This is a genomic window from Cohnella lubricantis (assembly GCF_014212015.1).
GTDB lineage: Bacteria > Bacillota > Bacilli > Paenibacillales > Paenibacillaceae > Cohnella > Cohnella lubricantis.
Window position 1 is genome coordinate 1 of sequence record NZ_JACJVN010000006.1, and the last position, 57671, is coordinate 57671.

At 51.9% G+C, this 57671-nt stretch carries 38 protein-coding genes and 5 pseudogenes (1 of these 43 running past the window's edge); 33 read left to right on the forward strand and 10 right to left on the reverse strand.

All coding sequences use genetic code 11. From position 1 onward, the window contains the following. The 4 genes and pseudogenes from H4Q31_RS00805 to H4Q31_RS00815 form a co-directional block, all read right to left on the reverse strand. Positions 1-464 (reverse strand): transposase (locus H4Q31_RS00805; RefSeq protein WP_185177173.1); only part of this gene is annotated, 464 nt, incomplete at its 3' end. A 597-nt stretch (positions 465-1061) separates the two neighbouring features. Beyond that, positions 1062-1256, reverse strand: a pseudogene (locus tag H4Q31_RS22055) (hypothetical protein); the annotation flags it as partial. A gap of 109 nt (positions 1257-1365) precedes the next feature. Further along, positions 1366-5649 carry a leucine-rich repeat protein gene (locus H4Q31_RS00810; protein WP_185177174.1) on the reverse strand — a complete coding sequence of 1428 codons (4284 nt, stop codon included), beginning with the start codon at positions 5647-5649 and terminating at the stop codon, positions 1366-1368. A gap of 62 nt (positions 5650-5711) precedes the next feature. Beyond that, a complete protein-coding gene (locus H4Q31_RS00815) occupies positions 5712-5900 on the reverse strand; it encodes a hypothetical protein (protein WP_185177175.1) in 189 nt (62 codons plus the stop codon). Positions 5901-6121: 221 nt separating this feature from the next. Between H4Q31_RS00815 and H4Q31_RS00820 the strand changes: the two genes are divergently transcribed. Both H4Q31_RS00820 and H4Q31_RS00825 read left to right on the forward strand, forming a co-directional pair. Continuing rightward, entirely contained in the window at positions 6122-6754 is a 633-nt protein-coding gene (locus tag H4Q31_RS00820; RefSeq protein ID WP_185177176.1) for a TetR/AcrR family transcriptional regulator, read from the forward strand. Between the two features lie 41 nt (positions 6755-6795). Next, a complete protein-coding gene (locus tag H4Q31_RS00825) occupies positions 6796-7092 on the forward strand; it encodes a hypothetical protein (protein ID WP_185177234.1) in 297 nt (98 codons plus the stop codon). Between the two features lie 84 nt (positions 7093-7176). On the opposite strand, the gene H4Q31_RS00830 is transcribed toward H4Q31_RS00825, so the two are convergent. Next, the gene (locus tag H4Q31_RS00830) at positions 7177-8616 is read right to left on the reverse strand and encodes an S-layer homology domain-containing protein (RefSeq protein ID WP_185177177.1); all 1440 of its coding nucleotides are present in this window, start codon (positions 8614-8616) and stop codon (positions 7177-7179) included. Between the two features lie 167 nt (positions 8617-8783). On the opposite strand from H4Q31_RS00830, the gene H4Q31_RS00835 reads away from it, so the two are divergent. The 3 genes and pseudogenes from H4Q31_RS00835 to H4Q31_RS00845 all read left to right on the forward strand — a co-directional run. Further along, positions 8784-9407 (forward strand): class I SAM-dependent methyltransferase, encoded by a 624-nt coding sequence (locus H4Q31_RS00835; protein ID WP_185177178.1) that lies wholly within the window; start codon positions 8784-8786, stop codon positions 9405-9407. 110 nt (positions 9408-9517) lie between these two features. After that, on the forward strand, positions 9518-12415 hold the full coding sequence (locus H4Q31_RS00840) for a glycosyl hydrolase 115 family protein (RefSeq protein ID WP_185177179.1): 2898 nt from the start codon (positions 9518-9520) through the stop codon (positions 12413-12415). Between the two features lie 37 nt (positions 12416-12452). Next, positions 12453-13796, forward strand: a pseudogene (locus H4Q31_RS00845) (glycoside hydrolase family 43 protein); the annotation flags it as partial. Positions 13797-13868: 72 nt separating this feature from the next. Here H4Q31_RS00845 and istB read toward each other — a convergent pair. The 3 genes from istB to H4Q31_RS21440 form a co-directional block, all read right to left on the reverse strand. Next, the gene (gene istB, locus H4Q31_RS00850; protein WP_185177180.1) at positions 13869-14621 is read right to left on the reverse strand and encodes an IS21-like element helper ATPase IstB; all 753 of its coding nucleotides are present in this window, start codon (positions 14619-14621) and stop codon (positions 13869-13871) included. Next, positions 14618-15571: a hypothetical protein gene (locus tag H4Q31_RS00855; RefSeq protein WP_311771655.1), complete on the reverse strand. Its 954-nt coding sequence runs from the start codon at positions 15569-15571 to the stop codon at positions 14618-14620. The genes istB and H4Q31_RS00855 overlap by 4 nt, the downstream gene beginning before the upstream one ends. A 7-nt stretch (positions 15572-15578) precedes the next feature. Then, positions 15579-15833: a hypothetical protein gene (locus H4Q31_RS21440; protein ID WP_245347209.1), complete on the reverse strand. Its 255-nt coding sequence runs from the start codon at positions 15831-15833 to the stop codon at positions 15579-15581. A 137-nt stretch (positions 15834-15970) separates the two neighbouring features. On the opposite strand from H4Q31_RS21440, the gene H4Q31_RS00860 reads away from it, so the two are divergent. The 8 genes and pseudogenes from H4Q31_RS00860 to H4Q31_RS00895 all read left to right on the forward strand — a co-directional run. Next, positions 15971-16162 (forward strand): beta-xylosidase family glycoside hydrolase, encoded by a 192-nt coding sequence (locus H4Q31_RS00860; RefSeq protein WP_311771656.1) that lies wholly within the window; start codon positions 15971-15973, stop codon positions 16160-16162. A gap of 416 nt (positions 16163-16578) precedes the next feature. Then, positions 16579-17985, forward strand: coding sequence for an Eco57I restriction-modification methylase domain-containing protein (locus H4Q31_RS00865; RefSeq protein ID WP_185177181.1), 1407 nt, complete (start codon positions 16579-16581; stop codon positions 17983-17985). Positions 17986-18036: 51 nt separating this feature from the next. Continuing rightward, complete coding sequence (locus tag H4Q31_RS00870) at positions 18037-20184, forward strand: sensor histidine kinase (protein ID WP_185177182.1); 2148 nt, start codon at positions 18037-18039, stop codon at positions 20182-20184. Further along, the gene (locus H4Q31_RS00875; protein WP_185177183.1) at positions 20177-20782 is read left to right on the forward strand and encodes a hypothetical protein; all 606 of its coding nucleotides are present in this window, start codon (positions 20177-20179) and stop codon (positions 20780-20782) included. The genes H4Q31_RS00870 and H4Q31_RS00875 overlap by 8 nt, the downstream gene beginning before the upstream one ends. Continuing rightward, positions 20772-21431, forward strand: a complete 660-nt coding sequence (locus tag H4Q31_RS00880; protein WP_185177184.1) for an HNH endonuclease — start codon at positions 20772-20774, stop codon at positions 21429-21431. The genes H4Q31_RS00875 and H4Q31_RS00880 overlap by 11 nt, the downstream gene beginning before the upstream one ends. 313 nt (positions 21432-21744) lie before the next feature. Next, positions 21745-23943 carry an MrcB family domain-containing protein gene (locus H4Q31_RS00885; RefSeq protein ID WP_185177185.1) on the forward strand — a complete coding sequence of 733 codons (2199 nt, stop codon included), beginning with the start codon at positions 21745-21747 and terminating at the stop codon, positions 23941-23943. Next, complete coding sequence (locus H4Q31_RS00890) at positions 23915-26344, forward strand: restriction endonuclease-like protein (protein WP_185177186.1); 2430 nt, start codon at positions 23915-23917, stop codon at positions 26342-26344. The genes H4Q31_RS00885 and H4Q31_RS00890 overlap by 29 nt, the downstream gene beginning before the upstream one ends. Beyond that, positions 26341-26793: pseudogene (locus H4Q31_RS00895) on the forward strand (glycoside hydrolase family 130 protein); the annotation flags it as partial. The gene H4Q31_RS00890 and the pseudogene H4Q31_RS00895, both read left to right, overlap by 4 nt. Before the next feature lie 17 nt (positions 26794-26810). Here H4Q31_RS00895 and H4Q31_RS00900 read toward each other — a convergent pair. Then, positions 26811-27599: a helix-turn-helix domain-containing protein gene (locus H4Q31_RS00900; protein ID WP_185177187.1), complete on the reverse strand. Its 789-nt coding sequence runs from the start codon at positions 27597-27599 to the stop codon at positions 26811-26813. A 158-nt stretch (positions 27600-27757) separates the two neighbouring features. On the opposite strand from H4Q31_RS00900, the gene H4Q31_RS00905 reads away from it, so the two are divergent. The 5 genes from H4Q31_RS00905 (at position 27758) to H4Q31_RS00925 (ending at position 38285) form a co-directional block, all read left to right on the forward strand. Next, on the forward strand, positions 27758-31831 hold the full coding sequence (locus tag H4Q31_RS00905; RefSeq protein ID WP_185177188.1) for an S-layer homology domain-containing protein: 4074 nt from the start codon (positions 27758-27760) through the stop codon (positions 31829-31831). A gap of 547 nt (positions 31832-32378) precedes the next feature. Then, complete coding sequence (locus H4Q31_RS00910) at positions 32379-34010, forward strand: extracellular solute-binding protein (RefSeq protein WP_185177189.1); 1632 nt, start codon at positions 32379-32381, stop codon at positions 34008-34010. 106 nt (positions 34011-34116) lie between these two features. Then, positions 34117-35049, forward strand: coding sequence for an ABC transporter permease (locus H4Q31_RS00915; protein WP_185177235.1), 933 nt, complete (start codon positions 34117-34119; stop codon positions 35047-35049). Continuing rightward, entirely contained in the window at positions 35043-35906 is an 864-nt protein-coding gene (locus tag H4Q31_RS00920) for a carbohydrate ABC transporter permease (protein WP_185177190.1), read from the forward strand. Before H4Q31_RS00915 ends, H4Q31_RS00920 begins: the two co-directional genes overlap by 7 nt. A gap of 99 nt (positions 35907-36005) precedes the next feature. Then, on the forward strand, positions 36006-38285 hold the full coding sequence (locus H4Q31_RS00925; RefSeq protein ID WP_185177191.1) for a helix-turn-helix domain-containing protein: 2280 nt from the start codon (positions 36006-36008) through the stop codon (positions 38283-38285). A gap of 4 nt (positions 38286-38289) precedes the next feature. Here the strand turns inward: H4Q31_RS00925 and H4Q31_RS00930 are convergent, their stop codons facing one another. Next, positions 38290-39510, reverse strand: a complete 1221-nt coding sequence (locus tag H4Q31_RS00930) for a GNAT family N-acetyltransferase (RefSeq protein WP_185177192.1) — start codon at positions 39508-39510, stop codon at positions 38290-38292. Positions 39511-39645: 135 nt separating this feature from the next. On the opposite strand from H4Q31_RS00930, the gene H4Q31_RS00935 reads away from it, so the two are divergent. The 15 genes and pseudogenes from H4Q31_RS00935 to H4Q31_RS01005 form a co-directional block, all read left to right on the forward strand. Continuing rightward, positions 39646-41025 (forward strand): FAD-dependent oxidoreductase, encoded by a 1380-nt coding sequence (locus H4Q31_RS00935; RefSeq protein ID WP_185177193.1) that lies wholly within the window; start codon positions 39646-39648, stop codon positions 41023-41025. Continuing rightward, positions 41015-42748: a hypothetical protein gene (locus H4Q31_RS00940; RefSeq protein ID WP_185177194.1), complete on the forward strand. Its 1734-nt coding sequence runs from the start codon at positions 41015-41017 to the stop codon at positions 42746-42748. The genes H4Q31_RS00935 and H4Q31_RS00940 overlap by 11 nt, the downstream gene beginning before the upstream one ends. Positions 42749-42775: 27 nt before the next feature. After that, on the forward strand, positions 42776-43792 hold the full coding sequence (locus tag H4Q31_RS00945; RefSeq protein WP_185177195.1) for an NAD-dependent epimerase/dehydratase family protein: 1017 nt from the start codon (positions 42776-42778) through the stop codon (positions 43790-43792). After that, positions 43792-44850 carry a dihydrodipicolinate synthase family protein gene (locus H4Q31_RS00950; RefSeq protein WP_185177196.1) on the forward strand — a complete coding sequence of 353 codons (1059 nt, stop codon included), beginning with the start codon at positions 43792-43794 and terminating at the stop codon, positions 44848-44850. Before H4Q31_RS00945 ends, H4Q31_RS00950 begins: the two co-directional genes overlap by 1 nt. Positions 44851-44876: 26 nt before the next feature. Beyond that, positions 44877-45764, forward strand: coding sequence for a Gfo/Idh/MocA family protein (locus H4Q31_RS00955; protein WP_185177197.1), 888 nt, complete (start codon positions 44877-44879; stop codon positions 45762-45764). A gap of 26 nt (positions 45765-45790) precedes the next feature. After that, entirely contained in the window at positions 45791-50242 is a 4452-nt protein-coding gene (locus tag H4Q31_RS00960; protein ID WP_185177198.1) for an S-layer homology domain-containing protein, read from the forward strand. Between the two features lie 74 nt (positions 50243-50316). Beyond that, the gene (locus H4Q31_RS00965; RefSeq protein WP_185177199.1) at positions 50317-51321 is read left to right on the forward strand and encodes a hydroxyacid dehydrogenase; all 1005 of its coding nucleotides are present in this window, start codon (positions 50317-50319) and stop codon (positions 51319-51321) included. Positions 51322-51407: 86 nt separating this feature from the next. After that, positions 51408-53108 carry a WG repeat-containing protein gene (locus H4Q31_RS00970; RefSeq protein WP_185177200.1) on the forward strand — a complete coding sequence of 567 codons (1701 nt, stop codon included), beginning with the start codon at positions 51408-51410 and terminating at the stop codon, positions 53106-53108. Between the two features lie 155 nt (positions 53109-53263). After that, positions 53264-53788 carry a hypothetical protein gene (locus tag H4Q31_RS00975; RefSeq protein ID WP_185177201.1) on the forward strand — a complete coding sequence of 175 codons (525 nt, stop codon included), beginning with the start codon at positions 53264-53266 and terminating at the stop codon, positions 53786-53788. Continuing rightward, a complete protein-coding gene (locus H4Q31_RS00980) occupies positions 53715-54290 on the forward strand; it encodes a hypothetical protein (RefSeq protein ID WP_185177202.1) in 576 nt (191 codons plus the stop codon). Before H4Q31_RS00975 ends, H4Q31_RS00980 begins: the two co-directional genes overlap by 74 nt. A gap of 54 nt (positions 54291-54344) precedes the next feature. Then, entirely contained in the window at positions 54345-55052 is a 708-nt protein-coding gene (locus tag H4Q31_RS00985) for a DNA alkylation repair protein (RefSeq protein ID WP_185177203.1), read from the forward strand. An 82-nt stretch (positions 55053-55134) separates the two neighbouring features. After that, positions 55135-55419, forward strand: a pseudogene (locus H4Q31_RS00990) (glycoside hydrolase family 11 protein); the annotation flags it as partial. 5 nt (positions 55420-55424) lie between these two features. After that, positions 55425-55856 (forward strand): annotated as a pseudogene (locus H4Q31_RS00995) (SUMF1/EgtB/PvdO family nonheme iron enzyme); the annotation flags it as partial. A 120-nt stretch (positions 55857-55976) separates the two neighbouring features. Then, positions 55977-57194, forward strand: a complete 1218-nt coding sequence (locus tag H4Q31_RS01000) for a sensor histidine kinase (protein WP_185177204.1) — start codon at positions 55977-55979, stop codon at positions 57192-57194. Continuing rightward, positions 57191-57671 carry the 5' portion of a response regulator transcription factor gene (locus H4Q31_RS01005; protein ID WP_185177205.1) on the forward strand. 113 nt of this gene lie beyond the right edge of the window, so the window shows 481 of its 594 coding nt (coding positions 1-481); its start codon is at positions 57191-57193; its stop codon lies beyond the right edge, outside the window. Before H4Q31_RS01000 ends, H4Q31_RS01005 begins: the two co-directional genes overlap by 4 nt.

Consider the following 57671-nt stretch of genomic DNA (forward strand, 5'->3'; position numbering starts at 1 on the left):
TGCCACTCCTTGATCAGCGGCACGATCTTGTTCGTCACGTTCGAGATCATCGTCGGCGAGACGTCGATGCCGTACAGCTGATGCAGGTGATCATGGATCTCACGGGTGCTGACACCCTTGGCGTAGAGCGCGATGATCTGATCCTCGATGCCGGTTACATTTGACTGATGCTTCCGGACAACGAGCGGCTCGAACTCGCCTTGCCGATCCCGCGGGACCGAAATCTCTTGCTCGCCGTACTCGCTCGTGATCGTCTTTTTGCTTTTCCCGTTGCGGCTGTTGCTCGTCTGCTTGTTCTGCACATCGTGCTTCCCGTAGCCCAGATGCGTGTCCATCTCGGCCTCGAGCATCTCCTGCAACGTTTCAGCAAACAAGTCTTTCAAAGCGTTCTGTGCGTCCTGAGCGGTGACCAGGCCGTTCTCCTTGATAAACGCTCGAAGCTGCTCCTTCGACAACAATCCCATGTGTGCTCCCAACCTTTCTGCTACTTCCATTTTAGTAGGTTTGAGAGTTTACACAATCTATTTTACAGACTCCATTTATCATTAGACGATATACGTAAAATATACTTTATCAAGAATTTATTGATTTAATAATTTGAGCAAATGCCATTCCAATGTTAAACTGTGCTCCCTGTCATCTCCACACATGTGGAGTGTGCGGCTCTGATGGTGAGGGACTGAACAGGATGAGATCCTTGTCCTGATTGAGTTTTCTGGATTAGTACAGCGTTCCATGAGTTGTGATAATGGTCAATGTTGTTGATGTACAAGTGATCTAAAAACCCGTTACTCGATTGATGATCTTTTGGAAGCGGCTGGTACTTTAACGTCTGAACGAGGGAAAGAGCTTCTTGAAGCAGTCAACAAATCGCGTGAGGAATGGGATGCATGAGTAAAGGGTATCTCTTGGACACGAATATTGCGCATTCGCTCAGCCGCGATGATTATTGGTGGAATAATTGGTGCGGTAATTTCAGGTTTGATTGGTTAGACTCCCAGTAGAAATGTCGCAGACCCGCCTGACTCGGTGAAATTCTCGGAGTAATAATCGAATTTGATCTAAGATCTTCGACAATACAGCCGTTTCAAAAAGGCCGGGGACGTGAGCTGTTCACGTCTCCGTTTACTTGTCAAAATAGATTCAAATTTATCAGCTGCGGATTGATCGGCAGATCTTAAAGCATGCCCATAGATGTTCATCGTTGTGGTAATATTTCCGTGCCCAAGTCGTTCCGAGATTATCTTGGCGTGAACTATTAACAGACAAAACCCCCGAATTGCTTATTGGCGCAATTATCGGGGGTAAAGGTCTTCTTACAATAATGATGAATCTGCCGTATGTGGCGAAGGGATATAGCTCTTCCTATTGATTGGACTGATGCAAAGCGTCATACACGCGTACAAGGATCGTGACCACTTCCGCGCGAGTCGCAGTCTCTGTCGGCGCCAATTGTCTTGCAACGCGGCCCTGAATGTAACCTGCTTCAACAACGGAGGCCATGGCTTCCTGCGCCCATGCAGGTATATCCGGATAGTCGCTGAATTCCTTCAATTCGGATGTGTCCGCACTCGGAAGATCTAACGCTCTTGTGAGCAGGACCATCATCTCCGCCCGCGTAATCGATTGTTCCGGACGGAATGTACCATCGCTGTAGCCGTTAACGACATCCGATCGTAGTGCGGCTCGAACATACGGCCAGCCCCATACAGGAATGGACTGGCGGTCGGAAGGTTCGATCGAAGCGTCCTCCGTTATGTCGGATATGCTCCAGTCCAGCATTCGAAGCAGCATCGCGATGAATTCTACGCGTGTAATCGAGTGGTCAGGGCCGAAGGAGCCATCCGGATACCCTGAAGTAATGCCCAATTCTATTCCCCGTTGAATAGCCGCTTCTGCCCAATGTGCTTCGATATCGCTGAATGCAGGTACGGGATCATGTTCCGACTCATCGATGTCTGGTACTTCTATTTCTGGCGCTTCTGTTTCTGGAGCTTCTGTATTTGGTTCATCAGTATCTGGTTCAACAGTCTCTGGCTCATCGGTGTCTGGTACACCGCCGCCTCCCGGATTTGGGGAGGAAGAGGATGAATCTGTGGCGGCATTCAACATTGCCGCGGTTGTGTTGCCCAGGTAGTCTATGGCAACAAGGGTGTACGCATATCGCGTGCCTGCGTTCAGTCCTTCATCCGTGTACGTCGATTGGCCTGCTGCCAAGGTGGCGACAACGTTCCCGTCGCGTTGGAGCCTGTATTCCTCCACACCAGAGGGGTCCAGTGCGGCAAAGCTCAAGGTAATCCCGGTTTCCGTCTTCTTCGTTGCCATCAATTCGACATCCGACGGACCCTCCGTGTCGGTGAAGACGCCGTAGGTCGAGAAATGAGGCACCGATACCGATATACGGCCGTTGTCCGATGTTCCCCAGCCACCTGCATATTCCCAGTGCCCCGACTTTTCATTCAACGTATAGATGCCGGTTTTCGTTGCATCTACCCCATCCCGAACGCCCAAGATCAAACGGAAATCTTCAGAAGGCTGCGCTGCGCCCGGGTAAGTCATCAAGACTTGGACCGACTCTCCACCAGACGTCAGTCCAGGTACAGCGATCGCAAGCTTGCGAGCTTCAACTGTTGTGCCACTCGGCAGATCATCCGCCATGGAGAGGAGGGTGCTGCTGTCTTCCAACCAGAACAGATCGCCCCCAGCCACTGGTGTCGATTCACCAGCAGCTCCGGTCTGATCTACGACGTAAAACGAGAACGGTTGGGGCTTGCCGCCGTAACTGACGGTCAGCACCACGGGTTCCGATCGACTTTGATCTCCAGTGAGTGTGCCGCTTACGAGGTGTGCGGATCCGGAATCACTTAACACATATACGGCCTGATCCGTGATGTCTTTCGTCGTGCCGTCTACATCCTTCACGGTAACCGTAAGTGGGATACTCTCTCCCGCTTTGATGGCAAATGGAAGTCCTTCAACGGTGATCGTATCGATGTCGGCGACCGTTACTGTGCGGGTTGCCGTGGCCATATTGCCTGAGCTGTCCTTGGCCGTATAGGTCACGGTGTATGTGCCGGGTTCATCGGTGTTGACGGTGCTGACGGTTGTCACGGTAACGTCCTGATCGTAGTTGTCCGTGGCCGCAGCGCCAGGATCATGAAGAACATCCCCGACTACCAACTTCATGTTTGTGCTCTCGCCATACGGGTTCATCGTGATGATCGGCGCCGTCGTATCGACGACATGCACGTACCGAACAATATCAAAGCTGTACACACTATCGGTAACGCTATAGTGGATCTCATAATCACCAAGTATCGCAGGATCCACATCGCTGCTGGTGATTACGACCTGATCGGTTAGATCCCCGGCTGCATTGTCCGTGGCGATATAGCCGGGCTCCTCGTATGGCGTGCTGACTTCGATCGTCAACGGGTTGTCGCCCTTCAGTGTGATGACGGGTGCTTCCGGATCATAGATGACGACCGTCCGGATGACGCTCGTTCGATTGCCAGCACTATCTTCCACCGTATACGTCAGTTGATACGACCCGGTTGTGGATACATCTACTGTACCTGTTACTATGACTTGATCGTGCAGGTCCGCTCCTGCGTAATCCGTAGCCGTATACCCCGGATCTTCGAACGTTTCACCGTAGGGAACGATGAACGGTTGCGGTCCTATCAGCGTGATCACAGGTTTGAACGTTTGGATGTTATTGACCGTGAAGAAGGCCGTGCTGGTATTCCCAGCTTGGTCCTCAACCACAAACGCATACGTTCCGTTTTGCTTGGCATGATATTCGATGTGGTCTCCGGTTACCCAACTACCATCCGGATTCTGAATCCGTTTCACCCCGCTATGTTCATCGGATGCTTGTACGGTTAACACGACAGCCTGATTCGTGTTCGATGTTGTACTTGGCGTGATGGTAAGAGCAGGTTGATCGAGATCCACTTTGAACACACTAGAAACTTGCATAACTTCTTCTTCAAGGAGACTCGTTCCCTTTACCCATACATACGCTTCCCCGGATGCACCGAAATCGCAGGTAATTTCTTTACTCTCGCCCGATTCTAGTACTAATGGAACCCAGCTATCAGGGGAGACGGCTGATGTTTCGGACCATCCATATTCTAATGGCAGAGTGTCATCAAAGCCATACACAGCGACAGTAACGGATTGTTCCTTTTTCCACTCGGAATTTCCAGTGGGACTAAACGCTACCCTTCCATCGCCATTCACAAAGGTGAGACCATTCTCACTGGCATATTGCTGCGCTGTTGATCCGTCGTGTCCTATTACTGTGGTATCGCCACTGAATGCATCGTCCCCAATTATCATGGAATCGTTTAATATCTTAATCTCAGTTAAACTACCGAATGCCGTACTTTCAATTTCCGATACACTCTTAGGTATTGTAATGCTTGTAAATTCATTTATAAAGAACGTATATGCTTCAATACTCGTTAAACTGTCTGGCAACGTTACATGCGTTAATTGATTGCTGTAAAATGAAGCTCTTCCTAGGCTTGTAACGCTGTCATGCAGGATAAGTGTCTCTAAGTTGTTATCACCAAACGCCCCAGGCCCGATATTCGTAACACTGTCAGGCAGGGTAAGATGAGTTAATTCTTTATTATAAAATGCTAAGTCCCCAATTTCAGTTACTCTTAAGCCTTCTAGCTCACCTGGAATATCAAGATGCGTATAGTTTTCCGTAAAAGTATCTTTATACCCTATTATTGTTGCTGTTCCATCACCATTGTCTTCCCATTCAAGCGTCATCTCCGGTGTCATCTCGAATGTGTAGCCCATCGCATCCGCTAAAGTCTTAGCTTTTGACGGATCGTATCCTATAATTGTTAAATCAGAGGGATCTGTTTGGTTGTGCTCAAACGCGTCAAATTCTATATCTGTGGAGCTGCTTGATATTTTCACTCTAGTAAGACTATTATTCGTAAATGCTAATGTCTCAATACTCGTTACACTTTCAGGTATGACCATTTCCTTTAAAAGATTGTTTGAAAATGCAAGGGCTCCAATACTCGTTACACTATTCGGTATCGTGACATGGGTCAATTGATTACTACTAAATGCATTCGTACCGATACTTACTGCACTATCAGGAATCGTAACATCGGTTAATTGATTGCCGTTAAATGTGCTTTCCTCAATTGTTGTGATACCATCAGGTATCGTAACGTCGGTTAATTGATTGCTAATGAATGCGCCTGCACCAATACTCGTTACACTGTTCGGTATTGTGACATGGGTTAATTGATTACTGTCAAATGCATGTTTTCCAATAATTGCAACACTATCCGGTATGATAATACTCGATAATTGATTATTTAAAAATGCGTTATCTCCAATACTTATTACACTTTCGGGTAATGAAACTCTCTCCAATGGATTAATGATCTTTTTTCCCCATATACTGAAAGAGAATGCATCATCCCCTATTGCAGTCACCGTTAATCCGCCTATTTCATCAGGTAGATCCAGTTCTGTAGACGTCCCCGTATACCCTGTAATCGTTGCTGTTCCATCACCATTGTCTATGTACTGATAATCCCCAAAAGTTGCCGCACTGGCGACATTTAGCATGGTCCCGCTGCCCATAAATAAAGACAGAACTAATGTCAATGACAACAATCCCGCAACTATCCTTTGCAATCCTCTCACAACCTTTCAACTTAATGTTCATATTAGGTTCGCCGCGCTGCCCGTACCGTCCACTTCTCGCTAGGACCGGGAACCGGATCGGCCGTCCACATCATGTCCGGGTGACGGGGAGACTTGGTGAATTCGACTTGCTTCAGCAACATCGGAATGACCGCGCGCGTATGCAGGCGGGCGATACGCAGCCATACGCGACTCGCGCTGACGGCAAACATCACATATTCAGGCGCCGTCCGTCTCCTGCCGGATCGCTTCCATAATCTCCGGGTGCTCCAGCCAGTGATACAGCATCTTCCGACAATTAAATACTAACTGTACAGTATTTAATTTTCAACAAAAAAATATCCAACGATGCGCTGTCCCATGCTTGATTGATTGCAGCCGTCGATTCCAATTGATACACTTGGACTATACACATTCCTAAAGAAGACAGGGCGTGACCGCGCTGCAAAAGAATAAATTCGAACTCAAAAGAGAAGCTACCCATGCCAAACTGATTCAAGCAGGCTTCGAGGTCTTCTGCCAGAAAGGGTATTCGGGAGCATCGGTCGACAACATCGTATCGGCTGCTGGGCTTACGAAGGGCGCCTTCTATGTTCATTTTCAGACGAAGGAACAATTTATTTACGATCTGCTTAAATACCGTAAACCTAGCCGTACCGATTTGACTTCAGGCATTTATGAATTGGCCAAACAAGACATGCCATTAGAGAAGATGATCCATATTCTGATGAGCAAGGTCGTCGAGCATGTGGGCAACAGCCCGGAATGGATCACTGTTTATGTTGATTTCTGCAACCAAGCCAAGCATAATGAGAAGGCAATGGAGGTATTCAGGAACTACTACGACGATTGGGTTGGCGTCATGCAATATTTCATCCAGCTATTGCAGGAGAGAGAGAGACTTCCGGCTGAATTGAATGCATTAGGGATTGCCAAGATGTTCTATGCCTATTTGGATGGAAGTCTGCTGCATGCGAATTTGTACCGTGAACCGTTGGACGCTTCCGTTATGACAAACGTATTTGTCGCGTTGCTGCGTCAACCGGAAGCGAGACCAGCGATATAAACAAGTTGTTTAGGAGTGGTCGATTGAGAAAGCATAAACCGATGTCGTTCGACGAATTGCTGAAGGATTTGCAAGGCCAGAACAAGGTCGAGGAAGACCCGAATTTTGTTGCGCTTGATCTGCTGTTTACGGATGCGTTCATGTCGAAGCACACCCGCTCTGCGAGCTTTGCGGCCTTCTTAGAGAAGGGGAACTTCCAGGTCAAGACCTACGAAGATGTCCGCAACATACCTGACGAGCTGTTCGATCGCTATATCGCTAGGGAGACGGATTATCCGAATTGGGAATCGATGCTTGCCGCCGCGAACAAGGAGTACGCCGGACAAGAGAAGAAATAGTTATTTGGATGGGAAACCTCCAAAGAATTAGAGAAAATAACCCGTTTCCCTGGCCATAACCTGGGCGGGTTATTTTCGTCTACTTCAACCCCTATACTCCAGCATCACCACATACACTGAACCATTACGGGTGTAGCTGCATTTGCTAACGCTCCAGTCGCTCATGACGACATCCCTCATATCGGCTTCCACGTCGCCTTCATAATCCGCGCGGAAGGTCATCGTCTCTGATCGAGAGGCAATCGCGTCGTTCAGGCGCGACTTCATCTCTTCCGCGCTTCGTACGACGAGCCCCTTAGCTTCATAGTAATTAGCCGCGGTTGCCGTAGCAGAAGGGAACTGCTCCATCTCCCACGTATGGTCCTCGGCCAGTTGCTCATCGGTTATGTTGAAATAGGAGTATCTCGTCCGTCCTTCCTCATCCGGAGCCGGATCGTCCCACGTGACGTCCAGATTGTAATAGTCGCCGCCGATGTTGACTTTGTTCCACATATGGTCGTCGCCGCCCGCAACCCCCGTGGCAAGCAGCGAATCGATGCCTGCTAGCTCGAGCAGGAGATGCGCCGCATAGGCATAACCTTGGCATACCGCGGTCCCTTCGACAAAGACGCCGTAGGCGCTATAGGAATCGTCGGGAATCGTATCCGCGAGATAGTTGTCGTAGTCGTAGGCGGTATGCAGCACAATATAGTCGTGAATCGCAAGCTCACGGTCGAACTCGGTCATGTCCGGCTTGATGATCTCATTGTAGATTCTCACAGCTTCATCATAAATTCTCTTCGTGCGGTCATCTTCAATGATGATCGATCTGCCGCGCTGTTCGACGGCTAAGAGCAGTTCGTACTCGCTATCGACATATAATGGCCCCAGATCAGCGGCGATTCGGTTGGCCAGCACGAAGCTCTGCTCCCGCGTCACGTTCGCTTGCGGCTGGAACCGCAGTCCGTTCTTCGCGTCTACTCCCTGCATAATGCCGGCTCCTGCGAGCTTCTCCACGGCCGCGGAGGCCCAGCTAGCCACTTGCCCGGCGTCCCCGAACGCGACGGTCTTGCCTGCGCCGATCTCATCTTGAAGCCCTGCCTTGACGAGCGTATTGTACAGCATGACCGCTGCCTGCTCTCGCGTCACCGCTGCGTCCGGCGAGAACTGGCCCGCACCAACCCCTCCGATAAGGCCAAGCGAATAAGCTCGCAGCACATCGGGGTCTTGGGTGTCCTTGAACGGATTCGCGGTTGCTACGGCCGCCTCGGCACTCGTTAATCTCTCATACAGGCGAACGATAACGCCGCTGAGCTCGGCACGAGTAATCTTGCTCTGGTAATCGCCACGCAGCGTGTCCGGGATGAGTCCGACCTTCTGCGCTTCATTGACATCGTCAAGAGCCCATGCGCTTGGGGCATAGGATGCCGCTGCCGCTGCCGTATTCGGAACCGTCGTTAGGAGCGCAGCGGCACATAGCGCGACTGCTGCGGCTCCAGCAAGCTTGCGTCGGATCGATCTAGAAGGATTGTGTAAGATCCGCACGGCCGATCCTCCCTTATTTGTGGATTTCGCTACTTTCCTTTATTTTACCGAAAAAGTGTTCGCGCGGAAGAGGTTATTCCGATTCACCCTCCAAGATCCAATATTTGATAGAATCCCTTTGCCGACATATGATAAAGACATAAAGCAGCGGAAAAGAGGAGGCAGTCATGGGAGAAGAGAAAAGTGAGAAGAGCATTCACAAATTCAATAAGCAAGCGGGCCGTTATGATAAGAAAAGAGAAATGCGCGAGCTTGCCAGTCACCGCAGCCGGCTGCTAAGCTCCGCCAGAGGCAGAGTGCTGGAGCTGGGCGCAGGAGCGGGCAATAATTTGCCTTTCTACGGACCGGATGTAGAACTGCTCGCGGTGGACTTCAGCCCTTCTATGCTTGAGAGGGCAAAGGCCGCCAATGAGCGGCGTTATCGTTTGAAGGCGGAATTTAGGCAAGGGGATGTCGACTCTCTGACGCTAGAAGAATCGACTTTCGATACCATCGTCTCTACCTTATCGCTGTGCGCCTATCGGGATCCGATGAAGGCGCTCGCCAACATGAACCGTTGGTGCAAGCCCGAGGGTCAGGTCCTCTTAATGGAGCATGGGGTCAGTTCGAACAAAGCGATCGCGATCGCTCAGAAGGCGCTGGATCCGCTCGTATATAAGTGGGCCGGCTGCCATCAGAATCGGGATATCATGAAGCTCATCGAGGCTTCGCCGTTAGAAGTAACGCGGGCCGAGCACTACATGTCCGGCATGCTTCACGTCGTCTGGTGCCGGTCCACGCGGCAGCCGTGACTGCCCAGGACCGATAGGATCTGAGCTGTTGTTGCGAACCAATGCCATAAGCTATTATGATCATGTGAATTGGAATCGCGCGAATCGATCAGGCTGAGGAGGAACATGACATGGGCTTCGTCATCAATCCAACCATCTTAAATGAAGGCGCTCTCATGCTGGAAGAGAAGAGCGGCTATAGCGGAGTTCGCAAGATCGCCGAGAAGGTGATGCGCGATATCGAGTTCGTCTTTGGCGTGAGGCCGACGTCTACGGAGGAGATCGATCAATTATCCTCCTGTGCGGTTATCTATGGGACGATCGGGCATAGCCCTGTCTTGGACGGCCTGTCGGCGCTTGGATTGATTGATCTAGCCGAGATTAGGGGCAAGAATGAAGTCTACCTTTTCCAGATCATAGATGCTCCTTGGGATGGCGTCGACAAGGCGCTCGTGATCGCCGGAAGCGACAAGAGAGGAACGATCTACGGCCTGTTCCATCTGTCGGAGACGCTGGGGGTCTCGCCGTTCGTCGACTGGAACGACGTGCTGCCCCGGCGCCGGGACGAGTTCGCGTTGGAAGACGAGCATAAGTACGTGTCGAAGGAGCCGTCGGTCCGGTACAGAGGGTTCTTCATTAACGATGAATGGCCGGCGTTCGGCGCTTGGTGCCACCATCGCTTCGGCGGCTTCAACGCGGAGGCTTATGAGCATGTGTTCGAACTGCTGCTGCGGTTGAAGGGCAATTATCTATGGCCGGCAATGTGGTCTGCCCGGTTCTACGACGACGGTCCGGGACTTGCCAACGCCAAGCTGGCGGACGAATACGGCGTCATCATGGGAGCGTCCCATCATGAACCGTGCCTGCGACAGGGCGAGGAGTACAAGTACTTAAGGGGCCGGGACTCCGTCTACGGCGACGCGTGGAACTTCCGTACCAATGAGGAGGGGATCACCCGGTTCTGGGCGGATGGACTGAAGCGAAGCGGCCGGTTCGAGAATGTGATTACCGTCGGGATGCGCGGCGAGGCGGACACGGCGATCATGGGGGAGAAGGCGACGCTGGCGGACAACATCAGCCTACTTCGCGATGTGCTGCGGGCGCAGAGCCGTCTGATTCAAGAGCATGTGGATCCTGAACGGAAGGAAGTCCCTCGAATGTTGGCGCTGTACAAAGAGGTAGAACCTTTTTACTACGGGGATGAGAAGACGCCGGGCTTGATCGGCTCGGAAGAGTTGGAGAACGTCATTCTGATGCTCTGCGACGACAACCATGGCAATCTGCGGACGCTGCCGACGGAGGAGATGCGCGCGCACAAGGGCGGCTACGGGATGTACTATCACTTCGACTATCACGGCGGACCGATCTCCTATGAGTGGGTGAACAGCTCCTACTTGCCGAAGATCTGGGAACAGATGAGCATGGCCTATGACTTCGGCGTCCGCGAATTGTGGATGGTCAATGTGGGGGACATCTGCACGCAGGAGTTCCCTCTGGCGTACTTCCTGGATCTGGCCTATGACTTCGAGCAGTGGGGAACGAGCGCCATCAATCGGACGCAGGAATATACCCATCAGTGGGTCGAGCGGCAATTCAAGGGCGTCTGTGAAGAGGCGGATCTGTCGAAAATCCATCGTATTCTGGACGGCTACACGAAGATCGCCCATAATCGCAGACCGGAGGCGATGAATGCGGATGTGTATCATCCGGTTCATTATGGGGAGAGCGATCGGCTCCTTGCGGAGATCGAGACGCTGATGGCGGATGCGGACGAGCTGTACGGGAAGATAGATGAGGCGGCGATGCCCGGCTTCTTCTCCTTGGTATATTATCCGGCAATGGCGAACCTGAATCTGCAGAAGATGCAGCTGCTGGCGGGCAAGAATCAGGTTGCCGCGAGGCTCAACCTGATGGAAGCGAACCGGCTGTCGGAGCAGATTCGAGCTTGCCTGGAGCGGGATCGGGAGCTGGTGGACGAGTACCATACCTTGGGCGGCGGCAAGTGGTACGGCATGGGGCTGTCGGAGCATATCGGCTTCACCAATTGGAATGAGGATGAATGCCGGAATCCGATCTTGATGCAGGTCATGCCAGCCCGCAAGCCAAGGTTAATGGTGTCTGTGGATGGCACGGACCAACGTTCGGAGGGCAGCCGCTGGCATGTACATCGGCTGCAGATGAGGGATTTCAGGCGGCCGGACGTGACGGAGGCTTCCTTCACCATTTGGAGTATCAGCGATCTAGAGGCTCCATATGAGATTAACTGCGAGGCGCCGTGGTTGTCGTGCTCCAGCTATAAGGGAGTGTTGGATGGCGTGAGCCAAGCGGCGGAGAAGATTCGGGTGCGTATTGACCGCAGCCAGATGGGGGAGGAGACTGAAGCGACTATCACGGTGAAGGTGCCGGGCGGCGTCGTTACGATCGCGGTGGACGCGGAGCTGCCGGATCTGAGCGGCCTGCCGGAGAGGACGTTCGTGGATGTGGATGGCTATGTGGCCATTGAAGCAGAGCACTTTTGCGCCAAGTATGATGTTGAGCGGCCTGATGCTGCCGCCGGGTTCCAGGTGATCGACGGCTATGGCAAGACGTTGTCCGCCGTGAAGGTGTTCCCGACGACGCGGTACTTCACCGCTGGTGAGGATGCGCCTTATTTGGAATACCAGTTCGTCGTTCCGAAAGCGGGAGCCTATGAGGTTGAATTGTACATGCAGCCTTCCAATCCGGTGACGACGGACAATACGATCTACTATGGCCTTCAGGCCAATGATAGACCGATCGAGGTGAGGAATGCCGTCCCGATGGGCCAAAGCGTGGGGGATTCCAATCTCGCATGGGCTGCCGGCGTGCTGAACAACGTTCGGCGTCAGAGCAGCGAGATTGTCTGTCATGTTGGGCTGAATAAGGTGAGGGTCTACGCGGTTAGTCCGGGGTTTGTGCTCGAGAAGCTGGTGATCTATCCAGCAGGCAAGAAGCCGCCGGAGAGTTATTTGGGGCCGGCGGAGAGTTATTATGTTGGAAAGATTGGTTGAGTTGGAAGGAAAATGATACGCTGAGAGAGTGATGGAGATGTCGACGTACAGCAATCCGATCTTGCCCGGATTCTATCCGGATCCTTCGATATGCAGGGTCGGCGACGATTATTACTTGGTAACTTCCACGTTCGCTTATTATCCGGGCATCCCGATCTTCCACAGCAAGGATCTGGTGAACTGGAGGCAGATCGGCCATGTGCTGGATCGCCCGTCGCAGCTGGATCTGGACGGCCTTCGAGCTTCCCAGGGCGTATTCGCTCCAACGATTCGTTACCATGAAGGCACGTTCTACGTGATTAATACGATCGTCGGCAAGAAGGGCAACTTCATCGTGACCGCGACGGATCCTGCCGGCCCGTGGTCCGATCCTTACTGGCTGGAGTCGGAGGGCATCGATCCCTCTCTGTTCTTCGATGACGATGGCAGAGCGTATTACACCGGCACCAGACCTGCTCCCGAAGGGGAGCAGTACTACGGCAACTGGGAGATCTGGCTGCAAGAGCTGGATCTGAAGACGATGAAGCTGGTCGGCGAGACGCATTCGTTATGGCGAGGCGCTCTGCGCGACGCGGTGTGGCCGGAAGGTCCGCATACGTACAAGATTGGCGGCTATTATTACCTGCTGATCTCGGAAGGCGGAACGGGACCGGATCATGCGATCTCGGTCGCTCGCAGCGAGCATCTTCTCGGACCCTATGTCGGCTACAAGAAGAATCCGGTACTGACGCATCGGCATCTGGGCAACGATTACCCGATCGTCAACGTCGGTCACTCCGATATTGTAGAGACGCAGAACGGCGAGTGGTGGATGGTGCTGCTGGCTTCCCGCCCGTACGGGGGCTATTACCGGAATCTGGGCCGCGAGACGTTCTTGGTCCCGTTCACTTGGGAGGAAGGCTGGCCGGTCGTCAAGCCGGGGAAGTCCATCGTCGAGATGACGGAGGTGAAGCCCAACCTGCCGGAGCAGCGGTGGGTGGCGGCGCCAGCATGCGATAACTTCGAGACATCTGAGCTCGGCATGCAATGGATGTTCATCCGCACGCCGCGAGAAGCGTTCATGAGTCTCGAAGAGAGGCCAGGCCATCTTCGGCTGAAGCTGCGTCCGCAGACACTGAAGGACAATGCGCATCCGAGCTTCGTCGGCAGACGACAGCAGCACATCCGCTTCAGCGCGCGCGCGGCGATGGAGTTCGCTCCGCAAGCGGAGCATGAATCGGCAGGACTCGTCGTACTGCAGAACAATCAGTTCCACTTCCGCTTCGAATATATGCTGTCGAAGGGAACGAAGGTTCTTCGCTTGACGCGATGCTCACAAGGCGAAGATGAAGTGCTGGCCGAACAAGCCGTCGACGCCGGCAAGCTGTACTTGACCATCGAAGTTGTATTTCGTCAAGCAAAAATCCCCAAAAAAATCGTGCATTTTTCCCCATCATCTTCGTGGGGAATTTTTTCACCGTTCTTTCATGAGCGCGTGCTTCATTCGGTAGCTCTCGCCCTCAAAAACGAGCAGGTGCCCATGGTGTGCCAAACGGTCAATCATGGCCGCTGCCATCTGGTCATCGGTGAAGACAGTCCCCCACTTGGAGAACTCCAGATTCGTCGTAATGACCAGGCTGCGACTCTCGTAGCTGTCCGCAATCACCCGAAAGAGCAACTGCGAGCCGTCCTTGTCGACGGGAATATAGCCCCACTCGTCAAGGATGAGTAGTTGGCAGCGCTGGATCTCGCTCATGAGCCGTTCCAGTGTGCCGCCGCGCTTCGCCTCGGCCAGACGCATCACCAGTTCGGCCACGGTGTAGAACTTCACCGTCTTACCCAGTTCGCAGGCACGCAGACCGGCAGCAATGGCCAGATGCGTCTTGCCGGTGCCAACCGGCCCGTACAGTACGAGATTTCGTCGACCCTCAATAAATGTACCTTCGGTTAGATCGCTCCACTGCAGGGAACTTGGCAGCTTGACGCCATGGCGCTCGTAACCGTCCAGCGTCTTGTAGACCGGAAATCCGGCACGGCTGAGCAGCCTGGCACGGCGGCTGCGCTCCCGGCTCTCCATCTCTTCGGCCAGCACGCGGTGCAGAAACTCTTCCTGCCGTGGCGTCGCCTCGGTTTCGCATAACTGGACGGCGCGCTGGCTGAGCACAAGTTTCTTGCAGAATGCTGAGATATCGGCGCGTAACGCCTCACGCTCCCGAACCACGCTCATGACCTCACCCCGCCGACAGGCTCCAGCATCCGGTCATACACGCTCAGATCGACACTTGGGTTTTCCTCCGGCTCAAACGAGACCAGCCTAGCAGCAAGCACGACGCTGTTCGCGCTGGTGAGCCGTCCGAGCTTCGTCGCTTCCTCCATCGCTTGCAAGGCGGTATCGAATCCATAGCGACCAGAGAGCTGCTCCATCGTGGACAGCGTTTCCTTGAGTTCTACGCGTTCCAGCTTGTCCAGTTCCTCACGAAGCGCATCCGGAATCGCTTGTCGAAGCTGGCTGTTTCGCCAAGCGCCGGGGTTCTGCAACAGGCGGCTGAGCGTGGTCCGGACATCGACGCTGTCGGTCCGCTGCTTGCCGAATAGACGCAGGTGCACCGTAATCGGCTCGCCGCTTGGCAGTAGCGGTTCCACCGAATGGGCGCCGATCCGCACGGNNTCCGTTACGACCGGTAGTGGTACGAAGAAGTTACGCCGAAAGTAGCCGACCTTGTTCTCGACATTGCCTTTCTCATGTCCGGCGTACGGATTGCAAAACGTCACCTCGAAGCCGTAGTGTGCCTTGAAGCGAAGGAACAGATCCGCCATTTGGACGTGCTCGTTCACCCGGCGGCCGACACCGCTGGCATTGTCAAAGACGAGACGTCCTGGCACGCCGCCAATCCGTTGGGAAATGTCCCGAAGACCGTGAACCACACACTCCGCTGTCTCGCCGCCGAAGAGCTGCGTGTAGCCGGCGTTGCTGTAGGGGAAGGTGACGCACAGGAACTTGCAAGCTTTCTTCTCGCCGCTAGCATCGTAGATGTCCGCCTCCCCGAAGTCCACTTGCGCTTCGCCCGGCGTCCATTCCAGTTCAAGCGTTCCTTCTTGGTGCCGCGCTTCCCGCAGGCTGCGCACGTACCGCTGAACCAGCGGATAGGAGGCGTCATACTCCGGACATTCTTCCACAAGCCGGTTATGGATGCGCTGGGCGGTATGCCGCTGGCTTGTACCGGTTCTTGCGGTCTTCCTCGAGCCAGCTTTGGATGAGCGGCTTATAAGGATCCAGCTTGGATGGCTGCACCACCGTCGTTTTCGGTTTCCGATTCTCAAACGTTTCGGACGCCATAACCTTCCTCACCGTCTTTCGGTCGATCTGCAGCCGCTCAGCGATCGCGCTCGGCCCCAGCCCCTTGCTCTGCATATTCTTGATCGTCTCGATCTGACTCATCTTCAGCATCTCCCCGTCCCCGCACCCCTCGTCATCGTCTACGAACAGGGTAGCGGAGTTGTTAGATTCGGTCTATTTCCACACGATTAAAGTGGGGAATTTTGCACGATTTTTTTGGGGAAATCAGTTTGATCATTTTGGGTACTTTTATCTTACCGTACACAATCGAAGCGCATGAGCAGGAGTATTCCTTCTACTATGGCACGAGGGCGGATGAGTATCGTTCGTTAGCGGAGAAGGTGGACGGACGGATCCTTAGCACGGATGTAGCCGGAGGCTTCGTTGGCGCCTGCCTCGGGATGTATGCGAGCAGCAACGGGGGGGGCTAGCGATAATGTTGCGGATTTTGATTGGTTTGAGTATGTCGGGAGTTGAGCGAGCTGCTCCGATTACGAAAAGAGGGCAAAAAGGGATCAATCATTAAAAGGGATTTATAAGCTAAGAAGTAAATAAAGCGTGTTGTTTAAATAATGTTCATCCGTACCTAGAAAATATTAATTCAAATTCAATAGTATTGCACTTTTTGGTGATTCACATATAATATTTTATATCAATGCTTCAATTGTTCTGACCATATTTGGGAAAGAAGGCAAGCGGAAGGACACAGTCCTTCCGCTTTATGCATGGAAATGAAATACTGACCAAACCAACATGAAACCAAATTTATGGGTCTATTCATCTAAACGGTATGTTAGTGTGATTTTGTATTATAAGTAAAATTTTCTAAAGGTAGGAGTAATTTGTGATGATAGAAAAATGCCAGGTCTTTACTCCTGCTCAGAATGTAATTGAGCTTTTGGATAATGTTGGGTACATAACTGAGTTGTATGGTAAAAAAGTGGTCGAAAACGCTTGCGGTGATGGCAATATACTTAAAGAAATAGTTAGAAGATATATTGAAGACTCATTAAATAAAATGAAAAGTATTGATGAAATTAAACATGGACTTGAATCTGATGTATATGGTGTAGAAATTGATGCAATACACCATCAAACGTGCATAAAAAACTTAAATGAAATATCATCCTTATATGGAATTAACAATGTTAGATGGAATGTTATGAATCTGGATTTCTTAAAGCAAAATATGAAAGATAAGTTTGATTACGTTATTGGAAATCCTCCATATATTACTTATCGAGATTTAGATGATCAAACAAGAAATTATGTTAAGGAAAATTACACCTCCTGCAAATATGGGAAATTTGATTACTGTTATGCATTTATTGAGGCTAGTTTATCGTGTTTAAACTCTACTGGTAAGTTGGCATACCTAATACCAAACAGCATTTTTAAAAATGTTTTTGCAAAAGAATTAAGAAAATTGATTCTGCCACATGTTACAAAGATTATTGATTACACAAGATTAAAGTTATTTCAACAAGCACTTACTTCATCAGCCATTCTGATTTGTAACAAAGGTGAAATCTCGAAGGATATTGAGTATAGAGATGTTGTAAAAGGTGTGAATTATACTTTACCAAAAAATAAATTAGAGGATAAATGGAAATTCACCGATGAATTTCAAAAATTGAATACGCCAAAAAGGTTCGGTGACTTTTTTTCTGCCTCTATCAGTATTGCAACTTTGCTTAATAGAGCATATATATTGAAAAACTATATTGAAAAAGAAGATTATATTATTGTTGGCAACCATAGAATTGAACGTGGATTAGTTAGAAAAGGTGTGAGTCCAAGAACATTAAACTCAGAAGTATCAGAACTTATTTTGTTTCCATATAAGTTTGAAGGTAATGATCTAGTAAGATATGGAAAGGAGGAGTTTGAAAATACATTCCCAGAAGCAACAAGGTATTTAAAATCTTTTGAAAAACAGTTAAGTAATCGAAAATCAGATAAAAGTACTAAGTGGTTTGAATATGGTCGCACTCAGGCGTTGGCACATCTAAATCAACCAAAACTACTTCTTTCGATCGTAGTTACAAATAAAGTTAAAGTGTACGAGGTTTCTAAAGAGTCTATTCCATATTCAGGGATATATATAGTGCCAAAAAAAGATTTGCCTTTAGAGAAGGCCAAAGAAATACTAGAGAGTGACTTGTTTTATAAGTATGTTCAAGAAATTGGCATTAATGCAAGTGGAAACTCTATACGAATCACAGTGAATGATGTTAATAATTATCAATTTTGAGGTACTTTGTAAGTACAGAATAATTTAATTTATAGAAGTGGAGGATTCTGCATGGAACAACTTAAGTACATTATTGAGGATAGTACAATTGCTGAGTTACTTGGTGTTCAAAATTTTACAAATAAAGAATCTGCTATTCTTGAATTAGTTAAAAATGCTTTTGATGCTCAAGCTACGAAATTAGAAATAATCTTTAATAATAATCAACTTGTTGTTAAAGATAATGGAATTGGTATGAATTCAAATGATATAAGGCTCTATTGGATGCATATTGGGAAAAGCCCAAAAGACTATGAAATAATTGATAAAAATAGAATGAAACGAGTTCTTGCTGGTTCAAAAGGAATTGGAAGGTTTGCTTTGTCACGATTAGGATCAGAAATAAATCTATATTCTCAAAAGGCTGATTACGACGCTGTTTTGTGGGCTACTAATTGGAATCAAAGCTCATTAGAAGTGATTGCCCCTTTAGAGGCATGCGGTACAACGATTGTTATTAACGGACTAAGAGATAAATGGAATGAGTCAAACATAGAAAAATTGTCAAAGTATTTATCAAGAACATATAACAATAATTTGATGGAAATTTTCATTACATTTGAAAAGAATACGACAATAGTTAAGAAATATTTTTCGGAACCAAAGTTGGGATATAACTGCACAAGTATAATTCAATTACGATTTGATTCTGAAAAATTCAATTTAGAGTGCAATGTTATTTCAGATGAATTTCAAATCGAAGCTAAGGAATTTTGCAGTGATACCAATTTATATAATTACAAAAGTAATGTAAATTGTTTAAGGGAGTTAGAAAACTTAAAGGAGCTATTCCTATCTAATGATGAATTGGAGAAAGCTCTATGCGAGCTTGGCGATTTTTCGGCAGATTTTTACTTTAGTCTTAATGAACCAGCTTTAAAAGATGTAGAAAAATTCTTGTATAAACATAGTATTCTTGCTGAAAGATATGAAAGCGGAGTAATTCTTTATCGAAATTCTTTTAGTATTTCTTCGTATGACGGCATTAAGGATTGGTTGGGACTGGGGAAAAGGTCCAGATTATCACCTGCTGCAGCCACTCACTCTACTGGATCATGGAGAGTTCGAGAAAACCAGTTGGCAGGTAAAGTGGAAATAGATAAAAAAACAAACTATATGTTAAAGGACTTATCAAACAGACAAGGGCTTGATGAAAATATACATTATCAAATCTTTGTTATGATTTTAAACAAAGGACTTGCGGAGTTTGAACGTTATCGACAAGCAATAATTAGAAAAATAAATAAAAAAAATAATATTGTTGAAGAAGATAAAAAGATTATAGATAAGGTACTTAAAAATCCAAATATAGTAAAGAGACTATCGAGAGATGAAGTTCATAAATTCATTACAGAAATAAAAGATTATAAGAAGGAAAACTCGGAATTTAAAAAAGAAATTCAAAATACTGAGGAGCGTTATAAATATGATATAAGAATTTTAAATGTTCTCGCAACATCAGGTTTGAAAGCTACTGCAATTGCTCATGAGATGCATAATGATAGGAACAGTATCGCCCAAAACTGTGATAACATCATTGATGCTATGAAAAAATATGAAATTTGGGATTATGTTAGCGACAGCGAACGAACTAAATATGCTTATTCCAATATTCCAGAATTACTTTATAAAAATAAACAAATCAACTCAAAGCTTGTGAGTTTTATGGATACTATGTTGGCAGAAGTGGAGAAAAGTAATTTTATTCCTAAAAATCATGTTATTTTTGAATTGCTTAGGGAAATTAAAAAGGTTTGGGAACGAGACTATGCTTGGATACAAATAGAGTTGGACTTATCCGCTTCTATTGAATATTATTTACCAGAGGATAGTTTGAAAGTTATTTTTGACAATTTAATATTAAATAGTATCCAAAATAATGAGGATAAAAATCATTTAGCAATATGTATTCGTGTTAACTTAAGCAATGGAGTCCTTGAGTTCCAATATTTGGATGACGGAAAAGGCTTAGCTCAAAGATATATTGATAATCCAATGAAAATACTCGAGGTCCATGAAACTTCAAGACAACAAGGTCACGGGTTAGGGATGTGGATTGTTCATAATACAGTTGTAATGTCCGGCGGAGAAGTGAAAGCAATTAATGGTATTGGTGGATTTAGTATTGATTTCACTCTAGGAGATAAATTCGATGGATAATAAAATACGGATAGTTTACGTTGATGATAAACCGGATTCGGATATATCTAGATATCTTGCCGAAAAATATCAGCATGCGATTTATTCAAAGGAATACAATGAAATTAGATTTAAGAGTGAAGATGGATATGAGAGCCTTTTAAATAACTCAGTAGTCAAAGAAGGAAATATAATATTAATTGACTCTAAATTGTTTGAAAATGAGAGTGCTGTTAAAGGTAAATTTTCTGGGGAAGAATTCAAAATAATTTTAAGGAAGATGCTTCCATTTATAGAAGTGATAGTTATAACTCAAAATGAAGTTGACCACAGTATTTACGGAACCATTCAAAAATATAGAAGCGGATCGGGAGTAACTCCTCACGAATATTATGAATCGAAATTGAAAATTGTTTTGGATGAGGCAATTCAAAACATTAGTAATTATCGGCAGATAGCTAATAAACTTAACCGGAATGAGGGTATTGATAAGGTTCTTGTGGAAAAAATAATGAGCTCGCTAGATGGAATCTCTCAATACGATGAACTTACGACTTTGGATATAAATGAGATTATATCAGCATTTAAAGAATTGCAGAGGGATGTTTATGGTGAATGATTATAGAAATACTGAATATTGTCCTGAATTGGAACAAGTGGAATCAAAAAAGAAAGCATTGAACAATGAAATACTCAAAAATCATCCAGGTGTCAGGATAATCTACAACCGAGTAAAAAATAATAATGATCTTTACAAAAGAAAGTTTATGGAAATCTACAACTTTAAGTGCAGCTATTGTGGTAACTCTATCATCAATATTAGTTCTACGCTTTTTGAAATCGATCACTTTATATGTGAGTCGTCATTTAAATCGAATGAAATAGCGGGCAAGATGGAGAATTTAGTTTTAGCTTGTTACGACTGTAATCGATCAAAAGGTAAATTTTTGATTAAACAAGAGTACGTGAATATTTTAAATCCAGATCTTGATAATATTAAAAATGTGTTTATTAGAGATGATTCTTACAATATTCAAATTGCAAATGAATATAAAGCTGATGAGTATATAAGTAAATTTTATACGAAGCTTAAATTAGGATACCAATCGAGAAGATTGGATTATCTGCTTATGAAAATGGATGGCTTATGCAAAAAGTATAATGCGATGCCACAAACCGCTAAACTATTCGAAATATTGAGAAGATTACAACAAAAAAGAAATTTAACTAGATTGAAAGATTTTGATGAAGAGTTTGTACACGTTTAAGAAGAATCGTTGAAATTATCAAAATGCATATCACACTTTAATAATTATAGTATTGGATTATAAGCACATGAAGATAAAATATTCCAATCTTGCAGGAGCGGAACGCTATTTTAAGAGCCTCATTTACCTATTCAGAATCAGGCGATCAAATGCCTGTTTTTTTTGCGAAATGTATGCCGTTTTTTGTGTTATACAGGAAAACTGAAGAGATATGTCGAATCGACAACAAGTAACGAAACTTCTGGGAATCTGTTGAAGATTGTTTTAAGCCCCATTCTATTGTTGCAATAATTACTATTTTTGGAGGCGTAGTATGACCCTTCCCCAAACACTCCAAGGTATCTTCAAAAATAAACAACGTTCATACAAGATGGTCTTAATCCTAAGTTTAACCGAGGGAGAAAAAATTGAGACCATCGATCTTGATCGGATATGTGAACGATTTAGACAAAATTTCCTTGACCGAGAGAGTAAGGGACTACCCATTGATAATCCGCCAACATACTTAGGTGATAGTTGGAGTTCTCTGGGTAGCGGTCAATTAAAGACCATCATTCAAAACCCCATACAGGCATTGTCCGACATCGTCGAATATAATCCAGCCGAGAACTCCCTATCCTTTAAGCCCGACATTCAGAGATTACTTACAAGCGAAGTTATTCGAGAATTGCGAATCTATGCTGCGCAGGAATTGAGAGCTTATTATCTTTCTACCAGCCAATCTAGCGATGATTTAAAGAACTTTTCGCTTAGAATCTATTTCCAACAAGTCATGGATGGCTATTTGCAAGCAAAGAAGGAATCCATCAAGCAGCATCCAATGGATCACTTGGTTCGTAAAGCTATCCCGCAGGAGTTAAAGAGGCTAGATTTTATAAGCAATTCACCTTTCATTGTTGAGGGTTCTGTTGGAAAAGGGAACTGGGCAACGATTCCTTGGATTGCGATAATGGATGAAAATATAACGAATACAACGCAGAAGGGGCAATACCTCGTCTATTTGTTCTCTGAGGATATGAAGGCCCTGTATTTATCATTTGCCCAAGGCGTAACGGAGCCTTTGAAGGAGGGGAAGAAGAAGGCTTACTCTTATCTTGGACAGGTCGTAAAAGAGACTAGATCTATTCTTCCTCTAGAGGGGACGAGAAAGGATAAGGATATCTTCCTTACGACGAATTCATTAGGGGAAGCCTATCAGGAAAGCACGATTGCTTATTACAAATATGAATCCCACAACTTGCCAACCGATGAACAGATAGTTGCTGATTTGAAGAACATGGTCGACAACTACCGCTTGTATGCGCAAAAGGTAGAGAGAGAAGACGTAGAGCCGGAGGATCAAATGACCGTATCCGAAACCATAAAGCAGGTCCAAACCTACATCCAGAGCCAAGGCTTCTCATATCCCGACCACTTGATCGAAAACTTCTACCTCTCCCTCAAGACAAAGCCGTTTGCCATTCTCGCAGGCATATCAGGTACAGGGAAGACAAAGCTCGTGAAGCTGTTCGCCGAGGCGTTGGACGCGACGGAAGCGAATGGCCAGTTTGCCCTTATTCCTGTTCGGCCGGACTGGAGTGACCCTTCGGATCTAATCGGCTATACCGATCTATCCAATCAATTTAGGCTGGGCCCGTTGACGAAGGTATTGCTGGAGGCTTCTAAACCTGAGAACCATCACAAGCCTTATTTTATCTGCTTGGACGAGATGAACCTTGCTCGGGTCGAACATTATTTTAGCGACATACTTAGCTTGCTAGAGACGCAGGAGTGGAACGGCGACGACATTGTAACGAATCCGATCGTGAAGAAGGAACAGCTTGTGGGATCCAACACCGCTACGGATGACACGGAGGATCTTCGCATTCCGGATAACGTGTTCCTTGTCGGCACGGTGAATATGGACGAGACAACGCATCCTTTCAGCAAGAAGGTACTGGACCGAGCTAATACGATCGAGTTTAATTACATCGACCTGGGTAACTTTCCCGAAGCTCTTCATGCTGAGGAGAGCGCTGAGCGAGTTGTTGGCAAGAGTTCTATTCTCAGGAGCGATTATCTTAAACTGCAGGATGCTTACGGAGAGTACGCCGAGCTTATTAGGGAAACGACCGGCCGTCTCTCTGAAATTAACGATATCTTAGAAGGCATCAACTCACATATTGGATTTCGAGTCAGGGACGCCGTATCTTTCTATATGATCTACAACGAACGGTTTGGTCTGCTTCCGAAGGATGTGGCGTTTGACCACCAGCTCATGCAGAAGATATTGCCTAGAATTCAAGGAAGCAGCCATTCGGTGAAGCAGGTGCTCGTCGAGCTGTATTTGCTCTGCTTAGGCAGGCCGGAGCAGAATATCGCTTCGCTGGTCGATGATGCCTCCGAGCTGTATAAACCTTGGAGACGAGGGGCGGAGCTGCCGAAGGCCAAGTACCCTGAGAGCGCAAGGAAATTAGCTTTCATGCTGCGGAGGATCGAAGAAGATGGCTTCACTTCTTTCTGGCTCTCCTAACGAGATGCGCGAGCTGTTATCGATCTCGACGAATCTCTTCGATGTGATCATCAAGGGGAAGCCCTATCATCCGACCGTTGAAACGTTGGAGCTTCACCGCATGGATGAGGAGTGGGAGAAGGCCGAATTAGTTGTATCCCCTCAATCGGATATTGTTCAACTAGAGGAGTTCCGGCTGTTCTCGGTGGCGCGGGGGGAGTATGTTGATGGTCTTGCCGGTGAGCAAGCGGAGCCATGCTTCTATGAGACCCAAACCTACGAGCTTCTGATCGAAGCGCGGGAAACGGGCAGTCGATTAGAGTTCTGGCATGCGAGTCCTCATCTTCGAAAAGCAATCAAGCCGGTCGGCAAAAGCGGACGCTTGCTATCCGGGGTGCTGAACTTCCAGAACGAGGTTGGCTATACGGATCTGGAGATCCGGATAGACGGCAGGCCGGCCCTGCGAATTCGGTTAGAGATTTATCCGACGAAGTTGGATTACAAGAAGGACTACCAAGCGATTCTCCATGAGGTGAATCAGCAGATCTATAATCTTTCTTTTGACTTTCTAAGACGGACCTACAATTTGACCGGGCTCCGTGAGACGCACTCTCAAAGTCTAACGGAGTATTGGACGATTCTGAAGCATGTCTTCCAGCAGCTCGCCGATACGGTCGAGCGTATTGATCGGGCGCCGCATTATCGACTCCATTCGGAGAAGAAAGCGATGGACGCTGCTAAAGTAAAGCGTGCCGGAAAAGAAAACGTTCCTTATCTGTCGAAGAATCCCCATCTTCTGCAGCGAGATGAGGAGAACGGCATTCTAGCTATCCAAGGGGTTAAGTATCGCCCTACGATGCTGCTAGAGACAAAGCGTAAGCTCGATTATGATACGGCGGAGAATCGATTTCTGCGCTGGATGCTTGAGCGAATCGATCGCAAATTGACGGAGATACGTGAGAAGCTGCTGGAACGTGGACGGGATCGAGTCACGGATCCGGAATTAGTGGAGCAGATCGTTCGAATGAAGTCACGGCTACGGCGGTTTCTTCAATTAGATTTTCTACGGGAAGTCGGCGATCTTCGTCATATCAGTGTGTCTCTCGTGTTGCAGATGGCTCCCGGATACCGAGACGTGTATCGGATCTACCTCATGCTGATGAAGGGACTGTCGATTCAAAGCGATCTGTTCCATCTGTCGATGAAGGATTTGGCCCAGCTTTACGAATATTGGTGCTTCCTAAAGATTCATGAGCTGCTCGCGAGCAAATATCGGCTGGTAAGCCAGGATATTATCCGGGTCAATCGGACAGGGCTGTTCGTTACGTTAGATAAGTCGCAACGAGCACGGGTTGAGTATGAGAACTCGCGTAATGGGGAACGGTTCACGTTATTCTATAATGCTCTCCACAAGGAAGACAGGGCGGCCCCAACGTTGGCACAGCTGCCTGACAATGTGCTCACGCTATATAAGCAGGATGCGAATCAGAAGCCTCAGGTCTATAAGTATGTGTTCGACGCGAAGTATCGGTTGAATCCGGCATATGAAGGAACCTACTACCATAAGCAGTACCAGGGACCGGGGCCAGAAGAAGATGATATTAACACAATGCATCGTTATCGGGATGCGATCGTGTATCAGGAGTCGGAAACTTCTGAATACGAGCGGAGCATGTTCGGTGCTTATGTACTCTTCCCCTATGCGGACGAGGAGCGGTTCAAGGAGCATCGGTTCTATCGGAGTATTGGGCTTATTAATATTGGCGCGTTTCCATTCTTGCCGGGAACGACCGGGCTACTCGAGCAATTCCTTGACGAGTTAATTCTCGATAGTCCAGAGCGGGCATATGAGCGATCGACTCGGCCACGCGGTACGAAGCCGTACTACCGGAATAAATTCAGCGGGAAAAATGTGCTTGTCGGCTCAATGCGGACAGGACAATTGAATAGCATCTTGGAACAGCATTATTATCATATGCCGCTCAGGAACTTGCCGGATCAAAAGCTGCTCACGCAGCTCGAATTCATTGCCCTCTGTCAGTCCCGAAGGCAGTTCCAAGAGGACGGCGGAATTCGATATTACGGCCGCATCTCCAATTGGGAGGTCAGGAAACGCGGGGATATTAAAGAGCGCCCAGCACGTCCTGGAACTGAGTTGGATCTGTACGTTTACTTCACCATTGAGAAGTGGGAAGTCAAAGAGTCAGTAATCGCACTAGGCGGGAGCTGGATCGAAACGTGTCTGGCCACGTCCAAGTATATGTTCGACCGTGCGATTGAGTTGCCAGAATTGCGACTGGACACAGAAGAGCAGCTACGTGAGTGGCGTGAGAAACGCCGCCGTGGCAAGGTGAAGGTAAAGCTCGATCACGTGCATGTGGATCGGGCGGAACGGGTGATGGGGATTGACGTGGAGGATTAACGCTGATCGGGGACACCTATAACATCTATTTCTCCGCTGTATCGCCGGTCGGCATCGGCGAGTCGATGGTGTCGACGAAGGACTTCCGAAGCTGCGCGCATCACGGCATGATCTTCGGGCCGGACAACAAGGACGTGATCATCTTCCCCGAGAAGGCAAATGGTAATTACTATGCGCTGCACCGGCCGACCGTTCGAAGCGCCGGCAAGCCGGAGATCTGGATTGCGGAGTCCGACAATCTGCTGTACTGGGGCAACCACAAGCATCTGGCAGGTTTACGCGAAGGCATGTGGGACAGCGGCCGGATCGGCGGCGGTGTGGTGTTCTCCTGCGGCGCACTCGCGGGCGGCGACACGGTGCGAATGTACTATGGCGCCGCGGATACGTCCATGGCCTGCGCGGAGCTAAGCGTGCGGGAGATTCTGGACAGCTTGCAAGTCATCGAATAGAAGCGCTTTCTTCACCCTCACCAAACCATCTTCACCCGCGAAGGCGAATACCCCTTCACCTTCTTGAACACCTTGCTGAAGTAGAACACATCCTCGAACCCGCACCGATATGCCGTCTCCGTGATCGAGAACTCGCCGCTGACCAGCATGTTCTCGGCGTTGTTCACGCGCACCTTGTTGATGTACTCCTTCACCGCGGAGCCGGTGTGCTTCTTGAACAGCGTCCCGAAGTAGGAAGGATTCAGATCGACGAGGCGGGCCAGTTCCTTGACCTCCAGGCGCAGGTGATAGTTCTCGTGAATGTACCGCAGCACCTTGCTGACATGAAGATCCGCATGATCCGCTGTATCCCTGTACCAGATCAGACGGAAGTACTTGTGCAGTATGCTCAGCATAATCGCTCGGACCCTCATGGAGGACCCGGGCTTCTTCTGCATCCATTCGAGGTTGAGTTCCTTGTAGAGCGTTAACAGGTCGTCGCGTAGGCCGATCTTGGAGTGAATGGGGAAGGGGAGGGAGACGTCGCGGCCGGTCAGATGGTAGAGCCAGAGGTTCGCTGCGTAAGCCGCCATGGGACGATCCGGATCGATCTCCGCTTGGCGCTTGCTTCTACTGGGGATGCAGATGAGGTCGCCCTTCTCCGCGTGATAGGGAACGCCATTGACGATATACGTCACGCTCCCCTCGAAGACGTAGGTCAGATCCACGAAGTCGATCGTCGATTCGGGCATGCTCCAGTTGGACGTACAATAACGGCAGATGAAGTATCTCATCTCCGGTACGATGCCATCGTAATCAATCGTCATCTCAATCACCCCTGAATCTAGAGTAATTGCAGATTGTTCGTACTTCCTCTATGGAGCCTATTCTACCAGAAAAATATAATCAGAGGTGAGCCGAAAACAAGCGCGCAGCAGTTTATTTTGCAAACGGTTACAGCCAATTTGCCAAAGGAGGAATGACGATGACACGCATGTATCGATGGCTCTCTGCTCTGTTAGTCGGAAGCTTGCTGCTGGGGGTGATGCCCATGGCCGGAGCCGCCGCCGGAGCTGAAGCCGCAGCCGATTCGTCCGAGATCTGGCCGGGATATCCCGGAGTGGACGAGCTTCCCGCGATCAACACGATTCCGGATCCGTTCAAGTTCTTCAGCAAGGAGAACGACCCTTCGGGCGACGGTTATGTGTCCAGCCCCGCGGAGTGGACGGCCCGCCGCGAAGAGATCAAGGACCTGGTCCAGCGCTACTGGCTCGGATATCGCTGGCCGACCCAGCCCGAGAGCGTTGTCGGGGTGACCTACGAGACGGAGGAGCCGAACGTGATCTCGGTCGGGTTCGACTGGCCGCCGATCTCCACCGCGACGGAGTTCAATCTGAAGGAGGAGTTCGACAAGCTGGCCGATCAGCTGCTGGCGGGTGCCGTGGACATCCACGAGCTAATTCCTCCAGCCAATCCCTTCGGAGCTCCAACCGTTGGAGAGGTGAAAATCACGATTGGCCCGGCAGCGGACGAGGCGGATGCCGTGGCGAAGGCGATCGAGGCGTGGAACGCCGGTTATTATCTTCCTTATACCTCATTCGGCACTCCCAACTACGCTGTCCTGAAGGATTACACTGGCGAGCTGACGGCGCCGCCTGATCCGATGAAGCCGGTCACGTACAATACGGTGAAGATCACGAATCCGAACACCGGCGTAACAGCCGACTTCGACATTAACGTCCGGATGCCGTCGGTGACGCAGGTAGTCTATGCTTGGGGCGACGAGAATGCGCAGGTGCCCGTCATCATCGACATCGGCGGCGCGATCTCGCAGCTCGATACGGTGAATGAGCAGGGGTACGCGTATATCAGCTTCACGCCAACGGATATCTACCCCGATGACAGCAATACGGACGACGGCATTAACCGCGACGGCGTCTATACGCAGCTGTATCCATATGACAAGGATGAATACGAGTACGCTTCCGGCGCGCTCATGGCATGGGGCTGGGGCGCGAGCCAGATCATCAGCGCCTTAGAGCAGCCGATAGAGGATGGCACGCAGACGTGGGGCGAGCAGCTGCGCATCGACCCGGCGAAGACACTCGTGACGGGCCACTCCCGCTACGGCAAGGCGGCGATGTTCGCGGCGGCGTTCGACGACCGCTTCGATATCTGCCTGCCGAGCGAATCGGGCGGCTCGGGCATTCAGAGCTACCGTTACAAGGTAGAGGGCAAGATCTTCAACTTTAACGTATATCCGAAGGCGGACAGGGTGTACGGCAAGACGGAGATTCCGACGGTCTCCTATGGCAGCGGCAGCAGCTGGTTCCCGGAGACGGCCGGGCAATTCGTCAACAAGGACAATCAGCTGCCGTTCGACTCCAGCGATATTATCTCGCTAGTCGCGCCGCGTCCGTTCTTCGCGACGACGGGCATCGACGCGCACTGGCTTGGCAATGAGGGAGCTGTAGCGGCGGTGCAAGCGGCTTCCGAGGTATACGATTATATTGGCAATGATGAATTGGAGCGGAAGAATATAGCTGTGCGCGCCCGTGAGAGCAACCACGCGCTGTACAACCGCGATCTGGCATTCGTCATCGCCATCATGGATCGCGAATTTAAGCAGGATAGCGACCAGAGGCTGCATGTCCAGGATCTGTTCCCGGACGGCGACGGTTCGCTCGGCAGTATGACTTATCCGGAACAGGACTATGACAATGTCGGCGAGTTCAACTCGTATCCCTTCGACATTAATAGCTCCTACCTGCCTTGGTCGAGTCCGGACAAGTACACGCTGTGGACGGCGCAGGAGAACTTCCTGGTCGGCTATCCGGTGACGATCGCGGCGCACTCCAATGCGCCGGACGTGAAGCTGTACCTGCCGAACGGGACGGCGGTCGATGCTGCCAGCCATGAAGGCGAGATGTTCACGTTTAACCTAGCCGCAAGTCAGGCGGTGTACGGGCGCTATGAGCTGCGGACGGCTGGGGACGATAAGCTTGACCGGAGCGTCTTCTTCGCGGCGGTAAGCCTCGCCGATGCTCTCCGCCATGCGACGTCCAAGGGCGACGAAGGCGAGGAGAACCGGCTGATCGGCTTCTCGAGCCGAATCGCGAATGACGCCGCCAACCCGCCGGAGGTGTATATCGACGGGGAGCGGACGACGATGAGCTTCACGCCGGAGCGGTTCAAGACGGAGGAGACGACGCTGCTGGAGTACGGCATTCTGTTCCATGACCCGCTGTTCGTGCGGATCGCGAACGAGGGCTGGGATGCGTCCAAGACGTTCGACATTAAGAACCTGAAGTTCGTCACGATACCGGAGTTCACGTTCGAGGTCTCGTTCGGCAACATCTACGCATCGGCGGCCAATAGCGGCAAAGAAGGCGCGGCCAACTTCACGCAGCCGATCAGTTGGAACGTGGAGAAGTTCAACAACGGTCCGGCGGAGGAGTGGCCGGTCATTCCGGATACGAAGGCCGAGAAGGACGCGCTGCTGGCAGGGGAGACGGTGACCCGCCCGGACGCTCCGGCTCCGACAGCCACGGCGTTCGATACCGAGATTGTCGGCACGAAGGTCGAGCGCAGCGGCGGCAAGACGAATGTGGTGATTAGCTTCGATGAGGAGTTGGATACGCGCGAATTCGGCTTCGGCTTGGACGTGGCGGATCATTGGGACACGACGTGGTCGGCCGACAAGAAGCAGGTGACGCTGTCCGTCGACTATGATGAGTTCCCGAGAGGGGCGAGCGCGGATCTCATCATCTTCCGTCTGAAGGACGCCGAAGGGAACCTGATCCCGGGACCGATCTATCTGCCGCTGACTTTCCCGAATACGCCGGGAGGCAATCCCGGCACGCCGGACACGCCGCCGTCCACGGATGCGCCGACGACGCCAGATCCGGCAACTAACACGGTGACGATGCAGCCGGCTCTCGATGGCAGCACCGGCGTCGTGAAGCTGGATGATGCGAAGGCAGCGGCGTATATGAAGCAGAAGACGACGATTAACGTTCCAGAGTTGGCTGGCGCGACCGCATATTCGCTTGGACTTCCCGCCGCTGGCTTAACCGGCGGCGAGGATGGCGGAGCGTTGACCGTATCGACGGCGCTTGGCTCCGTCACGATACCGAGCGATATGCTCGCGGGCATTACCGGCACCGCGGACAGTGCAGCGGAAGCGGGTATTACCATTGCGCAGGGGAACAAGGACGCTCTGCCGGCTGAGGTGAGAGACGCTCTGGGCGACAGGCCGATCGTTCAGATCACACTTACCATTGACGGGCAGCCGGCCGAGTGGAACAACCCGGACTCGAAGGTCGAGGTGTCCATTCCTTATAAGCCGACGGCGGAAGAGCTGGCGAACCCTGACCAGATCGTCGTCTGGTATATCGACGGAAGCGGGCAGCCGATTGCGGTGCCGAGCGGCCGGTATGACGCGAAGTCGGGCGCCGTTACGTTCCGGACGACTCACTTCAGCCAGTATGCCGTAGCGTATGTCGCCAAGAGCTTCAGCGGCATCGCCAAGCTGGAGTGGGCGAAGCCGGCGATTGAAGCGCTCGCCGCGAGAGGGATTCTAATGACGAGGGGCGACACCTTCGAGCCTTCCGTCCCGATCACCCGAGCGGACTTCCTGTATGGACTGGTGAGGTCGCTTGATCTGAACGCGAAGACGAACGGCAATTTCGACGATGTCACCCAAGAAGCCTACTACTACAACGAGATTGCGATCGCTCGCGCGCTGGGCATCACGACAGGCCGCGACGGCAACACATTCGCGCCTGATGACAGTATCTCCAGGCAGGAGATGATGACGCTGACCGCACGAACGCTCGCCCTGCTAGGCAAGTTGAAGCAGGAAGACACTGCTTCGGCGCTAGACAAGTTCACGGACAAGGCGGACATCGCGCCGTATGCCGTGGACAGCGCTGCAGCCCTCGTGAGCGAAGGTTTGATTCTCGGCAGCAACGGCAAGCTCATGCCGAAGGGGAACACGACTCGAGCAGAAGCGGCGGTGTTCCTGTACAGGTTGTATAATCTGCCGACGAGCAAGTAACGGGCCATATCGTATAGAAGAAGAGACGCGACGGGGGTTCCTCCCGCGCGTCTCTTTGTCATGGAATAAATATTCTCTGAATATTTCTACTAACTTGTCCAATTTTCCTTAACATATCCTATACAATAATAGGTAAGATAAAATGGACTATATTCCCAATAGCCTTTAAATAAGGTTAATGTCATGTTACATTACATATAAATATCTTGGATCGTCGGTTGCCAAGCCGAATCGATGTGGATCGCTTCCTTAGGCGAAGCGTGGGAAAATCATAAATTAGGAGAATGACGCAACAATTGAAGCTCGCTCCCAGTCCTCCTGCCGCAAGCGCATAACGAGCTCCGTAATTATTTATTTCTTCCGTTTTAGCATTTTCCACACACGACAAACCCTTATATCATACGGTTTCCATTGTGTAAAGCGCTACCAAAAGATTTCTGAAAATTGGCGAGATATTCCTAAATTTACTTCCGTAAAATGCGTCCCTAAACTTATATTCAAGCAGGTCGACGGCCTGATATCACTCAAATTACGGGAGGAAGATTCGATGTCAAGAAAGTTAACGAATCCAAATCGACGGGTAAGTTCACTGCTTGCAGGCACGATGATTCTAGCCTTGTTGGCGGCATGCTCCGGCAATAATGGCAACAATGGAGCGGCCAGTACCTCGCCTTCAAGCGGAGCAAGCCCAAGCGCATCCGCATCGGCGGCCGCAGCCGATTACGGCGACACGGGCGGTCTGACGCTGCCAATCGTGAGCGAACCTACAGAGATCACTTGGATGCTCGTAGGCGAGCATGACGTGAATGATCTGCTGGTAGCGAAGGAGATCGAGAAGCGTACTGGCATTAAAGTGAACTTCCAGACGGTCTCCAGCGCGCAGTATCAAGACAAGCTGAGCGTTACGCTGGCTTCCGGCGATCTTCCGGATATCGTCCACGGCGTGCCGATGAACGAATTGAAGGAGATGGGGCAAGAGGGAGCGGTCGTGGCCATTAACGACTATGCCGATCAATTGCCTAACTTCAAGAAGCTGTATGTGGACGAGAACCCTTGGGTTGCTACCTCTTATGGCGATGAGAACGGCAAGATGTACTCGTGGCCGATCTATGAGCTGAACCGCGACGTCAACCACGGATTCATGTACCGCAAAGATATCCTAGATGCGAATAACATTGAGCCATGGACGGATACGGAGAGCTTCTATCAAGTGCTGAAGAAGCTGAAGGAGATCTACCCGGACTCTTACCCGTATGCCTCTAAGAATACCACCGCCATCTTTGGAGACTGGGCCTATGGATGGGGAATCGGGTCTTCCGAATATCCGCTGTTCTATGATGAGAGCGATGGACAATGGAAGTTGGCATCCCACACGCAAGCTCATAAAGATCAGCTTGACTTCATGAAGAAGCTATACACGGAAGGTCTCATAGACCCGGAGTTCATCACGGATACATCCGATTCTTGGACATCGAAGATGACAACAGATCGATCCTTCGTCACTTGGGATTGGATCGGCCGTCTGGATCTGTTCTATAACCAAGTGAAGGATGCGAATCCGAACTATGACCTGCGTTATGGTTTGCCGGTAGGTCCTACTGGGCATATCCGTACGCTTCCGAAGATTGATGGCAGCTGGGGCATTGCGGTATCCAATAACAAGAACAAGGAGATCTCGCTTAAGCTGCTGGACTATCTGACGAGCCCATCCGGTTCGGAGTTGATCACGATTGGCGTCGAAGGCGTCAACTTCGAGTGGGATGCCAATGGCAAGCCGGTCTATCCGGAGCTAGCGGATGTAGGCGTCGTCGATATTACGGTGCTGTCCGAGAAGTATGGCATGTGGCTGGAGGGAGCTTACCTGCGTCCTGACCATCGCAGCGTATACTTCAACTACACCGAGAAGGAGCAAGAAGCGCAAGATTTGATTAATGAAGGTCAGCGCTATGAAGCATTCGATCCGCTGCTGAACTTCACGGCGGATGAAGTGGAACGCATCGCGGATTTGAAGGCTTCCATCAAGACGGCTTCTGAAGAATTCAATACCAAATACATTCTCGACCCTGCTTATGGCGAGTCGCAATGGAATGATTGGGTTGCTCGTGCCGATTCCTTAGGTGTCACGGAGCTGGTGGAGATCTATAATGCGGCGCAAGCCCGTTATGACGCCGCCCAATAACAACGGACATCTAACTCGAACGGCGGCGCTAACGTTGTTTAGTGCCGCCGTCTCGACCAGAGGAGGCTAGAGAATGCCGGATTCTAACGCCGGGATCATAGAGGCCATGCCCAATGCGCCGTCTGCGAGCCGGCTGGCCAGATTAGGCAAGCGAATCGTTAGAGATCGCCAGCTGCTCATCCTTTTTACCCCATGCATTGTCTTCTACTTGGTGTTCCGATACGGGCCATTATATGGTCTTATTATTGCGTTCAAGGACTATAGCGTGTTCAAAGGCATTATCGATAGTCCATGGGTGGGCCTGGAGAACTTCGAGAAGTTCTTTAATGCGCCGGAATTCTGGCAACTGTTCCGCAACACCTTCTTGCTAGGCTTCTTAACGCTGGTGTTCTCGTTCCCGGTCCCCATTCTACTGGCGGTGCTGCTGAATGAGATTCGCCTGACCTGGTTCAAGAAGTTCGTTCAGACCGCCAGCTACCTGCCGACATTCCTCTCCGTCGTCATCATCTCCAGCATGATTATCGACTTCCTGTCTCCAACGAACGGAGTCGTCAATAAGCTCTTGAATATGTTCGGAATTGGCGGCAAGTACTTCTTGATTGATCCGGATTGGTTCCGTCCGATCTACATTATGTCCGAGATCTGGACGAATTCGGGATATGAATCGATCGTGTATCTGGCGGCGGTCGCCGGCATCAGTCCGACTCTATATGAAGCGGCGAAGGTGGACGGGGCCGGCCGCTTCCGCATGATGTTCAACGTCACGATTCCAAGCATCATGCCGACGATCTTAATCATGTTGATCCTCAAGACGGGACAGATGATTACGATCGGCTATGAGAAGGTGCTTCTGCTGTACAACACGATGACCTATGATGTAGCGGATGTGTTCTCCACCTTCGTCTACCGCAAAGGTCTGCTGGGCAATGATTACAGCTATGGCGCTGCGGTCGGCTTGTTCGAGGCATTCGTCGCTATGGCGCTGCTGCTCATCTCGAACCACGTAAGCAAGCGAATGGGAGGTAACGGGCTATGGTAGGACAACGCCGCTTCGGTCTATTTGACGCTCTGAATGCGATCGTGCTTCTTGCCATAGCTTGTTCGACGATTCTGCCGCTCGTGTATATCGCAGTCGTATCGGTTAGCGATACAGCCAGCGTAACGCAGGGCAAAGTATTTCTAATTCCACGAGGCTTTAATCTTCATGCTTATGCTCAGGTGCTGGCGGATACCCGTATTCCCAGGGCGTATCTGAACACGATTATGTATACGGCGCTCGGCACCTTCATCAACCTGTTGATGACCTGCCTGGCCGCTTATCCATTAGCGCAGCGCGGGTTCGTCGGACGCAAATATTGGATGTTCCTCATCGTCATCACGATGTTCTTGAACCCCGGCATCATTCCGAACTACCTGATCGTGAAGGATCTGGGGATGCTTGACTCGGTGTGGGCGCTGGTCATTCCGAATGCGATCTGGACGTTCCAGCTGATCATCCTGAAGAGCTTCTTCGAAGGCAGCTCGTCTGCCATTCGGGAGGCGGCGAAGGTGGACGGAGCCTCGGAGTACCGGATTCTATTCAACATCATGCTGCCGCTGTCGAAGCCGGCGCTGGCTTCCATCGCCTTGTTCTACTTCATCGGGCATTGGAACAGCTACTTCCTCCCGATGATCTACCTGAATACCGATTCGCTGTACCCGCTTCAGGTCATTCTGCGCGACATGCTGGTGTTCAGCGAAGATACGGGCTCCCGGCTGGTTGAAGCCGCTGCGCTGGCGCCTCAAGCGAAGAAGAATGCCACGATCGTGCTCGCGATGATTCCGGTGCTGATGATTTATCCATTCGCGCAGAAGTACTTCGCCAAGGGAGTCATGCTGGGTTCTGAGAAAGGGTAAGGGGAACATGATGACTCGGGCGCAGTCGGTACGCTAGCTTGTTAGCCGTTCGTTGTCGGCGCAGGTACGAGAACAGTGGAAAGGCAGAGGATGATTCAGATGAGACGATTCGTTACGAACCTGGGAATTACGCAGATCTTCCTATCGTTGCTATTGGTTATTCTCCTTATGTCGGCGTCCACCTACTCGATCTACCGCGCCTCGATCTCCAACATCTATGGCAACATCAAGGAGAATAACGAGATCGCTACGCAATCGGCGATGCAATATATCGATAACGCCTTCCAGACGATCAATCATCTGATTCGTTCGCTTGAGCAGATGCCGCCGTATGAATATCCGGTCATGGAGAACGGGAATTTAGATTCCGTGCAGGCAAGGCAGTTCATTAGCAACATGACCTCGCTGATGACGACGGCCGATTATATCGATGAGATTATCGTTCTGTTCGACAATGAGGATCTCGCTATCACGACCAAGGGAACGATTGACATCGACTTGCTGTTCAACAACAAGTATATGAATCCGACCTATTCGGCCAGCTATTGGAAGCAGTATCTAAACACGGAGCATTACTTCAAAGTATTTCCGAGCTCGGAGTATCAAGTCCACTACACGGATAATCAATCGAACTACAAAGAAGAGCTCATGTTCGTCGTGAGCGATAATCATTACACCAAGAGCGAGAAGAATATCATCATCATTCTGGATACGAATCAATTAATCGCGCATCTCGGGCAGACGACGCTGATTCCGGGCTCATCCTTGAAGATATTGGACCAGAATCAGAACACGATATTTAGTACGGACCATAATCTGGAGCTTGTCGAAGTGATTAATGATCTGTTCGTCTCCGATCAGCCGGGCAATCGTTCGGAGATCTCGCTGAAGGACAACGACTTCGAGTACACCGTGTATACTTCGGACTACAACAACTTCGTCTATATTAGCAAGGTTCCTTATGAATTCAAGAATTTGAACGCCGTTGCGCACGGCAATCGGACGATCATCTGGATCAGCATCGCGAGCGCCGTCCTGCTGTCTCTCTTGTTAAGCATCTATCTGTACCGTCCGGTAAGGAAGATCATGAAGCTACTTGGCGGCGAGAACAGCAAGGGAGACGACTTCAGTAAGATCCAGAGCGGCATCACGAAGCTGCGGCAGGAGAATCAACAGTACGCCAATCAGCTGGTCTATGTGGATTCCGAGCTGAAGCGCTCGACATTCCTGCAGATGATCGACGATTACACCCATAGCGGCGAGCATGAGCTTCAGCTGCAGAAGTATTACCCTAGCTTCTTCAATGCGAACTACTTCGTGATGGCATTGGTTCAGGTTCGCGAGAGATCGGTGCTCAAAGGCTATTCCTTGCCCGTCGAGTCGATTGCCGATCATATCCGGAGCTGCTTGGCCCAAGAGGACGTCGAAGCGCAGGCGTTCCACTATCTGCATGACCAATTCTTCGTTCTGGTCTCCCTTCGCCAAGCCAATGAACGAGAAGCGGTTCTGCGCAGAATCGGCCGGGCGTTCGCGAGATTGGAGAAGGAGAGCTTAATCGGATTCGTGCTGCGGGCATGCGTGAGCAAGGCCTATCGAACAACGATCGACAACGGTAGAAATGCCTATAGAGATGTAGAGAACGCTTATAAATATCGCAATGTCAATGCCGCGGCCAAGGTCATGGACGCCGATCAGATTCCATTCGTCTGGAACGTCTATCTTCCCTATGAGCAGATGGAGAAAATGACAAACTACATGATGAACGGAAGGGTCGAGGAGAGCATAGCGATCATCAAAGTGATGCTGAAGGAGAATATCGAGCGCAATATTCACGATCATCAGTTCAAGTTCGTGGCGTCGTCCATCTTCTTCTATCTGTTCCGCCAGATCGGCAGCATGACGCACTCCGTGCGCGAGCTGTACCGCATCGAGAATGAATTCGTGCTGAAGCTGGAATACGCCAACCAATATGACGAGATCGAGAATGCCATTATGGAGGCCGTAGAGCAATTGGCCAAGTATGGAGGCCGAACGGTGGAGGCGAAGCTGAATCCCGCGTTCATCGCGCAATATATTGAGCTTCACTACATGGAGAATCTGTACTTGGACCATATAGCCAAGGTGATGGACACGACGCCGAAATACTTCTCGAATTACTTCAAGAAGACGTTCGATATCAACTATATTGAATATTTGAACAAGGTTCGGCTGTCCCATGCCAGAACGATGCTGAAGGAGACGAGCCTGTCCATCGGCGAGATCGGCGAGAAGACAGGCTACTTGAATTCGTCTACCTTCACGACAACGTTCAAGAAGTATTACGGCATCTCTCCAAGCGAGTACAGAAGGCAAGCGATCGGCAAGGACGAGGGCGCGTGAAGAGCTAGAATTTGTCGGTCAGGTAAAATACGGCTTGCTGCTTCGGGAACAGCGTTCGCAGGATTGCTGAAGCGGCCGAATCCGCCTGTCTCGGCCGATCTATGCCGCCGCTCGCTTCCTCATAGCCGAAGATGACGCTGGAGATAAGCTGCCACGGATCGAGCTGCAGCGATTCATATGCCGCGAAGGGGTCGGCTTGCTGCGAGACGGCAAGCTTGCGGTCAGCGTAATTCAGCCAGAACCGATCCTCCCCCGCTCGCAGCTCGAGATGCAGCTTCTGCTCCGCATATTCGCTGCTGCGGATTCGATGCTCCAGCTCCGGCCGCAGCTTCTGCAGCATCGAGCGGCAATGGATCATTTTCCACATCGAGATGTTGAGGTCTAGTTGTTCGGCTTGAGGCTGCTGCTTGTAATACTCGGCGAGCGGATGATCGTCCGGCAGCTTAGCTAGTACATGCTTCGCGTGAGGCCTAAGCTGACCTAGAGCGGTGAACAGCGCAACAACTGCGCTCGCGGCTTCAGGAAGATAGACCAGCTCTTGAATGAACACCTTCGCTTGGTCGGACTTCTCGATCAGCCCATAGGCGACGATGCGGCCGTTATGACGCACGAGTAAGCAATCCGCCTGGGTCCAGGCCGGCCAGAGCAGCAGATCGTTCCAATACGCTTCGTCCCGAATCAGCGTGTAAGTGCGTCCGTCGTTGTATTGCTCATAGATGTGCCGAAGCTGATCGAGATATTGGGCTTCGAACGGGACGATCTCATAGCCCGCAGGCGGTTCGATCGGATCGGGCTTAGGCATGGAACAGCCCTTCTCGGGAATGAGCTTCCATCCAGCCTTCTCGTAGAAGGCGTGAATAATCGCCAGCAGCAGGCTAGCGTCATAATCGTTCTGCTTCATCCATTCCGTCTGGGCGCGCAGCAGGCTCTGTGCAAGTCCTATGCCGCGATAGCACGGATCGGTGCCGACGCTGCCGATTCCTCCGATCTTGAGGACGGCCTGTCCAACGCGAATGTGAAGGGGGAAAATCTGGATCGTCGACGCCACCTTCCCCTCTACGGTCGCGAACCAAGTTGTCTGTGGATCGTAGGAGGAATCGTTCAGTAAGCGGTCTTGGAAGAACGCCTTCCCGACGGGAAAGACCTCGCCCAGGATGTTGAAGATGTCCTCTAGCTGCTGAGGAGAAGGGGCATTGGCTACCGTAATCGACGGCTGGCTTGTCATGTAAGAACCTCCGATGCTTCGTAATTAATCAAAAAAGAGCGAATTTTTTGTCATCATACAGGATTTGCCACGTCGGCTCAATAGTTTTGGATTTAGAAGAAGATTTAGTGCCCGATGAACAAAGGAGCGGAGTGCATGGATCAGCATCCACGGATCAACAGCTATGATGTCGTCGTGCTAGGAGGCGGACCGGCGGGGATCGCCGCTGCTATCAGCGCTGCGCGTAACGGAGCCTATACGCTGCTGGTCGAACGATACGGATTCCTGGGCGGCATGTCCACCGCAGCCTTGGTGTATCCTTGGATGACCTTCCATTCGGCTGCCGGAGAGCAGGTCATTCAAGGCATCGCCCAAGAGATCGTGGAACGGCTGCAGGAGCGGGGCGGGTCGCCCGGACATCTGAGAGACACGATCGGCTTCACCTACTCCTTAACGCCCTATCATTCTGAGATTTATAAGGTTGTTGCCCAGGAGATGCTGCAGGAGAGCGGCGCGGAGGTGCTGCTGCATACTTCGGCGATCGAGGTGAAGGCCGAGCGTGGCGCTATTCAGAGCGTGACCCTCTACAACAAGAGCGGTATTCATCACGTCGAGGGAAAATTCTATATCGATGCCACGGGGGATGCGGACATCGCTCATCGGGCGGGCGCTCCTTGGGAGCAAGGCAACGCGCAGCAGAAGGTTCAGCCCATGACGATGAAGTTCCGTATGAAGGGCGTTCGGCTCGATCTCGTGAAGGCATATATCAAGGAGCATCGCGATCAATTCTACGAGAAGACGTTATTTGACCAGTTGGACGATCTGCCTCTCACGTCTGTGTCCGGATTCTATGAGCTGTGGGAGCAAGCCAAGCTCTCGATTCCCCGCGAAGGCGTGCTGTTCTTCACGGGTCCCGGCGCAGACGAGGCGCTGATTAATGTGTCGCGGGTGACGGGCCTGGATCCGACAGATGCGGCAGACCTGACCAAGGCGGAGCTGGAGGGAAGGCGGCAGGTGCTGGAGTTAGAGCAGTTCTTCAAGGCTTCTATTCCCGGCTTCGAGCAGGCATCCATCTCCGGAGTAGGCACACAGATTGGCGTTCGCGAGACGAGACGCATCATCGGCCATTATGTGCTGAACGGACACGACGTCTTGGATGCCCGCCGCTTCCCCGATGTCATCGCGCGAAGCGGGTACCCGATCGACATTCATAACCCGGAGGGCAAAGGCATTACGGCCAACTTCATACGCGAAGGCGGCGCTTATGATATTCCGTATCGCTGCCTGGTTCCTCAGCAGGTGACGAATCTGCTCTTGGCCGGCCGCTGCATCTCCACTACGCATGAAGCGCAGGCGACAACGCGATTGACGCCGAGCTGCATGGCGATCGGCCAAGCGGCAGGGACGGCGGCCGCTCTGGCGGTCAGCTATCAATGCAGCAATAGCGAGGTTCCGATCGAGGCCTTGCAGAAGCGGTTGGTCGAGCAGCGCGCGGAGCTTGGCTTGCGGAAGGAGCACGCATCCGATGAGCAGTGATCTTCCGTTGGAGCTGTTGGGGGAGGCTCGCGTGCTGCGATTCGCGATGCGAGAGTGGGAGCAGCTATATGAGACGGCTGGAAAGGCGCTTCCCTTGGATCGGATCGTGCTGGGTACGTGGGAGCAGCTGCGGCAAGCGGAGCCCGAACGGTCCGTGGCCATCGCAGGCAAGCTGGCGGAGGCTCGCTATGAGGATGAATTCGTTATTGCCCGTCAAGGGGACGGCGTCTATCTGATCGGCAGCAGCGAGCGGGCGGCATTGTATGCGGTCTACCAATTCGCGGAGCTTGCGCTAGGGCTGCATTGGATCTTCCCGGGACAGCCGCCAGTGCGGAGGGACTCGGCTTCAGCCTGCGCTGCCATCTCATCAGATTCTTGGGACTCCCCAGACTTCTCGATCGCGTCGTCGCTGCACTATGCGCCTGTGCTTGAACGCAGAGGCTTCGTGTTCGAGACGATCGAAGATGCACCGTTCATGCAAGCGATGGTCGACTGGTTAGCCAAGAATAAGATCAATGAGATCTTCTTCACCTTCACGCTCTGGGACAAGATCGGCCAAGAGCTTCAAGAGCCGATTGCCGACAGAGGGCTGGCTGTGACCTTAGGCGGTCACAGCGCGTCCTTCTTCCTTCACCGTCAGGCGGCAGCGACAGAGACGAACGCAGATCATCCGTATACCGCGAAGAAGCAGCTGGATTATACGGATGGGAGCTGGCAGCCCGGCTTCATCCGGCAGATCGCGGACTATTGCCGCAGCGTGCGGGATCTGAAGAGGATCTCCTTGTGGCCGGAGGATATCAAGCATCAGCAGGCAGAGGACTTCCTGACGCCTTATATCGCGTTTAATGAACGCTTGAAGGAAGAACTGCTGCAGAGCGGACTGCTGCTCGAAGTGGAGCATATCGCCTACAATGCGGGCCTGGCCTGGGATATGCTGGAGCTTCGAGAGCAGCCTTCCACAGATATCGATACGCTCTATGCCTACTGGGGGCGTGACTATCGCTTCGGTCTCGGCAAGGGCGAGAGCGCCAGCGACCAACGAGCCTATACGGCCTTGCAGATGTGGCGGCAGCAGCTTGAATCGTCAGGGCGCAAGCTGACGGTATTCGAGTATTACAGCGATCACTTCATGCTGAGCCCCTTGTTCCCCATGCTTGCCAAGCGAATAGTAGAGGACATTCGAAGCTATGCGGAGGCAGGGGTCTATGGCATGACGAATCTGGTCGTCCCATGCCGGGAAGAGGGGTATCCGTATCAATGGAATCAGACCTTTAACAGCTACGTATTTGCACGAGCGCTCTGGAATGATTCGCTGGACGAGATCGAGCAGCAATTCGCTGCCGCCTTCGCGGGCGAACTTCAGCCGCATGTCCTGAAGCTCTATGAGCAGCTTGAGGAAGAGACGGCGGTCTTGACGAAGTGGAATGTCCCTCTCTTCCCAGCGCGCGCAGTTGACCCTGTGAAGGCAGTGTCGTGCACGGAGGACGAGAAGGAGCAGGTGCTGGCGCAGTTGGATCGGATCATTGCGCTGGCCGAGCGCTATCTAGCGAAGCTGGAGTCAACGGAGGCAATGGCAGGGGCAGCGGCGGCGGGCAAGGCAGCGGGTGCGGGCAAGGCTTCCCAGCGGCTTCAGCTGGGGCAGACGCTTGTTCACTACGCCTCATATGCGCGGCGAATCAAACAGCAGTGGCTGTCTCTGATCCTTAATGAAGGTAAGACATGAAATCTACGATTGAGAGGTGCTAGCCGAATGAACACGATGGAGCAGCTGATTGCTCAACTGACCACGCCAACGGAAGCGCTGGTGCGGGATCTGGCCAAAGTGGAAGGAGATATTATCATCCTCGGCGTCGGCGGGAAGATGGGCCCGACGCTGGCCGCCCTTGCCGCGAATGCGGTGCGTCAAGGCGGACTTCACAAGCAGGTGATCGGCGTCTCCCGATTCTCGAACCAAGAAGCGAGAGATGAGCTGGAGCAGGTCGGCGTCAAGACTATCTCTTGCGATCTGCTGGACGATGCCGCCCTGCAAGCTTTACCTCACTGCGACAATGTGATCTATATGGCGGGTAACAAATTCGGCACGACCGGACGAGAGCACTTCACTTGGGCGATGAACGCTTATCTGCCGGGCCGGGTGGCCGAGAAGTACAAGGATTCCCGCATCGTTGCCTTCTCTTCCGGCAATATCTATCCCTTCGTGCCGGTGAGCAGCGGCGGGGCGGATGAATCTGTTGAACCGCAGCCGGTTGGCGAATATGCGCAATCGACACTGGGCCGAGAGCGCATCTTCGAATACCATTCGCATAAGAACGGCACGCCGATGACGATGTATCGGCTGAATTATGCGATTGATATGCGCTATGGCGTGCTGTTAGAGATTGCGAAGGCGGTTCAGGAGGGCAGAGCCATTGATCTGACGACAGGATTCGCGAATGTGATCTGGCAAGGCGATGCGAATTCGATGGCGCTGCGCTGTCTCAATCATTGCAGCGCACCGCCGGCCGTGATGAATATTACGGGGCCGGAGACGATGTCGATCCGCTGGGCGGCGGAGCGATTCGCGGCACGTCTTGGCAAGCCTGCGGCATTCGTGAATGAAGAAAGGAACGTTGCGCTGCTCAATAACGCCTCCAAGTCCCACCGGACGTTCGGCTATCCGAACGTGAGCCTGCTGCAGATGATCGATTGGACGGCTGAATGGCTGCTCACCGGCGGCGCCACTTGGAACAAGCCGACGCACTTCCAAGAACGCGGAGGGAAATTCTAATGAAGCTTGCGCCATCGCTGCTTGAAGCTCTGCATGACGGGGTGGTCATTCCTGCTCACCCGCTGGCGTTGAACGAGGATCGTACATTAGATGAGCGCCATCAACGCGCCTTAACGCGATACTATATGGCTTCGGGTGCCGGCGGCATCGCGGTCGGGGTACACTCCACCCAATTCGAGATCCGAGATCCCGAGCACCATCTGTTCGAGCCGGTGCTCAAGATGGCAGCGGAGGAAGTGAGCCGGGCGAGGCTGGACCGTCCATTCCTGAAGGTAGCCGGCATCTGCGGTCCGATTAACCAAGCGCTCGCCGAGGCCGACATTGCCCTGAAGTATGGCTATGATGCCGCGCTGCTAAGCATGGGCGGACTGCAATTTCTTACGGAGGAGGAGCAGTTGGAGCGCGCGAAGGCGATTGCCGCGAGAATGCCGGTGATCGGCTTCTACCTGCAGCCCTCCGTTGGCGGACGGGTCTTCAGCTACGCGTTCTGGCGGCAGTTCGCCGAGATCGACAACGTCGTCGCCATTAAGATCGCGCCGTTCAATCGATATCAGAGCCTAGACGTCGCCCGCGCTGTCTGTTATTCCAGCCGCAGAGACGACATCGCGCTGTATACGGGCAACGACGACAATATCGTGAACGACCTGTTCACGGCGTATCGCTTCGAAGTGGACGGTCAAGACGTCGAGAAGCTAGTCGTGGGCGGCCTGCTTGGCCACTGGGCGGTCTGGACGCGCAGAGCGGTCCAACTGCTCGAGGAGATTAAGGCGGCACGCCGATCGGAGTACATCCGCAAGGAATGGCTGACGCGCAACATCCAAGTCACAGACTGCAACGCGGCCTTCTTCGATCCGGCTCATCAATTCGCCGGCTGTATTCCGGGTATTCATGAGGTGCTTCGCCGCCAAGGCTTGATGAAGGGCACCTGGTGCTTGAATCCGCAGGAGGTGCTATCGGAAGGGCAGGCGGAAGAGATCGACCGCGTCTATGCGCAATATCCTCATCTGCATGACGATGTCTTCGTTCAAGCCCATCTTGGCGAATGGTTAGCCGATTAGAGATGCCATTAAGGAGGTGATGTGTCATGCAGCGGCTTAAGATCGGAATGATCGGCACGGATACTTCGCATGCGGTAGCCTTCGCCCGAATTCTGAACGACAAGCAGCATCCCTTCCATGTGGAAGGCGGTTCTATCACACATGCCGTTCGCCATTGTTCGACAGACTTCGAGCTTAGCTATTCCAGGGAGAAGCGGTTCAGCGAGGCGTTATCCGAGCAGCATCAGATCCCGTTCGCCACCTTAGATGAATTGGAACGGCAATGCGATGCGATTCTGCTGGAGGCTGCAGACGGACGCGAGCATCTGGAGCTGTTCAGCCGCATCGCCGCATGGAAGAAGCCGGTGTTCATCGACAAGCCGCTGGCCTTAAATGTCGACGAGGCCAAGCGGATCATCCAGCTTGCCGCGCATTACGGCACCCCGGTCATGAGCACCTCTGCCCTGCGCTATGCGGCTGCGCTTCAACGACAGCTTGGCCTTATCGATCGCAGCGCCATCCGGCGAGTGAGCGTCAGGTGCCCGCTCATCATCGAGCAGACCCAATCCCGTTACTTCTGGTATGGCATTCATGGCGTTGAGATGCTGTTCGCCTTATTGGGAACCGGCTGCACAGCGACCGCGCTTAAAGTCACAGAGGAGGCGGAGCTGCTCATCGGAGAGTGGAGCGATGGAGCGCTTGGCGAAGTCAGGTGCTGCTATGACGTTGCTAAGCCATTCGAAGCAATCATTGAGACGGCTGAAGAGACGATACCGATTCGACTCGATGACCAAGTACCTTTTTACGCAAGCTTGCTGGAGAAGGTTATGGTCTTCTTCCAGACGAGAATCTCGCCTGTTCCGGCTGACGAGACGTTAGAGCTGATCACATTCCTGGAAGCGGCTGAGCAGAGATACTCGGAACGCCGGGTTTAACTAATCCATTAGGGAGTGAACGTAAAATGACCGTATGGAAACGACAAACCGTAAGTCTCGTTGCCGTCGTCAGCTTGTTCCTCAGTCTGTTCTGGCAAATAAGTGCCTCTTCCATCGCTTCGGCGGCTGAAGTCACAGAGAGCAGCGCCTATCTGTTGAATCCCGGCTTTGAGAGCGCGGAAGCGGACGGCGCCATCCCCGGCTGGAGCATTGACCCCGATACAGCAGGCAATGGCACATCAGTCGTCAGCACCGTATATGCCAGAACAGGCTCTCAAAGTCTATTGTTCCAAGATACGAGCAATAGCGCTTCGCCCAATGGCAGATTTAGAGTGCTGTCCAATGAGATCGCGGTAACCGGGAATGAGTCGGTCGCGTTCAGCGTCTACGCCTACAAAGCCGCTGCGACGGATCAATCCCATGGCATTCAGCCCGTTATTTTCTACTATGACAAAGATGGCAGAACGACCAAGCTAAATGACTTCAAACAATACGGAGCATCGCAGGTACCGGTCGGCGCCTGGATTGAGCTGTCCGTCAGCGGCATAGTGCCGGAAGGGACGGCCTACATCAAGGTGGGGCTCTATTCCGGCGATCCGAGCTTAACCAAGGTATATCTGGACGATGCGTCGGTGACGATCGCGCCGGCCGAAGCGCCGCTGAATGAGAAGATCGCGAACCCGGGCTTCGAGGAGCCGCCGACGGGGGGAGCGATACCTGGCTGGAGCCTTGGCCCAGGCACCGAAGGCATTGTAGAACTAAGCTCGAGTATCTATCATTCCGGTTCCATGGGCTTGCATTTCAAAGACGAGAACAACGCTAAGAACACGCGTGTGCTAAGCGATCCATTCGCGATCGAAGGCGGTACGACGATCGTAACGGAAGCGAATGTATATGTCATCAGCCAGACTCACAACATCGTCATTGAGTTCTATTATTACGATGCGGCAGGGACGCAGATCGGCTCGAATCTATCCTTGTTCTCGAGCAATTCGTTGGGCTCTAACAAATGGTCGGTGATGAAGCTGCAGACCGATGTGCCGGCGAACGCCGTGTCGGCGCGCGTCGGGTTGAATTCGGGCGATGTCAGCTTAACGGAAGCTTACTTTGATGATATTTCCAACACGGCATTAGCGAAAGAAGTGCCTCTCGACCGTGAGTATTCGGCGCCGGTCAACCTTGGTGATATGGTGAGCGTGAACCTGGGCCAGGCGGCTGCTATTCAGACGAATGACAACGGCGACAATGAGGTTTACTTCATCACCAACGGCAATCCCGGGACCTTCTTCGCTGTCAGCCTGGAGACCGGAGAGTCTATCTTCTCTGAAGTGATTCCGAATACGGAAGCTACTTGGGCTATGACGATCGGCGAGGATAAGAACGTGTACTTCGCCGGAACGGCAGACGGCATCCTCTATCGCTACATTCCAACGGAGAAGCGGGTGGAGTCGCTCGGCTACAACACGGCGGATAACTGGGTATGGGATCTGGCGACGATCGGCGGCAAAGTATATGGAGGCACGTACAATTCATCTTCGGACGGCAAAGTGTTCGAGTATGATGTTGCGACGGGCAGCTTCCGCAATTATGGCGTCATCGAGGCGGGACAGAACTATGTGCGCGGCATCGCGGTGGACGAGGATTATATATACGCCGCCATGGGCGCGACGGTGGCGCTTCATCGAATTGATCGGGTGACAGGCGAGATCACAGAGATCAAGGTAGAAGGCTATTCCGATACGACCGGCATCGCCGGCGATGTCTATGTTATCGGAGACAAGATCTTCTTCTCGGCCAGCACGCAGAAGATGGTCGTGCTGGATAAAGCAACGCTGGAGATCGACGCCTTCTTCAATCAGCAAGCAATGATCTCGGAGCCGGATCCAGATCATCCGGACGTTATCTACTACGTTTTCGCTAGGAAGCTTTATCAATACAATATGGCGACTAAGCAGTCGTCCGAGGTTGAGCTGCCCTATGCCTTGCCGGATACGCCCCGCTACAAGGACTTCGCATGGGTTACGCTGGATAGCGGCGAGAAAGCGAATGAGACGGTGCTGGCTGCCGTGACGCAATACGGCGAGACGATGCTGGTCGATCCGCAGGATCAGTGGGTCAAATTTGTCGAGCTTGATATCGCGGCGAATAGCGTTAGCATTCAATCGCTGGAGCGCGGACCGGACGGCCGCTTATATGTCGGCGGTTATCAACGAGGGATGAGCGTCTACAATCCGTTCACGGGTAAGATTGAAGTGAATGGCGCGAACTTCCCTCAGACGGAAGGCATCGGATTCCTGAATGACTATGTCTATTACGGCACTTACGTCGGGGCGGTCATGTATCGGTATGACCCTTCCGAAGAGACCGAGCTTAATGTGAATCCGAAGCTTGTATTTGATATTGAGCATCAAGACCGTCCGTTCGCCATTGAAGCTGGAGACGGCAAGCTGTTCGTCGGCACGGTCCCCGACTATGGTTATCTTGGCGGCGCGCTTGCGATCTATGATGAGACGGCCGATCAATGGCAGCAATTCAATCACGATCATTTCGCTCCTAACCAAAGCGTGATGAGCCTGGCTTATCATGACGGCCTGCTGTTCGGCGGTACGAGCGTATGGGGCGGCCTCGGCATTGAGCCGTCGGAAGAGGAAGCGGTCATCTTCGTCTGGGATGCGGCTCGGAACAAGGTGGTCAAGACGATCAAGCTCAGCGAGCTTGGCCTCGACATCGACGAGACGCCCCGTATGATCGGATCGGTTAAATTCGGTCCGGACGGCTTGCTGTGGGGTGTCGTCGACGGCACGATCTTCGCTCTGAATGTCGACGACATCGAGCATCCGACGATCGTGAAGAGCAAGATGCTGTTCCCGAGCCTGTACAACTCCAGCAAGTGGTTCAGCTATGAGATTGAGTGGGCGCCGGACGGCATGATCTATACGACGCTTGGCCGCAAGTTAATTGCGCTCGACCCGGGTACGCTGCAGTTCGAAGTCATTGATGAGACGTTCACGAACATCATGACGCTGGGCATAGACGGCAGCATCTACTACGCTCCAGACGCTAACACCTACTTGTACCGCATCGCCGTTCCGGAGACGGACGCGACTCTCTCGTCTCTAACGATTGACGGACAAGAGGCAGCGGGCTTCTCGCCTGGGATTCTCCAGTATCAAGCGGCGCTGTCCGATACTTCGACTGTAGCTGCAGAAGCGACGCAGGATGGGGCAACTGTTGACATCTCTCGGGCAGATGACGGCAGTGCAGTCGTTCGCGTGACCGCAGCTGATGGAGTCTCCTCACTCGCATATACAATTACGGCTGCCGACAAGACAGATCCGGATCCGGATAACAATGGCGCAGACCCGGATAATGGATCGGACCCGGGCAACGGGTCGGCAGGCAATACCACGACACAGGAAGTATCCGGCTCCGAATTAGTGGCTAATGCAGATGGCGACATCGCGATCGAGCTTCAAGCAGGCAAGACGGAAGTCATATTGCCTGCGGATGCATCCCAAGCGATCGCCGACCATCCCGTTGTGATCACGGCCGGCAGCGCGGCTGTGAAGCTCTCCTCGCAGGTGGTTGCTGCGATTGAGGCGCTCGCGCAAGGCCGAGTAAGCGTTGGCGTGACGGCGGCGGCAGTGGACACGGCCGCGTTGGGCACGGCCTATGGGGCCAACGTGACGGTTGTCTCCGGCAGCTATCAAATCCATCTGGCGCTTAAGAAGGCAGATGGCACTACAGTAGAGGCGGAGCAAGTGGACGGGGCAACCGTAGCCTTTGAGCTTGCGGAAGGCGCAGATGCGAGCCGCGTTGCCGTTTATGAAGTACATGAGGACGGCACCCTGTCCTATGTAGGCGGCAAGATTGAGGACGGTCGGATTGAAGCGGAGATCGAAGGGGCCGGCACTTATGCGGCACTCCAATTCAACAAGACCTATTCCGACGTGTCAAGCGGACATTGGGCCGAAGAAGCGATTGCCCAATTGTCGATGAGATTGGTAGCGGAAGGCGTTAATGATACGGAATTTGCGCCGAATCAAGACATTACGCGCTCCGAATTCGTCGCTCTAATTGTACGTGCGCTGGGGATCTCCGCTAGCGGACAGCCGCTGCCATTCGAGGATGTCGCCACAACGAGCTGGTACGCGGGAGAAGTGGCTGCGGCTTACGAGGCAGGTCTGGTTAATGGCAAGAGCGAGACGCAGTTCGCTCCGGCAAGCACGATCTCTCGCGAAGAGATGGCCGTGATCATTCTAAGAGCCTATGAATTTTCGACAGGTATTGAGATGAATGACTCGCAGCACAGCTTCGCCGATGCAGATGCGGTCAGCAGCTGGGCTCTTGAGGATCTCGCAGCCGCATTCGAGCTTGGGCTGGTCAACGGCAGAGGCGGCAATCAATTTGTACCGCAAGGACATCTGACTCGCGCTGAGGCTGCGCAAGCGATCGTGAATGTACTAGAATTAGAATAAACATGTAGCGTTGGAACCTTCGGTCTCTTGCGGATCGAAGGTTCTATACGCACAACTCGCGAGGGGGACTCAATATGGACAATATCAAAGTATTGGTGACCATGCCCATGCATTCGGTATTTCATACGTTCTTTAACCAGGAGCTTGTGCAGGAGCTGGAGCAATTCGCGGATGTATCCTGGAACACAAGCCCGACGGAGCAATTCACGAAGGAAGAGCTGTGCGAGAAGATTCGGGACGTCGATATCATCGTTACCGGCTGGGGAACGCTGCCGCTGGACGAAGAGGTGCTTCGGCATGCCGACAAGCTGCGCATGGTCGCGCATACCGGCGGATCGGTGAATCCTTACGTGACGGATGCGGTATATGAGAGAGGGATCCGCGTCGTCAGCGGAAATAATCTATTCGCGGAATCGGTAGCGGAGGGCGTGATCGCCTATGCGTTAGCTTCGCTGCGGGATATTCCGAAGTATTCGCAGGATCTTAAGCAGGGGATTTGGCCCAGCAGCTATTACAACAAGGGGCTGCTGGACAAGAGGATCGGGATCGTCGGTTACGGCATGATCTCGCGCTATACCGTGGAGATGCTGAAGCCCTTCCGGCCTCGGATTAAGGTCTATTCGAGGCATATCTCGCAAGAAGAGCTGGATCGCCATCAGATGACCCGAGCGGATCTGGAGGATATCTTCTCAACCTGCGATATCGTCTCCATTCATGCGGCCAGAACGCCGGATACCCACCACATGATTACGGAAGAGCTGCTGAACCGGATGCCTGAGGGCTCGCTGCTCATTAACACGGCACGCGGCGCGATCATTGACGAGGAAGCGATGTGCCGCGTACTCGCGAACCGTCCTATCTATGCGGTGCTGGACGTATTCGAGGCGGAGCCTCTTCCGTCGAATCATCCGCTGACGAAGCTGGACAACGTGATTCTGATGCCGCATATGGGAGGTCCGACGGTTGACCGCCGCTTCATGGTGACGAAGCAAGTGATCGGCGACATGAAGCGATTCTTAAACGGGGAACCTTTGATCTGCGAGATTAGCCAAGCCTATGCGAATCAGATGACACGGTAGAATATTGTCGAACAAATAGGCAAATTATGCTACTATTTATATCAATCTCTGACTAAAGGGATATGAACAGCTAAGGAGAGAAAGTCATGAAAAGGTTGGTATGTCTGGCAATTGGCTTGGTCTTGATGATGAACGCGTATGCGGTGAGCTATGCTGAAGAAGCGGAAGCCAATCATTTCACCATTGAACCGCAATTCTCGGGATTGCACGGCTATAACGATTTGCGCAGCACCTTTAACGAGGGGCTGGCATGGGTTCAATTATCCGGCGATGAGATCGGCGTTATTGACCGGAGCGGCAAAGTGCTTCTCGACAATCTGTCTCTGAATCACTATTCCTTCACCAGTTATATGTTCAGCGAGGGGTTATCCCGTTATCGGGACTCCCAAGGGGCTTGGGTGTATCTGGACAAGAACGGGAACGAAGTCATCCGAACGACTTATGATACCGTGTTTAACTTCAGAGAAGGCTTGGCGGCTGTAGAGCGAGATGGCAAGTGGGGTTATATCAACCGTGAGGGGAAGGAAGTCATTAAGCCCCAGTATGATGAGATCCGCGACGACGACGGCTACGGTTATAACGCGGGGACCGCGGGGTTCTATGAGGGCCTGTCAGCGGTCAGCAAGGGCGGCAAGTGGGGATTTATCAATAAGAGCGGCCAAGTCGTCGTTCCTCTGAAGTACGATTGGGTGAATAACTTCAACGAGGGCCTGGCTGTCGTCTCGCGCAATGGCAAATGGGGCTATATCAACAAGTTCGGCACGGAAGTCATTAAGGTCATTTACGACGATGCCATCAACTTTAGCGAAGGCGTAGCGAGCGTCTTGCGTCCCAATCCCGCTGGGAACGGCTATAACTGGCTGTTCATTGATAAGAACGGAACAGTGATTAAGGATTTCAAGAATAAATACGAGATCGTCTATCCGCCCGAAGAAGGAGTGGCCGTAGCTTCCTATTATGCGGGCAGTCCGGACACGAGATATGCTCTTCTGGATCGGAACGGCACGCTCATCGTTGACTTGGGCAATAAGTATGCTGAGGTGGACGGATTCAGTGAAGGCTTGGCTTGGGCGGAGAAGCCTGATGGAGGCGTTGTGTTAATTGACCAAGCAGGCCAAGAAGTCGTTGAACCCTACTCACAGATACGAAGCTCTACCGCGGGATTGATCGGGGTTCAGGTCAACGATCGGGATCCATTCGGCTTTATGCGCAATCCGCTGGATGTCCCTTCTGCGTGGGCGGAGGCTGAAGTGAATACGGCTGCCTCTTTAAATCTAGTGCCATTGGAGATCGATTACGGTTACGCTGCCAACATCACCCGCGCGGACTTCAGCAAGCTGGCCTTGAATTTAGTATCGGTGAAGACAGGCAAGACCGTAGAAGAGCTGCTGACCCAATCCGGCAAAAAAATAAAGGATGGCGTGTTTGACGATACGTTCGATCGGACGGTACTGGCTGCGAATGCGCTTGGAATTATTAGCGGAAGAAGCACGAACAAGCTCGATCCTAACGGATTGATCACTCGCCAAGAAGCGGCCGTCATGCTCACGCGAGTTGCCGGCATGCTTGGCATAACGAAAGGCAGCGGTGAAGCCGTCACTTATACGGATGCCAAAGCTATAGCGAGTTGGGCTGGCGAATCCGTTGCCGTTATCGGTTCTGTCGAGGATAAGACTAGCAACACAATCGTGATGGGCGGCGTGGGGAGCAGCAGGTTTGCGCCGGAGGAGCCCTTCACCAAGCAACAAGCATTTATCACGATGAAGAGATTATTCAATGCCGTTTAAAGCATAAGTTAAAGGGAAGACGCCAGGAATCTCCTGAGCGTCTTCTTGTTATTCTAGCTGAATGCACTTGCGAGAATGATATACTAGGAAGAGCAATTACGGGATGTCCCGTGCTGAGATTGAACTCCATCTAGACGAATGAGGTGTATTGACTTGTGAATAAGCAAATGTTGAAGTGGATCTTAACCCAATTAGACGACGCAACGCTAATCACCCTATCGACTGCAACCGCAACGAAGATTAAGGGCTTCCGGGAGATTACGAAGAGCAATCTTAAGCTTACCAAGCCGCAGATCTTAACTGAATTGCAGAAGCCGACCAAAGCGGTCAGGCTTAGAGATGGACTTCGCCGATATGTGGAGAAGAAGCTAACCGAAGACGATATCACGAGCCTTCGCGAGCGAACGCAAGAAGAGCTCGAGGAACTCATCAGCAACGGTTCCCATGCGCTTCTGGACGTCTTGATCGTCCTGATGACGGGAGAAGACGAGGAGCAGCAACTGGTCCTTGCGGACGTCGCCGATCAGCTGTTCACGGCCCTATCGCCGGGCGATAACGGCGCTAAACAAGACGATTCCCCGGCAACAGAGGAAGCTGCGAGTGAGGATGGCGATACCGCTGCGGATTCAGGGGTACAGGCGGCCATCGCGGCCGAAGCGCAAGCGAGAGCGCGTATATGATGGGATTGTTCCGCTGACTAGCCGGGAGACCGAGCTATTCGTTCATCCGCTATACGTGCGGCAGCAGTATAACCGTCCGGACGGACGTCTGGATGTATACATGGCCGGCGTCTATTACGGGACCGTCATGATGGATTTCAAATATCGCCCTCGTCACAACTTCTGGGAGAAGGACCGCATCAACACGATCGCCCGCACGAGAGAGATGAATCAGCTCATCGCCTACAGCGACAGCCGTTCGAATTTTCTCTATGGCGAGGATCGCCCTTCATCTGCTGCCTTTCAGCGGCTCAGTCCGGTTGCGGAAGTGTGGGCGTTGTATCCGGTGAAGGAAGGCCGCGAGGAACGGCCGACCTCCTCGCCGGATCACAGCCTGCGGCTGATTCCCTTAAGCCCGGGCGGGGACAATGAGCACGTCGTGCAGGAGTTCGAGCGCGTACTGAAGCAGCTGCTGCAGGACAGCGCGGGCTTTATCGAAGGGCTGCCTAAGATCGGATTCTAACCCAATTAGGGAGTTGAGGCGGCGAATATCCTTATTTGAAAGAAGTGATTCGCGATGAACTTAGAATCTCTCATGCAGGAACTCGAAGCGCTAGGCAAGGATCGGCTTAAGAAAATGTATCTGTCCAACGGCGCCCGCGAGCCGTTGTTCGGCGTAGCGACAGGCGAGATGAAGCCGCTATTCCGCCGGATTAAGATCAATCAGCCGCTGGCGGAGCAGCTTTACGCCACGGGGAACTACGACGCGATGTACTTCGCCGGCATCATCGCCGATCCGAAGGCGATGACCGAAGCGGATTATGACCGTTGGATGGACGCGGCTTACTTCTACATGCTGTCCGACTACGTCGTCGCCGTCACTTTGGCTGAGGCGGATATTGCCCAGCAGGTGGCGGACAAGTGGATCGCCAGCGGCGAGGAGCTGCGAATGTCGGGCGGCTGGAGCTGCTACTGCTGGCTGCTGGGAAGCCGGCCAGACAGCGAATTCGAGGAGAGCAAGCTTGCCCGAATGCTCGACCAAGTGAGACATACGATTCATGCCGCCCCCGAGAGGGCAATATACGCCATGAGCAACTTCATCTACACCGTGGCGACCTCCTACGTGCCGCTCCACGATCAGGCGGTCGAGCTCGCGAAGGAGCTAAGCCCGATAGAAGTCCAGAAGGACAAGCCCAAAGGTAAATTGCTGAATCCGCTCGAAAATATTAACAAAGCCATCGCCAGAGGGCAGATTGGCTTCAAGCGCAGGCATGTTAGGTGTTAATGGCCCCGACGGCCCAATTAAACCGAAGAAGCCCCCGGTCTATTGAAGGATCGGGGGCTTACTATTTTTTTCGCCGGAACAGATCAACTACAATGCCGGTGTCTGGGCGCCGTCCGGCAACGGGTATCTGACTCTCTATGGATGGACGCGCAACTCGCTCATCGAATATTATGTGGTGGATAGCTGGGGCAACTATCGGCCTACGGGAACGTACAAAGGCACCGTGAGCAGCGATGGCGGCACTTATGACATTTATACGTCTCAGCGGGTGAATGCGCCTTCCATTGACGGCACGCAAACCTTCACTCAGTTCTGGAGCGTCAGACAGTCGAAGAGAGCGACCGGAAGCAACGTCGCGATCACATTCAGGAAGCGAACGGTTACCGATTGCCGACCGAAGCGGAATGGGAATATGCGGCAAGCGGAGGCCAGATGAGCGCGAATTATCTTTACAGCGGAAGCAATGACGCGAATGAAGTGGCGTGGTATTGGAGAAACGCCGGAGATCAATATTTGTCGGGAGATTGGAATTGGCCCGCCATCGAGAATAACCATGATCGAACCCAATCGGTCGGCAGCAGGAAGTCCAACGAGTTAGGGCTTTACGATATGTCAGGCAACGTAAGAGAATGGTGCTGGGATTGGTTCGAAGACACCGAATATGGGAGCGGCTTGTTCCGGGCGGTGCGGGGCGGGGGCTGGATGGGCGACGTCGTCAGCAGCGAGTTAACTTATCGGGGCAAGTTCGAAGCGAGCGGCATGGGGCCCGATCAAGGCTTCCGTGTCGTTCGCAACGGCGATTAAGCCAAATATTGAAATCTACGAAGACTCCGTGTATCCTTTGTGTTCGCGGGGCATGTCGATCGGCGGGGGGAGTTGGAGGGTCATGAACGATCGCAACTATGAAGTTCGCGAGGCAGGCTTATGAACATCCTCGAAGACTTGTTGCTGCAAGTGGCGTTCGTCGTTACGCTGATCTTCGCCTACCAATTATTTTATTCGATCGGCTTCGGAAGATTACAGTATTTCAGGCTAACGCAGGCTCTTCTATTCGGAGTCGCGCTAGTGTTATGCATGACCTTTCCCGTTCATGTGACCGAACAATTGACGATAGACATCCGAATCGTTCCGCTGCTGCTCGGCACGTTCTACGGCGGCTTCGAGACGACGCTGTTCCTATCTTTGCTCATTCTGCTCTATCGCGCTTACTTAGGGATGGATGGGGGATTCTATGGGACGACCTTGGCCGTGTTCATGTGCATTCCCATCTTCATGTACTTCCAGTCCCGATTCCTGCGAGCGGACAAGAACCGGAGGCTGCTGACAGCGATAGGGCTAACGGTCAGCTATTGCGTGTGCAGCTTCGTCTCCATGGCTCTCTTCATCGACATGTCCGATACGTTCTGGAGTGCCATTCTTCTGTACACGGCGGTGATGGCGGCCGTCGTGCTGATCTTCGTTGCCATGAACGAGACGATTAGGGAGACGCTCGCGCGGAACCAACAGAGACTGGAGGAAGCCAAGGACGCCGAGATCGCGTTTCTGCGATCGCAGATCCAGCCGCATTTTCTCTATAATGCTTTGAATTCGATTGCCGCTCTCTGCATGATCAACCCCAGGCAGGCGGAACAGCTGACGCTCGATCTCTCCCGTTACCTCAGAAGCGGGCTCAACTTCAAGCAGATGGACACCTTCACCACCTTGGAGAACGAGCTGGAACTGACCAAGGCCTATCTCAATATTGAAAAGGTGCGCTTCGGCGATCGGTTAACCATCGAGTACGACATTCATGCCGATCCAGAGCGCCGAATACCTCCGCTAATCTTGCAGCCGTTAGTGGAGAATGCGATCAAGCATGGGCTAATGTCTCGCGTCAAAGGCGGGACTGTCAGAATATCGATCCAAGAGACAGAGGATCGCCTTCGCTTCGCCGTCGAGGATAACGGATGCGGCATGAGTGAGGAGAAGCGGCATGGCGTCTTAAGACTCGATCCGGAGCGGAGAGGCATAGGGTTAAGAAATATAGCTCGGCGAATCAAGCTGATCTACGATGCAGGCCTTCAAATCGAGAGCGAAGTCGGGGTCGGCACGAAGGTGCGCTTCGAGATTCCTTGCTCGTTAGACAAGAGGAGAGTCGGATGATAAGAGCCATTATCGTGGACGATGAACCGTTGTCGGCGCAGCGGCTGAAGTACCTGCTGTCCGCATACGAAGATCTCGAGGTAAGCCATACGTTTCTAACCCCGCGCGAGGCGTACGATTATGTGCGTGCTCATCGCATCCAGGTAGCGTTCCTCGATATCTCCATGCCGGAGGTTGACGGGATGTCGCTGTCCCGCCTCATGCTGGAGCATGATCCTTCGATATCGGCGGTGTTCGTCACGGGCTATGACGATTATGCGGTGCAGGCGTTCGAAGTGAACGCATTGGATTACCTGATGAAGCCGGTGACGGAACAGCGGCTCGCCCAGACATGGGAGAAGATCAAGGGGAGATATGAGGGGGCAGCGGCTTCCGAGGAGCTGCTGGCCGCGGACACCTTGCTGACCGGACAAGAGACCCGAATCGTGCAATATATGACGGAGGGCTTATCCAACAAGGAGATCGCGGATGCGTTGA

What these genes read in the sequence shown, in the direction of transcription:
- H4Q31_RS00960 (WP_185177198.1), top strand. Translation starts at nt 45,791, where the DNA reads ATGACCGTATGGAAACGACAAACCGTAAGTCTCGTTGCCGTCGTCAGC.
- H4Q31_RS00980 (WP_185177202.1), top strand. Translation starts at nt 53,715, where the DNA reads ATGGCGATACCGCTGCGGATTCAGGGGTACAGGCGGCCATCGCGGCCG.
- H4Q31_RS21440 (WP_245347209.1), bottom strand. Translation starts at nt 15,833, where the DNA reads ATGAGTCAGATCGAGACGATCAAGAATATGCAGAGCAAGGGGCTGGGG.
- H4Q31_RS00955 (WP_185177197.1), top strand. Translation starts at nt 44,877, where the DNA reads ATGCAGCGGCTTAAGATCGGAATGATCGGCACGGATACTTCGCATGCG.
- H4Q31_RS00880 (WP_185177184.1), top strand. Translation starts at nt 20,772, where the DNA reads ATGGTGAATGATTATAGAAATACTGAATATTGTCCTGAATTGGAACAA.
- H4Q31_RS00870 (WP_185177182.1), top strand. Translation starts at nt 18,037, where the DNA reads ATGGAACAACTTAAGTACATTATTGAGGATAGTACAATTGCTGAGTTA.
- H4Q31_RS00865 (WP_185177181.1), top strand. Translation starts at nt 16,579, where the DNA reads ATGATAGAAAAATGCCAGGTCTTTACTCCTGCTCAGAATGTAATTGAG.
- H4Q31_RS00890 (WP_185177186.1), top strand. Translation starts at nt 23,915, where the DNA reads ATGGCTTCACTTCTTTCTGGCTCTCCTAACGAGATGCGCGAGCTGTTA.
- H4Q31_RS00825 (WP_185177234.1), top strand. Translation starts at nt 6,796, where the DNA reads ATGTCGTTCGACGAATTGCTGAAGGATTTGCAAGGCCAGAACAAGGTC.
- H4Q31_RS00915 (WP_185177235.1), top strand. Translation starts at nt 34,117, where the DNA reads ATGCCCAATGCGCCGTCTGCGAGCCGGCTGGCCAGATTAGGCAAGCGA.
- H4Q31_RS00935 (WP_185177193.1), top strand. Translation starts at nt 39,646, where the DNA reads ATGGATCAGCATCCACGGATCAACAGCTATGATGTCGTCGTGCTAGGA.
- H4Q31_RS00930 (WP_185177192.1), bottom strand. Translation starts at nt 39,510, where the DNA reads ATGACAAGCCAGCCGTCGATTACGGTAGCCAATGCCCCTTCTCCTCAG.
- H4Q31_RS00910 (WP_185177189.1), top strand. Translation starts at nt 32,379, where the DNA reads ATGTCAAGAAAGTTAACGAATCCAAATCGACGGGTAAGTTCACTGCTT.
- H4Q31_RS00945 (WP_185177195.1), top strand. Translation starts at nt 42,776, where the DNA reads ATGAACACGATGGAGCAGCTGATTGCTCAACTGACCACGCCAACGGAA.
- H4Q31_RS00920 (WP_185177190.1), top strand. Translation starts at nt 35,043, where the DNA reads ATGGTAGGACAACGCCGCTTCGGTCTATTTGACGCTCTGAATGCGATC.
- H4Q31_RS00925 (WP_185177191.1), top strand. Translation starts at nt 36,006, where the DNA reads ATGAGACGATTCGTTACGAACCTGGGAATTACGCAGATCTTCCTATCG.
- H4Q31_RS00985 (WP_185177203.1), top strand. Translation starts at nt 54,345, where the DNA reads ATGAACTTAGAATCTCTCATGCAGGAACTCGAAGCGCTAGGCAAGGAT.
- H4Q31_RS00965 (WP_185177199.1), top strand. Translation starts at nt 50,317, where the DNA reads ATGGACAATATCAAAGTATTGGTGACCATGCCCATGCATTCGGTATTT.
- H4Q31_RS00950 (WP_185177196.1), top strand. Translation starts at nt 43,792, where the DNA reads ATGAAGCTTGCGCCATCGCTGCTTGAAGCTCTGCATGACGGGGTGGTC.
- H4Q31_RS00905 (WP_185177188.1), top strand. Translation starts at nt 27,758, where the DNA reads ATGACACGCATGTATCGATGGCTCTCTGCTCTGTTAGTCGGAAGCTTG.
- H4Q31_RS00885 (WP_185177185.1), top strand. Translation starts at nt 21,745, where the DNA reads ATGACCCTTCCCCAAACACTCCAAGGTATCTTCAAAAATAAACAACGT.
- H4Q31_RS00840 (WP_185177179.1), top strand. Translation starts at nt 9,518, where the DNA reads ATGGGCTTCGTCATCAATCCAACCATCTTAAATGAAGGCGCTCTCATG.
- H4Q31_RS00970 (WP_185177200.1), top strand. Translation starts at nt 51,408, where the DNA reads ATGAAAAGGTTGGTATGTCTGGCAATTGGCTTGGTCTTGATGATGAAC.
- H4Q31_RS01000 (WP_185177204.1), top strand. Translation starts at nt 55,977, where the DNA reads ATGAACATCCTCGAAGACTTGTTGCTGCAAGTGGCGTTCGTCGTTACG.
- istB (WP_185177180.1), bottom strand. Translation starts at nt 14,621, where the DNA reads ATGAGCGTGGTTCGGGAGCGTGAGGCGTTACGCGCCGATATCTCAGCA.
- H4Q31_RS00900 (WP_185177187.1), bottom strand. Translation starts at nt 27,599, where the DNA reads ATGACGATTGATTACGATGGCATCGTACCGGAGATGAGATACTTCATC.
- H4Q31_RS00835 (WP_185177178.1), top strand. Translation starts at nt 8,784, where the DNA reads ATGGGAGAAGAGAAAAGTGAGAAGAGCATTCACAAATTCAATAAGCAA.
- H4Q31_RS00940 (WP_185177194.1), top strand. Translation starts at nt 41,015, where the DNA reads ATGAGCAGTGATCTTCCGTTGGAGCTGTTGGGGGAGGCTCGCGTGCTG.
- H4Q31_RS00815 (WP_185177175.1), bottom strand. Translation starts at nt 5,900, where the DNA reads ATGTTTGCCGTCAGCGCGAGTCGCGTATGGCTGCGTATCGCCCGCCTG.
- H4Q31_RS00875 (WP_185177183.1), top strand. Translation starts at nt 20,177, where the DNA reads ATGGATAATAAAATACGGATAGTTTACGTTGATGATAAACCGGATTCG.